At 59.5% G+C, this 57,671-nt stretch carries 50 protein-coding genes and 1 pseudogene (1 of these 51 running past the window's edge); 24 read left to right on the forward strand and 27 right to left on the reverse strand.

All coding sequences use genetic code 11. The annotated features are described in order from the left end of the window. Both GH660_RS16715 and GH660_RS16720 read right to left on the reverse strand, forming a co-directional pair. Positions 1–382, reverse strand: a pseudogene (locus GH660_RS16715) (electron transfer flavoprotein subunit beta/FixA family protein); the annotation flags it as partial. A gap of 66 nt (positions 383–448) precedes the next feature. Next, positions 449–2,089 (reverse strand): acyl-CoA synthetase, encoded by a 1,641-nt coding sequence (locus GH660_RS16720; protein ID WP_228276541.1) that lies wholly within the window; start codon positions 2,087–2,089, stop codon positions 449–451. Positions 2,090–2,249: 160 nt separating this feature from the next. On the opposite strand from GH660_RS16720, the gene GH660_RS16725 reads away from it, so the two are divergent. Further along, entirely contained in the window at positions 2,250–4,271 is a 2,022-nt protein-coding gene (locus GH660_RS16725; RefSeq protein WP_153147905.1) for a PAS-domain containing protein, read from the forward strand. Further along, the gene (locus GH660_RS16730; RefSeq protein ID WP_153147906.1) at positions 4,268–4,996 is read left to right on the forward strand and encodes a response regulator transcription factor; all 729 of its coding nucleotides are present in this window, start codon (positions 4,268–4,270) and stop codon (positions 4,994–4,996) included. Before GH660_RS16725 ends, GH660_RS16730 begins: the two co-directional genes overlap by 4 nt. A gap of 50 nt (positions 4,997–5,046) precedes the next feature. Here GH660_RS16730 and GH660_RS16735 read toward each other — a convergent pair whose 3' ends face one another. Both GH660_RS16735 and GH660_RS16740 read right to left on the reverse strand, forming a co-directional pair. Beyond that, on the reverse strand, positions 5,047–6,357 hold the full coding sequence (locus GH660_RS16735) for a homoserine dehydrogenase (protein ID WP_153147907.1): 1,311 nt from the start codon (positions 6,355–6,357) through the stop codon (positions 5,047–5,049). A gap of 9 nt (positions 6,358–6,366) precedes the next feature. Beyond that, positions 6,367–7,623, reverse strand: coding sequence for a pyridoxal phosphate-dependent aminotransferase (locus GH660_RS16740; RefSeq protein WP_153147908.1), 1,257 nt, complete (start codon positions 7,621–7,623; stop codon positions 6,367–6,369). 124 nt (positions 7,624–7,747) lie between these two features. On the opposite strand from GH660_RS16740, the gene GH660_RS16745 reads away from it, so the two are divergent. From GH660_RS16745 to GH660_RS16825, 17 genes are all read left to right on the forward strand, one after another. Further along, on the forward strand, positions 7,748–8,119 hold the full coding sequence (locus tag GH660_RS16745; RefSeq protein ID WP_153147909.1) for an Mth938-like domain-containing protein: 372 nt from the start codon (positions 7,748–7,750) through the stop codon (positions 8,117–8,119). Between the two features lie 26 nt (positions 8,120–8,145). Then, the gene (locus GH660_RS16750) at positions 8,146–8,718 is read left to right on the forward strand and encodes a low molecular weight protein-tyrosine-phosphatase (protein WP_153147910.1); all 573 of its coding nucleotides are present in this window, start codon (positions 8,146–8,148) and stop codon (positions 8,716–8,718) included. A 227-nt stretch (positions 8,719–8,945) separates the two neighbouring features. Next, a complete protein-coding gene (locus GH660_RS16755; RefSeq protein ID WP_153148005.1) occupies positions 8,946–9,530 on the forward strand; it encodes an XrtA/PEP-CTERM system exopolysaccharide export protein in 585 nt (194 codons plus the stop codon). A 70-nt stretch (positions 9,531–9,600) separates the two neighbouring features. Then, positions 9,601–11,157 carry an XrtA system polysaccharide chain length determinant gene (locus GH660_RS16760; protein WP_153147911.1) on the forward strand — a complete coding sequence of 519 codons (1,557 nt, stop codon included), beginning with the start codon at positions 9,601–9,603 and terminating at the stop codon, positions 11,155–11,157. A 9-nt stretch (positions 11,158–11,166) separates the two neighbouring features. Then, on the forward strand, positions 11,167–12,084 hold the full coding sequence (locus tag GH660_RS16765; RefSeq protein ID WP_153147912.1) for an XrtA-associated tyrosine autokinase: 918 nt from the start codon (positions 11,167–11,169) through the stop codon (positions 12,082–12,084). Next, entirely contained in the window at positions 12,074–13,822 is a 1,749-nt protein-coding gene (locus GH660_RS16770; protein WP_194266347.1) for a TIGR03016 family PEP-CTERM system-associated outer membrane protein, read from the forward strand. Before GH660_RS16765 ends, GH660_RS16770 begins: the two co-directional genes overlap by 11 nt. 4 nt (positions 13,823–13,826) lie before the next feature. Next, positions 13,827–15,053, forward strand: a complete 1,227-nt coding sequence (locus GH660_RS16775) for an XrtA/PEP-CTERM system-associated ATPase (RefSeq protein ID WP_153147914.1) — start codon at positions 13,827–13,829, stop codon at positions 15,051–15,053. Beyond that, entirely contained in the window at positions 15,050–16,222 is a 1,173-nt protein-coding gene (wecB, locus tag GH660_RS16780) for a non-hydrolyzing UDP-N-acetylglucosamine 2-epimerase (protein WP_153147915.1), read from the forward strand. The genes GH660_RS16775 and wecB overlap by 4 nt, the downstream gene beginning before the upstream one ends. Before the next feature lie 4 nt (positions 16,223–16,226). After that, positions 16,227–17,069, forward strand: coding sequence for an XrtA system polysaccharide deacetylase (locus tag GH660_RS16785; RefSeq protein ID WP_153147916.1), 843 nt, complete (start codon positions 16,227–16,229; stop codon positions 17,067–17,069). Between the two features lie 5 nt (positions 17,070–17,074). Beyond that, positions 17,075–18,112 carry a FemAB family XrtA/PEP-CTERM system-associated protein gene (locus tag GH660_RS16790; protein ID WP_153147917.1) on the forward strand — a complete coding sequence of 346 codons (1,038 nt, stop codon included), beginning with the start codon at positions 17,075–17,077 and terminating at the stop codon, positions 18,110–18,112. 7 nt (positions 18,113–18,119) lie between these two features. Further along, positions 18,120–19,331, forward strand: a complete 1,212-nt coding sequence (locus tag GH660_RS16795) for a TIGR03087 family PEP-CTERM/XrtA system glycosyltransferase (RefSeq protein ID WP_153147918.1) — start codon at positions 18,120–18,122, stop codon at positions 19,329–19,331. Positions 19,332–19,350: 19 nt separating this feature from the next. Next, positions 19,351–20,523 (forward strand): TIGR03088 family PEP-CTERM/XrtA system glycosyltransferase, encoded by a 1,173-nt coding sequence (locus GH660_RS16800; RefSeq protein WP_153147919.1) that lies wholly within the window; start codon positions 19,351–19,353, stop codon positions 20,521–20,523. A 21-nt stretch (positions 20,524–20,544) separates the two neighbouring features. Beyond that, positions 20,545–22,452 carry an XrtA/PEP-CTERM system amidotransferase gene (locus GH660_RS16805; protein ID WP_153147920.1) on the forward strand — a complete coding sequence of 636 codons (1,908 nt, stop codon included), beginning with the start codon at positions 20,545–20,547 and terminating at the stop codon, positions 22,450–22,452. Further along, entirely contained in the window at positions 22,449–23,666 is a 1,218-nt protein-coding gene (locus GH660_RS16810; RefSeq protein WP_153147921.1) for a TIGR04063 family PEP-CTERM/XrtA system glycosyltransferase, read from the forward strand. The genes GH660_RS16805 and GH660_RS16810 overlap by 4 nt, the downstream gene beginning before the upstream one ends. 1 nt (position 23,667) lies before the next feature. Continuing rightward, complete coding sequence (locus GH660_RS16815) at positions 23,668–24,888, forward strand: glycosyltransferase family 4 protein (protein ID WP_228276542.1); 1,221 nt, start codon at positions 23,668–23,670, stop codon at positions 24,886–24,888. Continuing rightward, positions 24,881–26,170 carry a putative O-glycosylation ligase, exosortase A system-associated gene (locus tag GH660_RS16820; protein ID WP_153147922.1) on the forward strand — a complete coding sequence of 430 codons (1,290 nt, stop codon included), beginning with the start codon at positions 24,881–24,883 and terminating at the stop codon, positions 26,168–26,170. The genes GH660_RS16815 and GH660_RS16820 overlap by 8 nt, the downstream gene beginning before the upstream one ends. A gap of 2 nt (positions 26,171–26,172) precedes the next feature. Continuing rightward, entirely contained in the window at positions 26,173–27,123 is a 951-nt protein-coding gene (locus tag GH660_RS16825; RefSeq protein WP_153147923.1) for a polysaccharide deacetylase family protein, read from the forward strand. Between the two features lie 34 nt (positions 27,124–27,157). Here GH660_RS16825 and GH660_RS16830 read toward each other — a convergent pair whose 3' ends face one another. The 18 genes from GH660_RS16830 to GH660_RS16915 form a co-directional block, all read right to left on the reverse strand. Further along, positions 27,158–28,531, reverse strand: a complete 1,374-nt coding sequence (locus GH660_RS16830) for a glycoside hydrolase family 140 protein (RefSeq protein WP_153147924.1) — start codon at positions 28,529–28,531, stop codon at positions 27,158–27,160. Positions 28,532–28,592: 61 nt separating this feature from the next. Beyond that, complete coding sequence (locus tag GH660_RS16835) at positions 28,593–30,293, reverse strand: asparagine synthetase B (protein WP_153147925.1); 1,701 nt, start codon at positions 30,291–30,293, stop codon at positions 28,593–28,595. Positions 30,294–30,325: 32 nt separating this feature from the next. Next, entirely contained in the window at positions 30,326–31,540 is a 1,215-nt protein-coding gene (locus GH660_RS16840) for a hypothetical protein (protein ID WP_153147926.1), read from the reverse strand. A gap of 2 nt (positions 31,541–31,542) precedes the next feature. Further along, positions 31,543–32,835 carry a polysaccharide pyruvyl transferase family protein gene (locus tag GH660_RS16845; protein ID WP_153147927.1) on the reverse strand — a complete coding sequence of 431 codons (1,293 nt, stop codon included), beginning with the start codon at positions 32,833–32,835 and terminating at the stop codon, positions 31,543–31,545. A gap of 1 nt (position 32,836) precedes the next feature. Further along, the gene (locus GH660_RS16850) at positions 32,837–33,751 is read right to left on the reverse strand and encodes a glycosyltransferase family 2 protein (RefSeq protein WP_153147928.1); all 915 of its coding nucleotides are present in this window, start codon (positions 33,749–33,751) and stop codon (positions 32,837–32,839) included. 4 nt (positions 33,752–33,755) lie between these two features. Beyond that, positions 33,756–34,286, reverse strand: coding sequence for a dTDP-4-dehydrorhamnose 3,5-epimerase family protein (locus GH660_RS16855; RefSeq protein WP_153147929.1), 531 nt, complete (start codon positions 34,284–34,286; stop codon positions 33,756–33,758). Between the two features lie 50 nt (positions 34,287–34,336). Then, positions 34,337–35,416 (reverse strand): CDP-glucose 4,6-dehydratase, encoded by a 1,080-nt coding sequence (gene rfbG, locus GH660_RS16860; protein WP_153147930.1) that lies wholly within the window; start codon positions 35,414–35,416, stop codon positions 34,337–34,339. A gap of 45 nt (positions 35,417–35,461) precedes the next feature. Further along, entirely contained in the window at positions 35,462–36,769 is a 1,308-nt protein-coding gene (locus GH660_RS16865; protein WP_153147931.1) for a glutamate-1-semialdehyde 2,1-aminomutase, read from the reverse strand. Further along, the gene (locus GH660_RS16870; protein ID WP_228276543.1) at positions 36,766–37,431 is read right to left on the reverse strand and encodes a PIG-L deacetylase family protein; all 666 of its coding nucleotides are present in this window, start codon (positions 37,429–37,431) and stop codon (positions 36,766–36,768) included. The genes GH660_RS16865 and GH660_RS16870 overlap by 4 nt, the downstream gene beginning before the upstream one ends. 2 nt (positions 37,432–37,433) lie before the next feature. Further along, on the reverse strand, positions 37,434–38,210 hold the full coding sequence (locus GH660_RS16875) for a sugar phosphate nucleotidyltransferase (protein WP_153147932.1): 777 nt from the start codon (positions 38,208–38,210) through the stop codon (positions 37,434–37,436). Positions 38,211–38,236: 26 nt separating this feature from the next. Further along, the gene (locus GH660_RS16880; RefSeq protein ID WP_153147933.1) at positions 38,237–39,532 is read right to left on the reverse strand and encodes an NAD(P)H-dependent oxidoreductase; all 1,296 of its coding nucleotides are present in this window, start codon (positions 39,530–39,532) and stop codon (positions 38,237–38,239) included. A 189-nt stretch (positions 39,533–39,721) separates the two neighbouring features. Continuing rightward, positions 39,722–40,417, reverse strand: coding sequence for a hypothetical protein (locus tag GH660_RS16885; protein ID WP_153147934.1), 696 nt, complete (start codon positions 40,415–40,417; stop codon positions 39,722–39,724). Next, positions 40,414–41,913, reverse strand: a complete 1,500-nt coding sequence (locus GH660_RS16890) for a lipopolysaccharide biosynthesis protein (RefSeq protein WP_153147935.1) — start codon at positions 41,911–41,913, stop codon at positions 40,414–40,416. Before GH660_RS16890 ends, GH660_RS16885 begins: the two co-directional genes overlap by 4 nt. 2 nt (positions 41,914–41,915) lie before the next feature. Continuing rightward, the gene (locus GH660_RS16895; RefSeq protein WP_153147936.1) at positions 41,916–42,914 is read right to left on the reverse strand and encodes a glycosyltransferase family A protein; all 999 of its coding nucleotides are present in this window, start codon (positions 42,912–42,914) and stop codon (positions 41,916–41,918) included. Next, positions 42,904–43,998, reverse strand: a complete 1,095-nt coding sequence (locus tag GH660_RS16900; RefSeq protein WP_153147937.1) for a GNAT family N-acetyltransferase — start codon at positions 43,996–43,998, stop codon at positions 42,904–42,906. Before GH660_RS16900 ends, GH660_RS16895 begins: the two co-directional genes overlap by 11 nt. Beyond that, positions 43,995–44,891, reverse strand: coding sequence for a hydrolase 1, exosortase A system-associated (locus GH660_RS16905; protein ID WP_228276544.1), 897 nt, complete (start codon positions 44,889–44,891; stop codon positions 43,995–43,997). The genes GH660_RS16900 and GH660_RS16905 overlap by 4 nt, the downstream gene beginning before the upstream one ends. Next, positions 44,888–45,706, reverse strand: a complete 819-nt coding sequence (locus GH660_RS16910; protein WP_153147938.1) for a hydrolase 2, exosortase A system-associated — start codon at positions 45,704–45,706, stop codon at positions 44,888–44,890. The genes GH660_RS16905 and GH660_RS16910 overlap by 4 nt, the downstream gene beginning before the upstream one ends. A gap of 5 nt (positions 45,707–45,711) precedes the next feature. After that, a complete protein-coding gene (locus GH660_RS16915) occupies positions 45,712–45,963 on the reverse strand; it encodes an acyl carrier protein (RefSeq protein WP_194266348.1) in 252 nt (83 codons plus the stop codon). 134 nt (positions 45,964–46,097) lie between these two features. On the opposite strand from GH660_RS16915, the gene GH660_RS16920 reads away from it, so the two are divergent. The 5 genes from GH660_RS16920 to GH660_RS16940 all read left to right on the forward strand — a co-directional run bounded on the left by GH660_RS16920 (position 46,098) and on the right by GH660_RS16940 (position 52,942). Then, the gene (locus tag GH660_RS16920) at positions 46,098–47,696 is read left to right on the forward strand and encodes an acyl-CoA ligase (AMP-forming), exosortase A system-associated (RefSeq protein ID WP_153147940.1); all 1,599 of its coding nucleotides are present in this window, start codon (positions 46,098–46,100) and stop codon (positions 47,694–47,696) included. A gap of 29 nt (positions 47,697–47,725) precedes the next feature. Further along, positions 47,726–48,970 carry a pyridoxal-dependent decarboxylase, exosortase A system-associated gene (locus tag GH660_RS16925; protein WP_153147941.1) on the forward strand — a complete coding sequence of 415 codons (1,245 nt, stop codon included), beginning with the start codon at positions 47,726–47,728 and terminating at the stop codon, positions 48,968–48,970. Positions 48,971–49,248: 278 nt separating this feature from the next. Next, the gene (locus GH660_RS16930) at positions 49,249–50,631 is read left to right on the forward strand and encodes a TIGR03013 family XrtA/PEP-CTERM system glycosyltransferase (RefSeq protein WP_153147942.1); all 1,383 of its coding nucleotides are present in this window, start codon (positions 49,249–49,251) and stop codon (positions 50,629–50,631) included. Between the two features lie 123 nt (positions 50,632–50,754). Next, complete coding sequence (locus GH660_RS16935; RefSeq protein WP_153147943.1) at positions 50,755–52,035, forward strand: nucleotide sugar dehydrogenase; 1,281 nt, start codon at positions 50,755–50,757, stop codon at positions 52,033–52,035. 10 nt (positions 52,036–52,045) lie between these two features. After that, complete coding sequence (locus tag GH660_RS16940; protein ID WP_153147944.1) at positions 52,046–52,942, forward strand: transglycosylase SLT domain-containing protein; 897 nt, start codon at positions 52,046–52,048, stop codon at positions 52,940–52,942. A gap of 554 nt (positions 52,943–53,496) precedes the next feature. On the opposite strand, the gene GH660_RS16945 is transcribed toward GH660_RS16940, so the two are convergent. The 5 genes from GH660_RS16945 to GH660_RS16965 all read right to left on the reverse strand — a co-directional run. Continuing rightward, the gene (locus tag GH660_RS16945) at positions 53,497–54,567 is read right to left on the reverse strand and encodes an acyltransferase (RefSeq protein WP_153147945.1); all 1,071 of its coding nucleotides are present in this window, start codon (positions 54,565–54,567) and stop codon (positions 53,497–53,499) included. Between the two features lie 78 nt (positions 54,568–54,645). Next, the gene (locus GH660_RS16950) at positions 54,646–55,869 is read right to left on the reverse strand and encodes a hypothetical protein (protein ID WP_153147946.1); all 1,224 of its coding nucleotides are present in this window, start codon (positions 55,867–55,869) and stop codon (positions 54,646–54,648) included. A gap of 40 nt (positions 55,870–55,909) precedes the next feature. Continuing rightward, positions 55,910–57,055, reverse strand: coding sequence for a hypothetical protein (locus GH660_RS16955; RefSeq protein ID WP_153147947.1), 1,146 nt, complete (start codon positions 57,053–57,055; stop codon positions 55,910–55,912). Beyond that, a complete protein-coding gene (locus GH660_RS16960; RefSeq protein ID WP_153147948.1) occupies positions 57,052–57,417 on the reverse strand; it encodes a hypothetical protein in 366 nt (121 codons plus the stop codon). The genes GH660_RS16955 and GH660_RS16960 overlap by 4 nt, the downstream gene beginning before the upstream one ends. Next, positions 57,414–57,671 carry the 3' end of a UbiA family prenyltransferase gene (locus GH660_RS16965; RefSeq protein ID WP_153147949.1) on the reverse strand. Its footprint extends 1,194 nt past the window's final position, so the window shows 258 of its 1,452 coding nt (coding positions 1,195–1,452); the start codon falls outside the window, past its right edge; its stop codon occupies positions 57,414–57,416. The genes GH660_RS16960 and GH660_RS16965 overlap by 4 nt, the downstream gene beginning before the upstream one ends.

Consider the following 57,671-nt stretch of genomic DNA (forward strand, 5'->3'; position numbering starts at 1 on the left):
CGGTCTGGTTGGCGTCGTCGTCGATGGCTTGCTTGCCGCAGATGACGAGTTGCGGGGCTTCCTTGTCGCACAGCGCCTTCAGGAGCTTGGCGACGGCCAGCGGCTGGAGGTCGACGTCGGTTTCGACGAGGATGCCGCGGTCGGCACCGATGGCCATCGCGGTGCGGAGCGTCTCCTGGCAGGCGGCGACGCCGCACGAGACGGCGACGACTTCCGTGGCAATCCCGGCTTCCTTCAGACGCACGGCTTCTTCCACGGCAATCTCGTCGAACGGGTTCATGCTCATCTTGACGTTCGCGAGATCCACCCCCGAACCGTCCGCCTTCACCCGGACCTTCACGTTGTAGTCAATCACCCGCTTCACGGGTACCAATATCTTCATGGGTCTCTCCTTCTCCGGACAAAAAGACCCCTGCCAGCGAGGGCATCGTGGCAAGGGGAAGGCGGATTACTCGATGGCCAGCGCCGACTGGGCGTGCTGACGCAGGACGTACTTCTGGATCTTGCCGGTCGAGGTCTTGGGCAGCTCGCCGAAGACGACCTGCTTGGGCACCTTGAAGCGGGCCAGGTGGCCGCGGCAGTGCTCGATGATCTCGGCCTCGGTGCAGCTCGCATCGGTCTTGAGCTCGACGAAGGCGGCCGGCACCTCGCCCCACTTCTCGTCGGGCTTGGCAACCACGGCGGCGGCGACCACCGCCGGGTGGCGGTAGAGCACGTCCTCGACCTCCAGCGAGGAGATGTTCTCGCCGCCGGAGATGATGATGTCCTTGGAACGATCCTTGATCTTGACGTAGCCGTCGCTATGGACGACCGCTAGGTCGCCGGTGTGGAACCAGCCGCCGGCGAAGGCTTCCTCGGTCGCCTTGGGGTTCTTCAGGTAGCCCTTCATGACCAGGTTGCCGCGGAACATGATCTCGCCCATCGTTTCGCCATCCCAGGGCACGGGTTCCAGGCTGACCGGGTCGAGCACGGTGATCGCTTCCTGCATGTGGTAGCGCACGCCCTGGCGGCCGTTGCGGGCGGCGCGCAGGTCGATCGGCAGCTTGTCCCATTCCGGGTGCTTGGCGCAGACCGAGGCCGGGCCGTAGGTTTCGGTCAACCCGTAAACGTGGGTGATATTGAAGCCCATCTGCTCGGCGCCCTCGATGATGGCGGCCGGTGGCGCGGCGCCGGCGATCAGGCCGTTGACCTGGTGCTCGATGCCCTCCTTGAGCGCTGCCGGGGCGTTGATCATCATGCCGTACACGATGGGCGCGCCGCACATGTGGCTGACCTTGTGTTCCTTGATCAGGCCGAAGATGACCGCCGGGTCGACCTTGCGCAGGCAGACGCTGGTGCCGGCATTGGCCGCCAGCGTCCACGGGAAGCACCAGCCGTTGCAGTGGAACATCGGCAGCGTCCACAGATAGACGGAGTGCGGCGGCATGCCCCAGGAGATGATGTTGGAAGCCGAGTTCAGGTAGGCGCCACGATGGTGATAGACGACGCCCTTCGGATTGCCGGTGGTGCCCGAGGTGTAGTTGAGGGCGATGGCGTCCCACTCGTTGTCCGGCAGGCGCCAGGCGAAATCGGGGTCGCCCTCGGCCAGGAAGGCTTCGTAATCCTTTTCGCCGAGGCGCTCGGCGCCCGGGTACTCGGCATCGACGATATCGATGACCAGCGGCTTCGGCCCTTCGAGCAGCGCCAGGGCCGCCTTGACGGTCTTCAGGAATTCGGGATCGGTGATCAGCACCTTGGCTTCGCCGTGCGCCAGCATCAAGGCGATGGCTTCGGCATCGAGGCGGGTGTTCAGCGTATTGAGCACAGCGCCGATCATCGGCACGCCGAAATGGCACTCGAACATCGGCGCCGAGTTCGGCAGCATGACGGCGACGGTATCGCCCTTGCCGATGCCGCGGCCCTGTAGCGCAGAAGCGAGCTGGCGGCAGCGGTCGTACGACTCCTTCCAGGTGTATTGGCGATCGCCCTGGATGACGGAAATGCGTTTCGGGTAAATGAAGGCCGAGCGCTCGAGAAAGCTCAGCGGGGACAGCGGGACGTAGTTGGCCGGATTCTGGTCGAGACCGACTGAATAGGGGTTAGCTGACACAAATGTCTCCTCACGATTCATGCAAAAGTGCTGTTCTCGTTGTTGGGGTACCGCTATTTTTTTTAGGAGGATCGCAAAACACTCTTGCGCAACTATTTTTGAAATGTAACGAATGGTTACAAAGGCAGGTGGCGCGCCATGCCTGCCTTAGAATCGTCGGATGAACTCCGGTCCGACCTCGCCCGATACCGCCCAGCGCTATGAAATGCTGCAGGCCGGGCTCGACCTGCTCGACCAGGGCATTACCGTGTTCGACGTCAATCTGCGCCTGGTGGCCTGGAACGAGCCCTTCCTCCGCCTGCTCGAGTTTCCGCGCGAACTGGCCTATGTCGGCGCGCCCTTCGAGAGTTTCATCCGCTTCAATGCCGAACGCAGCGAATACGGCCCCGGCGACCGCGAGACGCAGATCGCCGAACGCGTCGCGGCGGCCGCCAGCTTCGCGCCGCACGTGACCGAGCGCCAGCGCCCCAATGGCCGCACCCTGCTGCTGCGCGGCGAACCGCTGCCGCACAAGGGCTTCGTCACCCTGTACAGCGACGTCACCGAGCAGCGCTACATCGAGAACCTGACCGAATACCAGAACATCCAGCTCGACGAGCGGGTGCGCCGGCGCACCGCCCAGCTGGAAAACGCCAACGCCAACCTGACGCGCGCCAACGACGAGAAGACGCGCATGGCCGTGGCGCTCAAGCGCAGCGAGGAACGCCTGCGCCTGATCAACGACACCATTCCCATCCTGATCGGCTATGTCGACCGGCACGAGGTCTACCAGTACGCCAACAAGGGCTATTCCGACTGGTACGGGCATCCGGAAGGCGGCGTCACCGGCCGCGCCGTCCTTGACGTGATCGGCCCCCATGTCTACGGACAGGTGCGCGACGCGGTGAAGAAGGCGCTTTCCGGGCAACAGGTGACCTACGAGTACCAGATGGAGCGGCAGGGGCAAACCGTCTTCGCGCGCAGCACGCTGGTCCCGGAAATCACGCCGGAAGGCGAGACGCTGGGGTTTTTCGTCTTCTCGCACGAGATCACCGAGCAGAAGCGCATGCAGGCGGCGCTGATCCAGGCCCAGAAAATGGAGGCCATCGGGCAGTTGACCGGAGGACTCGCCCATGACTTCAACAACCTGCTGACCGTCATCATCGGCAACCTGGCGGCGCTGCAGGATCACCGGCCCGACGATTCCGCCGTCCAGGAATTCGTCCAGCCCGCGCTTCAATCCGCCCGCCGCGGCGTGCAACTGATCAAGCGGCTGCTGACCTTTTCCCGCCAACAGCCGCTGGAGCCGCAGGCGGTCGATATCGGCCGGTTGATCGGCAACCTGGGCAAGCTGGTCCGTCGCTCGCTGCCGGAATCGATCGCCGTATCGACCGACCTCGCCGGGGCTTCGATCCATGCGCTGGTCGACCCCGGGCAACTGGAAAGCGCCCTCCTCAACTTCGCCCTCAACGCACGCGACGCCATGCCCGACGGCGGGCGCCTGCACATCGCAGCCCGTTCGGTCGAGCTCGCCGGCGACGCCGCGGCCTTCGACGTCCTGCCCGGCCGCTACGCGCTGCTCGAGGTGGCCGACAATGGCAGCGGCATGGATGCGGCAACGCTGGCCCGCGTTTTCGAGCCCTTCTTCACGACCAAGCGCTTCGGGCTGGGCAGCGGGCTGGGCTTGTCGATGGCCTATGGTTTCGTCAAGCAGTCGGGCGGCGGCATTTCGATCCAGAGCCAGCCCGGACAGGGAACGACGGTGCTGATGGTGCTGCCGCTGACCACCCCCGAGGCCGATGACGATGCTGCGGGTGACGATGCGCCGCACGCGCCGGCCGGCGAACTGGTGCTGCTGGTCGAGGATGATCCCGACGTCCGGCGCGTCGTGCGCCAGCAGCTCGTCGATTTCGGCTACCCCGTCATCGAGGCGGAAAACGGCGTGCAGGCCATCGAGATGATCGAGCAGATCGCCGACATCGCCATCGTCGTCAGCGACGTCATAATGCCTGGCGGGGTCAACGGGCGCCAACTGGCCGATTTCGTGCTAAGCGATCACCCGCACATGCGCATCGTGCTGATGAGCGGTTATACCGACGAAGCCGCCGGCGACGTCGCCAGCGAACTGCCCGTGCTGGCCAAGCCCTTCGCCCGCCAGGATCTGGCGCGCGCCCTGCAGGCGACAAAGCGAGAAAGGTCATGAAAGAAGTCGAATCTCAGAAGCTGATCGTCATCGTCGAGGACGACCCGGACGTCGCGCGCATCATCGAGCAGGTGCTCAACGACTTCGCTTTCCGCACCGTCTGGTGCCGCAGCGCCGGCGATCTCCTGCGCCGCCTGCGCAACCTGCAACCCGACCTCTGCATCATCGACCTCGGGCTGCCGGACATGGACGGTATCGAGGCCATGCAGCGGGTGCGCAGCCAGTCGCCCTGCGGCATCCTGATCCTGACCGGGCGCGCCCACGTCAGCGATCGCGTCATGGGCCTCGAGATGGGTGCCGACGACTACGTGCTGAAGCCGTTCGAACCGCGCGAACTGGTCGCCCGCGTGCGCAGCATCCTGCGCCGCCGGGAATCCGCCAGCAGCGGCCAGGCCCGGCAGATCGCCGAATTCGCCGGCTGGCGCTTCAATCTCGCCAACAATACGCTGCATGCGCCGTCGGGCGAGGAACTCCTGCTGAGCACCTCGGAAGCCGACCTGCTGCGCATTTTCGTCAACCATCCGAACCGCATCCTGCAGCGCGAGCAGCTGATGGGGACGCGCGACCTGGCGCCGACCGACCGCAGCATCGACGTCCGCATTTCACGGCTGCGGCGCAAACTGGAACCGGACCAGGACAGCCCGGCCTTCATCAAGACCGTCTATGGCGCCGGCTACCTGTTCCTGGCGTCGGTGAGCTGGATGGCGCCGGTGGCCGACCAGTAAAAACGGGGACCACTGGTCCCCGTTCGTCGTACCGCCCTGCGACAGCCAGCTTACTGCAGTTCTTCCAGACGGATGCGCTTGACCTTGCCCTTTTGCGCCGGCAGGCCTTCGATCCCGGCGATGGCAGCATCGGCGGCGCTTTCCCGGCAGACATGGGTGAGGATGATGATGTCCGTCTCGCCCTCGCCCTCCTCCGGCTCGCGCTGCAGCAGGGCGTCGATGGAGATGCCCTGGTCGGCCAGGATGCGGGTGACGTCGGCCAGCACGCCAGGCTTGTCTTCGACGCGCAGGCGCAGATAGTAGCCGGTCTCGACCTCGCTCATCGGCAGGATGGGCAGATTGGACATGGAATCCGGCTGGAAGGCCAGGTGCGGCACGCGATGCTCGGGATCGGCCGTCGCCAGACGCGTCACGTCGACAATGTCGGCGATCACCGCCGAGGCGGTCGGCTCGGCGCCAGCACCCTTGCCGTAATAAAGCGTCGTGCCGACGGCATCGCCCTTGACGACGACGGCGTTCATCGCCCCCTCGACGTTGGCCAGCAGACGCTTGGCCGGAATCAGCGTCGGGTGCACGCGCAGTTCGACGCCATTGTCGCGGCGCTTGGCGATGCCGAGCAGCTTAATGCGGTAGCCGAGTTGTTCGGCGTACTTGATGTCGGAGGCTTCCAGCTTGGTGATGCCCTCGACGTAGGCCTTGTCGAACTGGACCGGGATACCGAAGGCGATGGCGGAAATCAGGGTCGCCTTGTGCGCTGCATCGACACCCTCGATGTCGAAGGTGGGGTCGGCCTCGGCGTAGCCGAGACGCTGGGCTTCCTTCAGCACGTCATCGAAGGAGAGGCCCTTGTCGCGCATTTCGGACAGGATGAAGTTGGTGGTGCCATTGATGATGCCCGCCGCCCATTCGATGCGATTGGCGCTCAGGCCCTCGCGCAACGCCTTGATGATGGGGATGCCGCCGGCGACGGCCGCTTCGAAGGCAACCATCACCCCCTTGTTCTGGGCGGCGGTGAAGATCTCGGTGCCATGCACCGCAAGCAGCGCCTTGTTGGCCGTCACGACGTGCTTGCCGTTGGCGATGGACTGCATGACCACTTCCTTGGCCACGCCGTAGCCGCCGATCAGTTCGACGATGATGTCGATTTCCGGATCGCTGACCAGCGCGAAGGCATCGTCGGTGACGCGGGCGGCACCGGCAGTCACCTGCCTGGCCAGCTCGACGTTCTTGTCGGCCACGGCGGTAATTCGAATCGGACGGCCGGCGCGGCGGGTAATTTCCTCCGCGTTGCGCTTGAGAACGGTCCAGGTGCCACCGCCGACGGTGCCGATGCCGATAAGGCCAACATTGATGGGTTTCATGGTCTGACTTTACTTGGGTTGGTTAACTTGGGAAGTTGCTTGCGTGTGATGGCGTTTGCGGTAGTTTTCCAGGAAGCGGGCAATGCGCCCGATAGCGTCCTTCAGATCATCTTCGTGCGGCAGGAAAACCAGGCGGAAATGATCCGGATGCGGCCAGTTGAAGCCGGTCCCCTGAACCAGCAACACCTTTTCTTCCTGCAGCAGTTCGGAAATGAACGCCTGGTCATCCCGAATCGGGTAAACCTTCGGATCCAGACGCGGGAACATGTAGAGCGTCGCCTTCGGCTTGACGCAGGTGACGCCGGGAATCGCCGTGATCAGGTCGTAGGCGACATCCCGCTGGCGCCGCATGCGACCGCCTTCGGTGACCAGATCGTCGATGCTCTGATAGCCGCCCAGCGCCGTCTGGATGCCGTGCTGTCCCGGCGCGTTGGCGCACAGACGCATCGAGGCCAGCATCTCGAGCCCCTCGATGTAATCCCTGGCGTGCCGCTTGTCGCCGGAAACGACCAGCCAGCCGGCACGATAGCCGCAGGAGCGGTAGTTCTTGGACAGTCCGTTGAAGGTGATGGTCAGCACGTCGTCGGACAACGCCGCGATCGACGTATGCTTCTCGCCATCGTAGAGCACCTTGTCGTACACCTCGTCGGCATAGATGATCAGGTGATGCTCGCGGGCAATGGCGATGATTTCCTTCAGCAACTCGTCCGGATAAAGGGCGCCGGTCGGATTATTGGGGTTGATGATGACGATCGCCTTGGTGTGCTTGGTGATCTTGCTGCGGATATCGTCAAGATCGGGCAACCAGCCGTTGCCCTCATCGCACAGGTAATGCTTCGGCGTACCGCCGGAGAGGCTGATCGCCGCCGTCCACAGGGGGTAATCCGGGGCCGGCACCAGCACTTCATCACCGGCATCGAGCAAGGCGTTCATGGCCATTACGATCAGCTCGGAAACCCCGTTGCCGACATAGATGTCGTCCAGCGTCACACCCTTGATGTGCTTCTGCTGGCAGTAGTGCATGATCGCCTTGCGCGCCGCGAAAATCCCCTTGGAATCGGTATAGCCGGCGGCGCTCGGCAGGTTGCGAATGATGTCCTGCTGGATTTCTTCCGGCGAGTCGAAGCCGAACGCGGCCAGATTGCCGATGTTCAGCTTGATGATCTTGTGCCCCTCTTCCTCCATCTGCTTGGCCTTCTGCAACACGGGGCCGCGGATGTCGTAGCAGACGTTGGCCAGCTTGGCGGATTTCTTGATCGGTTTCATGACGTGGTTCCATCGGAACAGCAGCCATTCGCAATCGGGCAGCCTGCTGTACACCAAAAGGTATAATCCTACTTTATCGCATGGTGCACCGCAATTTCGACGGGCTTTTCGGGCAGACAGCACAGTGAAACTCCACCTCTCCAATACCGCCGGGCTGAATCTATTCACCGCCTATGGCGAAGGCTTCGTTGCGGTCAACCACGAAAAATACGGAAAAAACCTGATTCTCCTGCCGGAATCGATCATCCCCGAGTGGTCGACCGCAACTCCCGCGACGCTGGACACCGCCGACATGGCGAAACTGCTCGGACTGGGCGTCGAAATCATATTGCTCGGCACCGGCAGGCAACTGCGGTTTCCCCCCGGCGCCCTGCTGCGCCCCTTCGCACCGGCCGGCATCGGTCTCGAAGTGATGGACCTGCAGGCCGCCTGCCGGACGTACAACATTCTCGCCGCCGAGGGCCGCAAGGTGGCAGCGGCTTTGCTCTTCGACTGAAGATCAACTCGTTGCTGGAGGCGACAATGCCCGACACTCCGTCAAGCGCCCCGGCAACCCGAATCCTGTTCGTCTGCATGGCCAATATTTGTCGTTCTCCCATGGCGGAAGCGGTGGCCCGTTCGGTCGCGGAGGCCCAGGGCATCGCCAGGTCGTACACTTTCGATTCCGCCGGCACCATCGCAAACTTCGCAGGCCAGGTGCCGGACGACCGTGCCCGGCGAGTAGCCGCCGGAAGGGGATATTCGATGAGCGGCATCAAGGCCCGGACCATAGCGCTCAGGGATTTCGAGAAATTCGACCTGATCCTCGCTATGGACCGAAAAATCCTTCTTTCCCTGCAGAGAATCTGCCCCGAAGTGCATCAATCCAAAATCCGACTCTTCCTGGATTATGTGCCGGACGAAACGGGCGACGACGTCCCTGACCCCTACTACGGGAACCTCGCGGGGTTCGAGCATGTGTTGGATCTTTGTGAAAGGGCGGCGCAAACGCTACTTCCACACACTTCGCAAAGCGATTCTCTTTCGGACGAAGCCAATACGCAGGGAGGCTTCCTGTCGCGTATCAGGGAGTTCCTTGCCCGACACCGCCACTGATCAGCCAGCGGTCAAAATCGCTCCGGCGGGTGCTATGCTTCACCCGCCGCTTGCCGGACGCATCCGTGAAATACTTCCTCGGAAGACAGGAATAGTTGCGTTATCCTGAACCCGCTTCCGTTATGATATCGGTCTGTTATATAGATCTGCAGGCATTGCCTGCAAACTCACTGGGGGAAATTTTTATGTCCATCATTCGTTCCACTGCAAAGATCGGGGTCAAGTGGATGACCACGGCGCTTGTCGCCCTGGCACTTGTCGCATGCTCGTCAACCCGTCCGCCAGCCCCGGCCGCAGGATCGTCTACGGACTACAACTACAAAATCGGGCCAGGCGACAACCTCAGCATCGTGGTCTGGCGCAATCCCGAATTGTCGATGATCGTCCCCGTGCGTCCGGACGGGAAGATTTCCGCTCCGCTCGTCGACGATCTCAACGCCATGGGCAAGGATCCGACAACGCTGGCGCGCGATATCGAAAAGGAACTGGGGAAGTTCATTCGCGATCCGATCGTCACCGTCATCGTGACCGGATTCGTCGGCCCCTACAGCGAACAGGTGCGCGTCGTCGGCGAAGCCGCCAGGCCGCAGACCCTCCCCTACAAGCAGCAGATGACCCTGCTGGACGTCATGATCGCCGTTGGCGGCATCACCGATTTCGCCGATGGCAACCGTGCGACCATTCTCCGCGCCTCGGAGAATAACCAGCAGTACAGCGTGCGCCTCAAGGATCTGGTCAAGCGCGGCGACGTATCCGCGAATGTCGACATGAAACCGGGCGACATTCTGATCATCCCGCAGAGCTGGTTCTGACACTCGCAATGTGACATCCACCGCCGCGGCAGCAATTTACCCGCGGCGGTTACAAGTTCGGACTTCTCAGATGGAAGATATTCTTCGACAGGTCTTGGTCGCCTTGCGCGCGACCTGGAAATACCGTCGCCTGGGCATGATTGCAGCATGGTTGATCGGCGCCATCGCTGCCGGTGTGATCTTGCGTATTCCCGACAAATACGAGGCTTCAGCGCGGGTTTTCGTCGATACGCAATCAATTTTGAAACCGTTGATGTCTGGCCTCACGGTACAGCCGAATGTCGAGCAGCAGGTAATGATGCTCAGTCGCACCCTGATCAGCCGGCCCAATGTCGAAAAGCTGATCGCCATGGCCGAACTCGACAAGAATCCGGGTAACAAGAACTCGCATGAGGATCTGATCGATCGCCTGATGAAGTCGTTGTTAGTCACGAACACCAACCGCGACAACCTTTACACCATTTCGTATCGGGACACCGACCCGGAAAACGCCCGGAAAGTCGTCCAGGCGCTCACTTCAATCTTCGTCGAGTCGAGCCTGGGAGACAAGCAACAGGACTCCACCTCGGCGCGCAAATTCATCGAGGATCAGATCCGTAGCTATGAAAAGAAACTCGAGGAAGCCGAAAACCGCTTGAAGGAGTTCAAACTGCGCAATGTCGACATGCAGACCGAAGGCAAAGACAGTATCGATCGACTTTCGGAAATCGTCGCCAATTTGAACAAATCCAAACTGGAACTGCGTGAAGCAGAAAATTCGCGCGATGCGCTACGTCGCCAGATTCTGGGTGAAGAGCCCGTTCTTCTCCCCGATTCCTCTGGCTCGGATTCAGGTTTGTCCCTGCCTGAAATTGATGGTCGAATCGAGGTACAGAAACGAAACCTTGACAACCTGCTACAAAAATATACTGACAATCACCCGGATGTAGTTGGTACGCGGCGCCTGATCAAGGAGTTGGAAGAACAGAAGCGCCAGGAAGTGATTGCCCGCCGCAAATTCGCCCAGGCCAACCCTGGCGCCGCGGTCAGCAACAATCCGGTCTATCAGCAGCTGAAGGTCTCCCTGGCTGAATCCGAGGCAAATGTCGCTTCATTGCGTGCGCGGGTGAGTGAATACGAATCGCGCTACAAGCGAGTCGCCAATCAGATGAAAAACGCACCTCAACTTGAGGCGGAGTTTGTCCAACTCAATCGCGACTACGAAATTCATAAAAAGAATTACGAACAACTCGTCAGTCGCCGGGAGTCCGCGGAAATTACGGGTAACCTGGAGTCGGCGCCCGGTGTGACGAACTTCCGTCTGGTAGATCCGCCCCGCGTGTCGCCCAAACCGGTTTCGCCCAACCGTCTGGCCCTTCTGCCGCTCGGCCTGCTATTCGCACTCGCGGGTGGATTCTTTGTCGCCTTTATCGCCAGCCAGTTGCGCCCGGTCTTTTTCGATGGGAAATCCTTGCGCGATGCGACAGGCCTGCCTCTCCTGGGCGTCATTTCCCTAGTACCCAGCGATACACTCCTCCAGCAAGAGCGCGCAAGTCTGCGTCGCTTCATGCTGGCCGGTGCAGGGCTCGTTACGGCTTATATTGCGGGCCTTTCATTGCTTACGATTCTCTCCCATCGTGCTGCCTGAGGAAAATCAATGAGTCTGATTGAACAAGCAGCCAAGCGTCTCGAGCAACTCCGCCAGGCTGGCGTCGAACTACCCGAAGATGACGTCCAAACGCAGATCCAGGCACGGACGCCTGCAGCAGTCCGCATCGACAGCCCGGCCAAGGAATCTGCAGTTCCACCAGTTACCAATTCCATGCGCTCCAGGCAGGTTGACCTTAATCTCGATGCAATTGCCGCATCGGGTCTTTTGGTCCCTCAAACCACCAGCACAAAACTGGCGAACGAATATCGCGTCATCAAGCGTCCACTGATCGCCAATGCCATGGGACGCGGCGCCGCACCAGTCGAAAATGGCAATCTCATCATGGTCACCAGCGCGTTGCCGGGAGAAGGAAAGAGTTTTACTGCAATCAACCTGGCGATGAGCATCGCGATGGAACTGGACAATACCGTCATGCTCGTGGATGCGGACGTTGCCCGTCCATCGATTCTGAACATGTTGGGCCTTCCTCCCGCCGAAGGCCTGTTGGACGTCGTACAAGAAAATTCGGTGGATATCTCCCGCGTGCTGTTGCGAACGAACGTCGAAAAGCTCTCGATCCTACCCAGCGGTACGATGCACGCCCGTGCCACCGAACTGCTGTCGAGCGATGCCATGATCCGCTTGCTCGAGGACATGTCAAAACGCTATCAGGACCGGATCATCATTTTTGACTCCCCGCCGTTGTTGCTGACTACGGAAGCCAGGGCCCTGGCCACGCACATGGGGCAGATCGTAATGGTCGTTCACGCCGGACAAACTGCTGAGGCTGCCGTCAAGGAAGCCATCGGAACCATCGATGCCTGCCCGGTGAAAATGATGGTCTTGAATCAGGTCCGCCAGGCTGCACCTGAAGGCTATGGGTACGGTTACTCGTTCGCTTACGGATATGGCAATGAAAAATAACCCCGTGCGGATTTGCTCGGCATCGGGCATCGTTTTTTTCTGTTTAACTTCCGTTGCTCCAGCACAGCAATTCGGTAGCACTTACGCCACACCCGCTTCTGCTACCACTGACCAGAACATTCCAAGCGCTACGGCCTCGCAACCGCAAAATTTGACTTCCGTTGCACCGGCACCGCAATTTGGAGGTGCCTACGTTACACCGGTTTTCACAAACACCAACCAGAACATCCCGGGCACCACAGCCTCGCAACTGCGCAGATACGGAGAAAGCAGATCACAACAGGACCCTCCCGCCATTCCTGCGCGCTCCTGGAGTGTCGTGCCTCGGGTGCGCTGGACGGAAACCCTGACGGACAATGTCAATCTGTCGGCCCAGAAGGAAGGCGACCTGGTCAGCACGCTCGCTCCCGGGGTTCGCATCAATGCCAATACCGCCCGGCTGAACATGGTCCTCGACTACGATTTGGTCGGCTATGCATATGCGCGAAATTCGGATTACAACAACTTTCAGAATTATCTGAATACGTTCGGCACGCTTGAAGCGATAGACAACTGGTTCTTCGTCGATTTCAGCGGCTACGTTTCGCAACAGATGATTTCGCCGTTCGGAACCCAATCTGTCAGTAATGCGAACATCAACGCAAACCGTGCCCAGACCCAAACCTACCAGGTCTCTCCCTATATCCGCGGCCAACTGGGTGGCGATATCGCTGAATACTTCCTGCGCTACAACGCCACCACGACGAGAACTTCAAATGGGTCCGTATCCGACGTGGACATCTCGCAGTGGATCGGTCAGGTTCGTGGCGGAACCCCCTTCCAGAATCTTGCCTGGACAATCGACGGCAGCCAGCAGAATACCGACTACTCGCTGGGACGGGATTACGATGATGAACGCGTTCGAGCCATCCTGACCTATCGCCTGTTTCCACAACTGCGCATCTCCGGTAGCGGTGGCCAGGAATCGAACAACTACATTACGATCAACAACGAAAGCTACTCGACCTACGGCTATGGACTCGACTGGCGGCCAACAGATCGTACGATCGTCGCCGGGTTCCAGGAAAAGCGCTTTTTTGGCTGGGGTCATAATGTCAACATCAGCCATCGCTTCCCCCTGACAGGTATCCAGTACACCGATGTGCAAGACGTGGCCTTTCTTTCCAGCGGATACACCCCGCCCGGCCAGGGAACGGTCTACGACCAATACGACGCCTTGCTCGCCAACCAGTATCCCGACCCCGTTGCCCGTGCCGCCTATATCAACAACCTCCTGAATCAGGCTGGCATTGCGCCGAATTCCCAGGCGGTATACGGCTACCTTAACAATCGGCCACAGGTGCGGCGTACCCAGCAGTTATCGCTTGTCCTTTATGGAGCCCGCAATTCCATTACTTTCCGCGGGACACGCATCACCGACGAAACCTTGTGGGTGGCCGGCGGCATTGACGATCCCACCAATCCATTTTCGAAAGTCATTCAAACTGGCTACAGCGCCATTCTCGCCCATCGCCTTACGCCGCTGACCAGCTTGAATGTTGGCGCTCTCTACCAAAAGACCGACGCTCCTTCGAACACGGCACTCAACAACGACCTGACGATGTTCCAGGTCGGCGTTTCGTCCCGTCTGGGCGCACGAACCGTCGGAACGATCAATGCACGCCGCTCGGTCTATAGCAGCGAGTCGAATCCCTACAACGAGAACGCCCTGAGCGCGTCGCTGATTTTTTCCTTCTGAGCGTATGTACGAATCATTTTATGGTTTGACCAGCAAGCCATTCCAACTAAATCCCGACCCGGCTTTTTATTTCGCCAGCAAGCAGCACCGTCGCGCCACGGCCTACCTCGAATATGGGATGCACCAGAACGAAGGGTTCATCATCATCACCGGCGAGGTCGGCGCCGGGAAGACGACCATCGTCCGAGGACTGCTCGACAGCCTGGACCAGGACAAGATCGTTGCAGCGCACCTGGTCAGCACGCAACTCGACGCAGATGACACCTTGCGTCTGGTTGCGGCCGCATTCGGAATTCGCACCAAGGATGTGTCGAAATCCGATGTGCTGATGTCGCTCGAAGCCTTTCTCATCAGCATGACCGGCAAGGGAAAACGTTGCCTGCTGATTGTCGACGAGGCGCAGAACCTGACATCGCGCGCTGTCGAAGAATTGCGGATGCTTTCCAATTTCCAGTTCGGCAACCACGCGCTGCTGCAAAGCTTCCTTATCGGCCAGCCCGAGTTTCGCGACATCCTGCAAAGTCCTCACATGATGCAGTTTCGTCAGCGCGTCATCGCTTCCTGTCATATCGGTCCGATGGATGTCGAGGAAACCGCGGCGTATGTCGAACATCGCCTGAAATGCTCCGGGGCGGGTGAATGGCCCAAGATATTGCCCGATGCGCTTGAGGCGATATTCAAGGCGAGCAATGGCATTCCTCGCCGTATCAATGCCGTCTGTGATCGCCTACTGCTCTCGGGATACCTCAACGAAAAAAGAGAGTTTGGCGCAATCGATGTCGAGGAGGTTGCACGGGAGATCCTGGAGGAAACCGAAGGCGGTCGTCCGGCTCCCCGAACACAGATGGAGATGGAGATGGGAATGGAGATCACCGCCACAGAAGCGGTGCACCATGCCATACCAGATATCGATGCTCAGGTATCCCGGGTCATTTCCGGCCTGGTCCAGCCGCAACAGAAGTCGTCGCGGGGCAGAAAGAAGCAACTGGCTGCCCACTTGCAAGGCGTCAACACCGGCGACCTGCAACAACTTCTTGCTGGACTGAACGCCGGCCAGTTCAACGACCGTCTGGCGCGCCTCGAACGTGGCCTCCATCAACTCGAGCTCATCAACACGACGACCCTGGCCCTGCTTCACCAGGTGCTCGCCGCTGCTCCCGACACTGATCCACAGAATGCCAAGCCCCGCAAGGCCCCCAGGGACACCAAGGCCCCCAAGGAGCAAGAATGACGGCGTCGCAGTGGCCCGCCAGTCTCGGGCCTGTACTCTGTGTTGTTGGCGCGCGCCCGAATTTCATGAAAATGGCGCCGATCCTGCGTGCCTTGGCAGCAAACACACCTGTCATTCCCGCACTGCTTGTGCACACCGGCCAACATTACGACCGTGAGATGAGTGACAAGTTGTTCGAAGACTTGAATCTGCCTCGCCCCGACATCAATCTCGACGTCGGTTCCGGTTCCCACGCCGTTCAGACGGCAGAGGTGATGCGCCGTTTTGAGCCGGTGCTGGACACGCATGTTCCGTCCTGCGTCATCGTGGTCGGCGACGTCAATTCGACGCTGGCCTGTACGCTGGTTGCTGCCAAGAAAGGCATCCCCGTGGTCCACGTCGAGGCCGGTCTGCGCAGTTATGACCGCGCAATGCCGGAGGAGATCAACCGCGTATTGACCGATCAGATCGCCGATCGTCTATATACGACCGAACGCAGCGCCGAGGTCAATCTGGCACGCGAGGGCATCACGCCGGAACGCGTTCGTTTCGTGGGCAACGTCATGATCGACTCACTGCTCTACAATCGGACCCTTGCACGGACTCCCCGGGAAACGCTGGCGGCGGCAGGCGCGAACCCGGCCTTGGTCGACCAGAAGTCGGGATATGGCGTTGTTACCCTGCATCGCCCCGCCAATGTCGACGATCCGGAAACCCTGGCTGCATTGCTGGGTGTCCTGCGTGAAATTTCCGAACACCTGCCGCTGGTCTTCGCGATGCATCCGAGAACCCGGGCCAATATTCAGCGCTTCGGTCTCGCGAACCTGGTCGCGGGGCCACGGCTGGTCGTCCTGCCGCCGCAAGGTTATCTTGAAATGCTCGGCCTGATGGCCGAATCCCGCATGGTATTAACCGATTCCGGCGGCCTTCAGGAAGAGACGACGGCGCTTGGCGTTCCCTGCCTGACGCTGCGCGAGAACACCGAACGTCCGATCACTGTCGAACAAGGTACCAATACGCTGGTCGGGCGCGATGTCGATGCCATTCGCGTTCAGGCTGGCGAAATCCTGTCGGGTCGGGGCAAGCAGGGACGCGTGCCGGAGCTTTGGGACGGACACGCCGCGGAACGCATTGCGGCCGATCTTGCGTCGTGGCTTGTTCGGGAAATGCCGGCATCGTCAACGAACTGATTTCATGCAAGCGCCCATTGTTACAAACGCTTTGACGATTGACGTCGAGGACTATTTCCAGGTCTCGGCATTCGCACCGCATATTCCGCGCCATGAATGGCCGCAGCGCGAATGTCGCGTCGAACGTAACGTCGACCGCATCCTCGCTCTCTTGGACGAGAAGGAAACCAAGGCGACCTTCTTCACGCTTGGATGGATTGCCGAAAGATACCCCGAGATCGTCCGCAGGATTGTCACCGAAGGACACGAACTGGCCAGTCATGGCTATGGCCACGAGCGCGCCAGCGAGCAGACGGAATCCGCGTTTTTCTCGGACATCAACCTGGCCAAGCTGATACTGGAAGACCTGGTGGGCACCGAGGTCAAGGGTTACCGGGCGCCCAGCTTCTCCATTGGCGCAGACAACCTATGGGCATTCGAATGCCTGGAACGTGCCGGCTACCGCTACAGCTCCAGCATCTATCCCATTCGCCACGATCATTACGGGATGCCCGAGGCCCCGCGCCACGCTCACGCCATCGGCGGACTGCTGGAAATCCCGGCCACCACCCTGCGCTTCCTGAACCGCAACTGGCCTGCCAGCGGTGGCGGCTATTTCCGCTTGATGCCCTACAGCCTCTCGCGTTGGATGCTCCAGCGGATCAACAATACCGACCAGCTTCCCGCGGTGTTCTATTTCCACCCTTGGGAAATCGATGTGGAGCAACCCAGGATTCCCGGAATCAGCCGCAAGACTCGTTTCCGGCATTATGTGAACATCAGCAGCATGGAAACGCGCCTGAAGCGCCTGCTGGGGGATTTCCGCTGGAGCCGGATGGACCACCTCTTCCTCTCTGAGCAACGCTGAACGCCATGCTGGAAATCAAGGTACTGGACCCGGCAGACAACGCCACGGCCCGACGGTGGGATGAATTCGTATTCGCCTGCCCGACGGCGACCTTCTTTCATCGCTCGTCCTGGCAAGCCGTGATACGCGACGTATTCCGCCATCAGACCCATTTTCTGTACGCTACCGATGAAACCGGTATCCGTGGCGTTTTGCCGCTTGCGCACGTGAATAGTCGGCTTTTCGGCAATGCGTTGGTCTCACTGCCCTTCGCCGTCTATGGTGGTGTCGCCGCAAACGATGCCGGCGCCGCCGGAGCTCTGGAAAACGCGGCGCAACAACTGGCGGAACGCCTGGCGGTGGATCACCTGGAATTCCGCAATGTCGTCCAGCGGCATGCCGACTGGCCGATGCAGGACCTCTACGTCACCTTCCGCAAGGAGATCCTGCCGGAGGTCGAAGCCAACATGCTCGCCATTCCGCGCAAGCAGCGGGCTATGGTGCGCAAGGGCATCAAGAACGGCCTGGTCGGCACGGTCGACCGCAACACTGACCGCTTTTTCGCGCTCTATGCGGACAACGTCCACCGTCACGGCACCCCGGCGATGCCCAAACGCTATTTCGATACCCTGCTCCATGTATTCGGCGAGGACTGCGAAGTATTGACCGTCAGCGGGGCCGATGGGCGCCCCCTCAGCAGTGTGCTCTCATTTTATTTCCGCGACGAGGTATTGCCTTACTATGCCGGCGACGATGAGAGCGCACGTCACCTTGCCGCCAACGATTTCAAGTACTGGGAACTGATGCGCAGGGCATGCGAGCGCGGACTCAAGGTTTTCGACTACGGGCGCAGCAAGCACGGCACGGGATCCTTCGCCTTCAAGAAGAACTGGGGCTTCGAGCCACAGCCGCTACACTACGAATACCGCCTCTACAAGCGCGACAGCGTCCCCCAGAACAATCCGTCGAACGCGAAGTACCGGTTTTTCATCGCTGCCTGGCGACGCCTGCCCATCGCCGTGGCCAATCGGCTGGGACCGCATATCGTCCGCAATCTCGGCTGATCCGAAGATGGCCAACATCCTCCTGCTTGTCCATCGCCTCCCCTATCCGCCGAACAAAGGCGACAAGGTGCGCTCCTATCACCTGCTCAAGCATCTGGCGAAACAGCACCGCGTATTCCTCGGCACCTTCATCGACGACCCCGAAGACCGCCAGCATATCGACACGGTACGCGCCCTCTGCGCCGATCTGCATGTCGCCGAACTCAACCCGCGATTCGCCAGGATTCGCAGCCTCAACGCGCTTCTGGCCGGGGAACCACTAACGCTACGCTACTACAGCGACGCATCCCTGCGCGCCTGGGTCGACGAAACGCTCAAGTCCCGCCGCATCGGCAGCATCGTGATCTTCTCGTCGGCCATGGCACAGTATGTGCATGGAATTCCCCGCTTGCGGACCATCGTCGATTTCGTCGATGTCGATTCCGCCAAATGGACCCAATACGCCCCGCAGCACCGCTGGCCGATGTCCTGGCTCTACCGGCGTGAGGGAAGGCTGTTGCTCGACTACGAAAAACGCGTCGCTGCCTCGGCCGCCCGTTCGTTTTTCGTCACCGACAACGAAGCGGCGCTCTTTCGCCGCCTGGCCCCGTCATGTGCGGTTCGCGTCGATGCCATGTGCAACGGCGTCGATGCCGATTATTTTGCTGCGGACGATGGCCGCGCGTCCCCCTATGCCGCGGACGAATTGCCCGTCGTGTTCACCGGGGCGATGGATTACTGGCCCAATGTCGACGCAGCCACCTGGTTCGCCAGCGAGGTCATGCCAGGCCTTCTGGAGCGCTGGCCAAGCGCGCGCTTCTACATCGTCGGCCGCAGCCCGACCCCGGAATTGCAGGCCCTGGCCAGCGACAAGGTGGTCGTGACCGGCACCGTTCCCGACGTGCGGCCCTACCTTCAGCATGCTTCCGTGGTCGTCGCCCCCCTGCGCATCGCGCGCGGCATCCAGAACAAGATTCTCGAGGCGATGGCGATGGCGCGGCCGGTCGTCGCCTCCGCCGAATGTGCCGCTGCGGTCGACGCCGTGGTCGGGCAGGAATTGCTGACGGCCACCAGCCCGGACGAATACCGGGCGCACATCGGTCACCTGCTGGAAAACCCCGAAACCGGCGCCGAGATCGGCCGTGCGGCACGCCAGCGGGTAATCGCGCGCTACAGCTGGGAAGCCCACATGGCCGGTATCGACCGCTACATTGCACACACTGCCAGCCGTACCGGCTGACGCACCTGATCCGCTCCCGATGAACAGCAAGCAAGTCGCCACCGATCCGCGCCCACTGGTTGCCCATGTCATGTACCGCTTCGACACCGGCGGACTCGAAAACGGCATCGTCAATCTCATCAACCACATGCCGACCGATGCCTACCGGCACGCAATCATCGCGCTGACCGAGGTCACGGATTTTCGCAAGCGCATTCAAAGGGACGATGTCGAATTCATTGCACTGAACAAGGCGCCCGGTCACGGCTTCCTGCTATTCCCCAGACTTTTCCGGCTATTTCGCGAACTGCGCCCGGCCATCGTCCATAGCCGCAACCTGGCTGCCCTCGAAGTCCAGCTGCCGGCCTGGGCGGCCGGCGTAAGAGTACGTATCCATGGCGAACATGGTCGCGATGTCGGCGACCTGGATGGCTCGAATGTCACCTACCAGCGCGTACGGCGATTTTATCGGCCATTCGTGAGTTATTACCTCGCTCTGTCACGCGATCTCGCGGACTATCTAACCCATATCGTTCGCGTACCGGAAAACAAGGTGCTTCAAGTCTACAACGGCGTCGATGCCGATCGGTTCCATTCCGGAAGCATGGCCAGCGTCATGCCGGGCTGTCCCTTCGTGCGCCCCGATTGCTGGATAGTCGGCACCGTCGGGCGCATGCAGACCGTCAAGGACCAGCCGACGCTGGCGCGCGCCTTCATCCGCGCCCTGCAACTCGACCCGACACTCGCCACCCGCCTGCGACTGGTGATGATCGGTGCCGGCCCGCTGCGCGACGAGTGCCTGCAGCTTCTGGCCACCGCCGGCGTCGCGGACCTGGCCTGGCTGCCGGGCGAGCGCAGCGACGTGCCCGATGTCATGCGCGGGCTCGATTGCTTCGTGCTCCCCTCGCTGGCCGAAGGCATTTCCAACACCATTCTCGAAGCGATGGCCTCCGGACTCCCGGTCATCGCCACCGACGTCGGCGGCAACGCCGATCTCGTGAGCGCCGGGGAGACCGGGGAAATCGTCCCCGCGGCCGATCCGGAAGCCATGGCGCAACAGATCGTCCGTCTGGCCAATCACCCGGTACTGGCCCGTCGCATGGGTGCCGCCGGACGCGCCACGGTCGAGCGGCAATTCAGCATGGAAGCGATGGTCGCCGCTTACCGCGGCACCTACGACAAACTTCTGCACCGTCAAGGTGCCCCCGCTTAGCAAGGACAGGAGCAGCCCGACATGTGCGGCATCACCGGAATTTTCGATACTCGAGGCCAACGCGAAATCGATCGTGCAGTGCTCCATCGCATGAACGAATCGCAGTTCCATCGCGGCCCCGACGAGGGCGGCCTACACCTCGACCCGGGTGTCGGCCTCGGTCACCGGCGGCTCTCCATCATCGACCTTTCCACCGGCCAGCAGCCGCTCTACAACGAAGACGGCGCAGTTTGCGTCGTCTTCAATGGCGAAATCTACAATTACCAAGAGCTGATTCCCGAGCTCCAGGCGCTTGGCCACGTCTTCCATACCCGCAGCGACACCGAAGTCATCGTCCACGCCTGGGAAGCCTGGGGCGAAGCCTGTGTCGAGCGCTTTCGCGGCATGTTTGCCTTCGCCCTCTGGGACCGCAATCGCCAGAGCCTCTTTCTGGCCCGCGACCGGCTCGGCGTCAAGCCGCTCTTCTATGCCCTGCTCGACGATGGCACCTTCCTCTTCGGCTCTGAACTCAAATCGCTCCTCGCCCATGGCGGGCTGAAGCGCGACATCGACCCCTGCGCCGTCGAGGAATATTTCGCCCTCGGCTACGTTGCCGAGCCGCGCAGCATCTTCCGTCAGGCGCGCAAGCTGCCGCCGGGCACCACCCTGCTGATCTGTCGCGGTCGACCGGTTCCCGAGCCCAGAATTTATTGGGATGTCCGATTCACGCTGGACAACCCGATCAGCCACCGGGATGCGCTCGGTGAACTCAACCGCCGCCTCGAGGAATCGATCCGCCTGCGCATGATTTCCGAAGTCCCGCTCGGCGCCTTTCTCTCCGGCGGGGTCGATTCGAGCGCCGTCGTCGCGCTGATGGCCGGCATCTCGGCGGAACCGGTCAACACTTGCTCCATCGCCTTTGCCGATCCGGCGTTCAACGAATCCGAGTTCGCGCAAATGGTGGCCGACCGCTACCACACCCGCCACCACGTCGACCGGGTGGAAAGCGACGATTTCGATCTTGTCGATACCCTCGCCCGTCTCTACGACGAACCCTACGCGGACAGTTCGGCCATCCCCACCTACCGCGTCTGCCAGCTGGCGAGAAAACACGTCACCGTCGCCCTCTCCGGCGATGGCGGCGACGAGAGCTTCGGCGGTTATCGCCGCTATCGCCTGCATCTGATGGAAGAAAAGATGCGTGCCGCCCTGCCCCTCGGCCTGCGTCGCCCGCTGTTCGGCACCCTGGGCCGCCTCTATCCGAAAGCCGACTGGGCACCACGCGTTTTTCGCGCCAAGACGACCTTCGAGGGCATGGCCCGGACCTCGGTCGAGGCCTACTTCCATTCCCTCTCGATCCTGCGCGCCCCGATGCGCCGGCAGCTCTTCAGCGACGGCTTCCGCAGCGCGCTCGGCGGCTACGATGCCGGCGAGGTCTTCGCCCGCCATGCTGCCAACGCCGGCACCGACGATCCGCTGGCACTCATCCAATACATCGACCTGAAAACCTACCTCGTCGGCGACATCAACACCAAGGTCGACCGCGCCAGCATGGCCCATTCGCTGGAAGTGCGCGAACCCCTGATGGATCACCCCCTCATCGAATGGCTCGCCACGCTGCGTTCCTCGGAAAAGATCAACGGTCAGGAGGGCAAGTACCTGCTCAAGAAGGCCATGGAGCCCCGCCTGCCGGACGACGTGCTCTATCGCCCCAAGATGGGTTTCGCCGTGCCGCTCGCCCGCTGGTTCCGCGGGCCGCTCAAGACCCGCGTACAACAGGCCATCCTCGGCGACCGCCTGGCCGCCACCGGCTGGTTCAACCGCGACTACCTCAAGCATCTGGTCGACGCCCATAACAGCGGCGTGCGCGACTACAGTGCCTCGCTGTGGACCCTGCTGATGTTCGAAGCCTTTCTGCGCAACGTCATGGAAAACGGAGAACCCGCGTGACCCGCGTCCTGCACATTCTCGACCACTCGATCCCGCTGCACAGCGGCTACACTTTCCGCACCCTCTCGATTCTCCGCGAACAGCGCAAGCTCGGCTGGGAAACCGAGCACCTGACCACACCCAAGCATATCGGCTGCGACAAGGCCGAAGAAGACGTCGAAGGCTGGCATTTCTACCGTACGGCAGCCGCCGCCTCCCCCGCGCTGCCCGGTCTGGGCGAAATCGCCCTCATGCGCCAGGTCGAAAACCGCCTGCTGGAAGTGGTCGACCGCACCAGACCGGACATCCTGCACGCCCACTCGCCGGTCCTCAACGCCATTCCCGCCCTGCGCGTCGGTCGCCGCCTCGGCATCCCGGTCATCTACGAAATCCGCGCCTTCTGGGAAGATGCCGCGGTCGACCACGGCACCACCCGCGAAGGTAGCCTGCGCTACCGCCTGACCCGGGCGCTCGAAACCTACGCCCTCAGGCGCGTCGACCACGCATTCACCATCTGCGAAGGCCTGCGCAGCGACATCGTCGGGCGCGGCATTCCGTCCGGCAAGGTCAACGTCATCCCGAACGCTGTCGATATCGAATCCTTCGACCCCGGCGGCGAGCCGGATGCCGAACTCAAGGCGAAGCTGGGCCTGAACGGCGCTACCGTAATCGGCTTCATCGGCTCCTTCTACGCCTACGAAGGCCTCGATCTGCTGGTGGACGCCCTGCCCCTGATCCTCGCCCGACGCCCGGAAGTGAAACTCCTGCTCGTCGGCGGCGGTCCGCAGGACGCGGCGCTCAAGGCCCAGGTCGCGCGTCTCGGCATGCAGGACAAGGTGGTCTTCACCGGGCGTGTCCCGCACGATCAGGTCCAGCGCTACTACGATCTCGTCGACGTGCTGGCCTACCCCCGTCATTCCATGCGCCTGACCGAACTGGTCACCCCGCTGAAACCGCTGGAAGCCATGGCCCAGGGGCGCCTGCTCATCGCTTCGGATGTCGGCGGGCACAAGGAACTCATTCGCCACGGAGAAACCGGCATGCTGTTCCAGGCCGGCAATGCGCAGGCGCTGACTGACACCTTGATCGAACTGCTCGCCCAGGAATCCCGCTGGCCAGAAATTCGCCGTGCCGGTCGCCGGTTTGTCGAAAACGAGCGCAACTGGGCACGCAGTGTTGCCAACTACAAGCCGGTGTACGCCCAACTGATGCAAAACCACGGTCGCCGCCCCTGATATGCCGTCCAAGATCCGCACCCTGCTCTTCTCGACGCTCTACCCGAGCAGCACGCGGCCTGGCCACGGGATCTTCGTTGAAACACGCTTGCGCGAACTGCAAAAAAGCGGGGCGGTGGAAACGAAGGTCGTGGCGCCCGTTCCGTGGTTTTATTCGACCGCCGCGAAATACGGCGACTACGCCAGGATGGCGGCGACGCCACGGCACGAGGTCAGGAACGGAATCGAGGTCTGGCACCCGCGGTATTTTCTGCCACCCAAGGTCGGCATGAACATCGCGCCCTACGCCCTCGCCCTTGGTGCGTTGCCGACCATTCGCCGCCTGCAGCAAGAAGGTTTCGACTTCGACCTGATCGATGCCCATTACTACTACCCGGACGGAGTTGCCGCCGGGCTGCTCGCCGCCCACTTCGGAAAACCCTTCGTCGTCACCGCCCGGGGGACCGATCTCAACCTGATCCCCCAATACCCGTTCCCGCGCCGACTCATCCTGTCCACCGCGCGCAAGGCCGCCGCCTCGATCTCGGTCTGTCGCGCCCTGAGCGACGAACTCGCGCAATTGGGTGCCGATCCCGCCCGGCTCAAGGTACTGAGGAACGGTGTCGATCTCGTGCGCTTTCATCCCCAGTCTCCCGCCGAAGCGCGCATGCAGATCGGCATCGAGGGCGACAGGATCCTCCTTTCCGTCGGTCATCTGGTCGAACGCAAGGGACATCATCTGGTCATCGGCATGCTGCCGTTGCTGCCCGGCTACCGGCTCGTCATCGTCGGCGACGGCCCCGAACGGGGAGCGCTCGAAAACCTCGCCCGCCAGTCGGGTGTCGCCGACCGCGTCCGTTTTACCGGTGCCGTGGCGCAGGCGGAACTCGTCAGCTATTACTCAGCCGCCGACGTCCTCGTCCTCGCCTCCAGCCGCGAAGGCTGGGCCAATGTGCTGCTCGAAGCGATGGCCTGCGGCACGCCGGTAGTGGCAACCAGGATATGGGGCACGCCGGAAGTGGTGTCCTCGCCGGTCGCCGGTCGCCTGGCCGAGGAAAGGACGTCGGCCAGCCTGACGGCCGCCGTCAGCGCCCTGATGGCCGATTACCCGGACCGCGCCGAAGTGAGAAGATATGCTGAAAGCTTTTCATGGGAGCCGACGACCCGTGGCCAAGTCGAACTTTTCCATCAAGTAATCACCGCCGGCGATACCTCCCGGGCTGTCAAACCGAATCATGCGTGACATAACCATTCTCGGCGTCATTGCCGCACTCGCTGCCTATGCACTGGTCCACCCGTGGGTCGGTATCATGGGCTGGACCTGGCTCAGTCTGATGAATCCCCACGCACTGGCCTGGGAACTGCGCTTCATGCCGGTCGCAGCCGTGATGGCGGCCGCCACCCTGATCGGCGTCTTCATCTCGCGGGACCGGAAATCCTTCTACGTGACGCCTGAAACGGCCGTCCTCATCGCCTTCATGCTATGGATGAGCTTCACGTTGATTTTCGCCTTTTATTACGAGTGGAGCACTTTCATGTGGAAGCGGGTCATGAAGATCGACTTCATGATCCTTGTCGCACTGGTTGTTCTTTACAGCAAGAAGCACATCATGACCCTGGCTTGGGTCGTAGCCGGCTCCATCGGCTTCTACGGCTTTAAGGGTGGATTATTCACCATCGCTACCGGTGGCAGCTATCTCGTCTGGGGCCCGGCCGGCACCTATATCGAAGGCAATAACGAACTGGCGCTCGCCATGATTCTTGTCATCCCGCTGATCAACTTCCTGTACCTGACACAGGACAACAAGTGGATGAAGCGCGGGCTCCTAGTCTGGATGCTGTTATGCGCCGTCGCGGCGCTCGGCAGCCACTCGCGTGGCGCGCTGCTGGCCATCGGTGCAATGGGGTCGGTTCTCTGGTGGCGCTCGCCGGGCAAGCTCCGTTCCGGGCTGATCGTTCTGGTGATCGGCCTAATAGCGCTATTTTTCATGCCGGAGCAATGGATGGAGCGGATGACATCCATCGGTGAGTACAAGACCGACGCCTCGGCGATGGGGCGCATCAATGCCTGGTGGATGGCCTGGAACCTGGCCTCCGACCGTTTCCTCGGCGGCGGCTTCGAGATCTACACGCCGGAGATTTTCAGCGCCTACGCCCCGAATCCGCTTGACCTGCACCAGGCGCACAGCATCTACTTTCAGGTTCTCGGCGAACACGGCTTCGTCGGCCTCTTCCTTTTCCTGCTGATGTGGTGGATGGTATGGCGTCAGGCCGGGAAACTCAGGAAGGAAGGCCGCGCCAATCCCGAAACACAATGGATATCGCATCTCGGCAGCATGTGCCAGGTCAGCCTGGCCGGCTATGCTGTCGGCGGCGCCTTCCTCAGCCTCGCCTACTTCGACCTCCCCTATAACATCCTCCTGCTCGTCGTACTGGCACGACGCTGGCTAGACCGCAAGGCCTGGATCGAAGAAGCCGCTGCCGGTAAGACGATGCCCAACGTGGCGCCTGCGAGGGCAAGCTGACCATGCTCCGTACCGCATTTTCGATCGCCTCGCCCGGCGGCCCGCATGGTCGGCTGACGACCTTCATCTTCCATCGCGTACTTCCGGAGAGCGATCCTCTCTTCCCTGACGAACCGGATACGCGGTGCTTTTCCGAAGTGCTCGGCTGGATCGCCTCCTGGTTCAACGTCCTGCCCCTGCCTGTCGCGGTCGACTGCCTGAAAGAGGCAAAATTGCCGCCCCGCGCCGCGGCGATTACCTTCGACGACGGCTACGCCGACAACTTCACGCTAGCTCGCCCGATTCTTCGGCAGCACGGATTGAGCGCCACCTTCTTCATCGCGACCGGCTTTCTCGACGGCGGCCGCATGTGGAACGACACGGTGATCGAATCGCTTCGCCAGTGCCGGGAAACAGTACTCGATCTCGAGCCGCTGGCGCTCGGCCGGCACGATATCGCGGACCTCGCCGGAAAACGCGCTGCCATCCATGCCATCATCGGCAGGATCAAATACCTGCCGGTCGCCGAACGCGCTGCACTCAGCGAACGCATCGCCGAAATCGCCGGCGCGACACCTCCCGACGATCTCATGATGACCTCCGCCCAGGTCGTTGAAATGCGCAAGTCCGGCATGCAGATCGGCGCCCACACCCTGACCCACCCTATCCTTGCCCGCCTCGACCCGACCCGGGCGCGGGAGGAAATCGGCGGCAGCAAGCGGATTCTGGAAAAGCTGCTCGGTGAAGAAGTCCCGCTGTTCGCCTACCCCAATGGCAAGCCGGGTGAAGACTACCGAGCCGAACATGCCGCAATCGTTCGCGACGCCGGCTTCACTGCCGCGGTCTCCACTGCCTGGGGTGCCGCCGATGCCGCCTCGGATCTTTATCAGCTACCGCGCTTTACCCCGTGGGACAAGACACGGGTGCGTTTCGGCATGCGACTTCTCGGGAACCTGCGCAAAACTGGGCGATAACTCGGCCAGTCGAGCAACAGGGAGGCCTCTTCCGCTACCTGCCGGACTCCAGCAACAACACCCAGTCACCCTGCCCGGCGGCGTTGTTGCGCTCCGGCTGGAAAGCATGCGTCCCAACTCCCGGAAACGGTGAGTCCGGCGCGTCCAGCAATCTGCCGTTCGATGGGTCAAACCAGTGCGCGCGCACCTGCGGCCCCGCCAGACGTGCCAGATTGAGCGAAACCTTGCGGATGGAAGGAAGATAGACCAGTCCGAAAGAACCATCGTTGGCCAGCGCCGCCACGGCCCGATCTTCGCTTCCCCGTATACCTCCGGTCAGGAAGGAGTTGGCGGCATCGGGCACCAGCCTGGTCCAGGCATGCGCCTCCAGCAAGCTGCGCAGATAACCGATGGTGTAAGCCCCCTCGCTGCCCAACGCCCGCTCCCAGCCACCGCTGAATTGCCAGACCACCCAGTTTCCCATCACCTGCCCGCATCCGCCCGACAACAGCGTCTGATAGGCCTGCAGGCGCACGGTATGCGCATCGAATCCTTCAATCCCCTCGTAACGACCTTCGATCAGGAAAAACGGCTTCCGTGAATGTCCATGGGCCTGCAAGGCCTTGCTCACGACGTTATTCGCTTCCGTATAGATGTTGTCGACCTGGAGCCAGCTTTCCGCTGTGCCCAGAAAATCGCTCGCTCCGGTATTGCGTGCCCCGTGAAAGGTATTGAGCGACGTGCCATCGACTTCACGGATACCGGCCACGAGCGCCCGCAACAAGACTAACTCCGGCGGATTGAAATCGCCGCCAAGGACCCAGAGAATGTTGGCATGGTGCCGGAAGCGCCGGGCAACATAGCGACCGTAAGCGCGCATCCTGGCCGCCCCGTTGGCCGCCATTTCCCGATACCAGCCTTCGCTCCCGCCTCCGAAGCCCATGTAAGCCGGGGCGAGCATCACCAGGATACCGCGCTCCGCCGCCATGCCGATGACCAGATCGGCATGGGAAAAATAGCGCTCGTTGGGCGTGCCGAAATCCCCGGAAACGAGGAACGGTGCTTCGCCATAGCGGTTCTTGGGCCGCGCGTCGGCAAATTCGTGTTCGATCAGGTTGACGAGAACCGCATTGAATCCCTTCCGGCGGCGGTCGTCGAGGTAATCAATCGCCTGCTCGCGCGACAGGCGAGCGATAAGCGACCATGCGGCATCGCCCTGGATCAGGAATGGCCGGCCCGCGGCATCGACGAGGTAGCGCTTCCCCGCCTCGCTCCGCAGTGGAAAGAGCCCGGAAGCCGGACCCGGCCGCACATCGAGCCGGACGCCACCTGACTGCGCGTCGGGAGAGCCGAAAGCAGGCAACACGGGCATCGTGCCGAGCATGGTTGCGGCAGCCAATAAACGACGACGGTTCACGGGAATGGCCATCGCAGCACTCCAGATCGGGACGACGACCACCTGCGGACAACCGTCCCGGATGAAACCAACTCTATACGCCTACCACCTCTCCTGCCACCGACAGCCTGTTGCCGGCACGCCGCTCTTCAAACCCGCGTAGCCACTGCTCGAGCATCATCGAAATCCAGATCATTTCCCCGTAATAGCCCGGGTGGTCGCCGAGGTAGCTCCTGAACAGCGTATCGACGAACTCACCACGCAGAATGTTGCGGTCGACCAGTCCATGAAGCGAATTTTCAGCCAGTTCGCGCAAGTCGCTGTTTTTCGTAACCCAGACGCCAAACGGCAAACCGAAGCCTTGTTTCTTCTTGGTAATGATCTCGTCCGGCAAAAAGCCCTTGAGCGCTTCCTTGAAAAACCAGCGTAATTGCAGACCATTCAGTTTCATTGAAGTCGGCAAGCGCTGCGAGAAGGCCAGCAAATCGTCATCCAGCAGCGGAAAGCCGACTGCCAGTCCCGCCAGCGACGTGGTTCCGACAATCTTCGGCAAATCGCTCTCCGCCAGCGTGTAGCGCCAGTCGAATGCGAGCTGCCGGTTGACTTCACTGCACGGGCCCTTGGCAAGGCCCCAGACTTCGCGCTGCTGGACAAGGGGCAGGCCGGTATCGACCTGGCCCAGGAATTCACCCTGGAATACCGAGTCCATCCCAAGTCGCATGATCAGGTTGTACATCTGCAAACGATCCGGCATCGGCACCCGGGCCTGCTCGACATAACTGGCCGCCTTGCCGATACCCGGCAGTCCCGCCACACCCTGGTTGCCTAGAAGCGGCTCCAGGAGGCCGCGACGCAATAGACCGGGGAACAGGCCGTACCAGCCAAAAACTTTCTGCTTTGCATAACGTGTATTGCCCCCGAACAACTCGTCGCCGCCGTCGCCCCCCAGAATCCGCATTACGCCATCTTCGCGGGCCATTCGGGCACAGTAATACGCCGGCAATGCCGAGGAATTGCCGAAAGGCTGATCGTAATGGCGAGCAACGGCGGGAATGCTGCGCACCAGATCGTCCGGCGTCACGTAGTATTCATGGTGCTCGGTACCGAACTTGCGCGCCGCAATCCGGGCGAACTCCATTTCGTCATAGCCCTCGGCTGCGAAACCGATGGAATAGGTCGCCGCCGGCCGCCCGCAGACCTCGCCGATCATGCCGGCAACGGTGGAACTGTCCGTACCGCCACTCAGAAAACAGGCTGCCTTGCCTCCATCCAGCTGGCGCGCAACTCCCTGCTGCAGGAGGTGCCTGAATTCATCGCGCAGGGCCTTGAACGAGACATCGCGGGACTCATTGAACTCCGGCGTCCAATAAGGAGATACGGTGACCACACCACGCACGAAGTGAGCGACACACCCGGGTGGCAGGCGATATATCCCCTTGAAAATCGTTCGCGGCGACGGAATGCAATGAAAATAGAAGTAATCGAATATGGCCTGCTGGTCGATGCCTGTCGTTTCGTCCGCAAGTTCGTCGGCCCGCAAGGCAAAACGGAGCCTCCCGTCGACGACCCGATAGCACAGCGAGCGAACCGCAAAGCGGTCCACGGCCATGAAGGCATCGCCTCCCGGCAATTGCACCCCTACGGCAAAATCGCCATGCACCGAATTGGCAAGGTCAGGTTTACTACCGGCAAAAATCTTCCGCCAGACGGCCTCTGCACCGTCGCTGGCAGCAAGTGCGGCGAGATGCGGATCGACGTAACGGGGATGGCCGGCCAGCAGGAATTCGTTTGCCATGATTTTCTGTGCGCTAAGTTGTATTCGGGCATTCATGAACGTGCCCCGACCGACTGCATCGCACCGGGACTGTAGGGTGGAACGCTGATCGAGCGTGTGCCGCGCGGCTGGGCGAATTCGCGGCCCGGCTTGAGAACCACACCGTCGAGATGTTTGGGAGCGACAGCCTTGCCGAGCAAACGCGAGTTCGCCCTGAGTCGATAATCCTGGCCAGCAAGATTGACGAATTCGGTGGCATCCACATTGAAATTGTTCGAATAATCGCCGGGACCGGCTGAATCGAGCTGGCCTTTCCCGATCAACAGGTTATTCACCGCGTACACCGGGCTGGCGCCCTGTTTCACCTTGAGGAAAACGCCCGGTTGGCCTCGTCGGTCGACCAGCGTGTTGTTGACCAGATAGAGCTCGTTTTTCGGCCATCTCAGGCCTTCGCTTCCAAACGAGATCAGATGATAGTTTTCCGTCGTCGCCGACTGATCGACGACATTGCCGATCACGTAGGCAACGCCGCCGTTCGGAAACTCCAGTTCGTAGCTCGCCTCGCCATTCGTCCCATCCGCCAGGCGGTTGTATAGCACGAAATTCTCGGCAGCCCGCGATTTGAACAAATGCCCGGAACGCGCATGGTGGAAATAACTGCCAGTGACATGCAGATGCCGGATCCCACCGACATAGATATTGTGCGACTGCCCATCGCCAGCACCATTATGACCAAATTCGCTGTTGCGGATTTTCAGAACGATGTCGGGATTATTGGCGGTCAGGATGCCGTTTTCGTTATCCCGGAAAATGCAGTTGTCGACGGTCAACTCCCCTTTCTCCAGGCGAATCCCCGCACCATTCCGGTCACTGACCTGCGCCCCGACAAAATCGAATCCCTCGACGGACACCAGCCCTCCACGGATGACCCAGATCCCCTTGTCTTCGGCATTCGCGCCGGAGGCAATCAGGCGCACCCGACCACCAACGGCGCGCAACGTTAAACGGTCTTGCCGCCAGACAGCGACATCCCCCACATAATCACCAGCGTCGACCTCGACAACGTCGCCGTCGCCCACGATGCGCGCCGCCGCCGCCACGGTTTTCACGTCGCGCTCCGGGCCGACCCGGATAATCCGCCCTCCCTCGGCGACGCGCCCGGTCTGCGCCAACGCCTGCTGCAACGGAATCACGAATAAAGCAGCCAGACACAGCAAGACGCCGACCCACCGGCAATACAACCTGTCAAGCAATTTTTCGCTCCCCATTCCTATCCTCCGGAGCGCTTGGCATCAAGGGCGGTGTCATGTGGCGCCATGTGCCATCCGGAACCGTCCGCCAACTGCGCCACCTCGTCGAAAACCTTGTCCAGGCGCATCCGGAATTCAGTTGCCACCCGCTGCACATGCAGCCGCAGATCCCGGGAGTTTTCAAGCGCCCGGCGAACGAGCGGAAGCACGGCGTCGCCCTGTACCTCTTGTAAGGGCTGGCAATATTCGCCCAGTTCGAAGTCATCCATCACCGCACGCACCTTGTCGAGATGTGCCAACGCGACAACGGGGCAACCGGTAACGAGCGAGAGGATTACGCCGTGCAAACGCGACGCGATGACCAGATCAGCCCCGTGGACAGCCGTGATGAAATCGTCCACGCGCGGTGCATCACGCACTTCGACGTTGCTGGCGCCCCCCTGACGCAATTCCGTGGCGAGTGCAACGGCATCTCCCATGTCCATCGCCGACTGGGAGCAAACGATCCTCACCGCATAGCCGCGACCGAGAAGATCCCGTCCAATATTCGCCAATGCCGACAGGTAGCCGGTATGCAGATCGGTTTCGTTTCGTGACCATGTCTTGTGGGAAATCGGACTGATGACGACGAAGCGACTGTCCGCAGGCGTTCCCCCACCCTTCCACCCGGAGTCCAGGGCGAAGACCAGATCGGGACACACTTCGCAAGGCTGCTCGAGTCCCATCGCCCGCATGACCTCGTATGAGCGCGAGTCGCGAAAAAGCCGCCTTTGCGCAATGCGTAAGGCCATGATGGAAAAACGCCGGCTGAGGTTTTCTTTCAGCCCATCGACGCCAACGGCGAGATAGATGACGGGGATGCGATAACGGCGGGCCAGTGCGGTCCATATCAACATCGACCATGGGTGGTTCCATGCCCCCCCCCAGAAGTCATCAAGTTGCCCGCCGCCAGAGATGATCAAAAGGTCCAGCGTACGCACGAAGCGGGCAATCCGGCGAATGACGATGGGCGAATACGGCCGCCGCCAGGCCTCGGATTGCGCAGCCGACGGCAAATCGACATAAGGCATCAGGTTCCCGGCCGTCGGTCCGAGGCCGGAAAGCGGGAAGGCAGGAATACCAAGCGACTGCAGGGTGTTATCTGGTTCCGGGGATATACCCAGAATATCGATCGCCTTACAACGCCGCTGCAGGTTCTGAATCACCGCCATCTGCGTGGCAGTGTCGCCAAGGTTGCGGCTGACGTAAGGGCCAAATAGCCCAACGCGACGCGGCTCGGCGTGCTGCCCGGGCATCGTGCCCCGATGCTTCATGCTAGCGCGCCCCGAAGTTCTGACGGAGATCCTGCATCACGTTCTCTCTGTCCCAGGCGAGGCGGCGAAGCGCCACCTTCAGCGAAGCCAGTTTTTCCGACCAATTGGCTGGCAAGCGCAAGGCAGCGCCCATGATCTCCAAATGCTGCCGCAAGCGATGACTGCCCACCGTCTGCGCCGCCTGATCACCATAAAAGGCACCAAATTGCTCCTTCGCCAACAGGCAGGCAAAAGTCGATGGTCCCATGCGTCGATAGAGCATGACCTCGGGCAAGACGATAAACTTTCCTAACAATGCGAGTTCTGCCATGAGCGGGATATCGCCATCCGGATAAGGGCGGTCCAACCCGGTGCGGCGCAGTGCCGAGAGCCTGATCAAACCAGACTGGCCATTGTTGAGAGCGAGACGCACACAGAGATCATAGAGGCGACTACTTGGCCGTTCGTCCAGGAGGGCAAGATCTTTATGGTATATCTCGCGCGCATCGCTTTCCTCATCCACCAGACAGGTCTTGCCCTGGCAAAGCACCGCCGATGGGTCAGCCTCAAGCGCCTTGACGCATTCTTCTATCATGTCGGGTGAGCACTCATCGTTGGCCGTTGCCCACTTGAAATACTTTCCTTCCGCCTGGTCGGCGACAAAATTCCAGTTGGCCGGCGCACCGATATTTTTCGGTTGCCTGATGTAGCGTATGCGTTCGTCGCTGGCTGCATAGCGCTCGCAAAGGGCCTGTGTCTCGTCATTTGACGCGTTATCGGAAATCAGCAATGTGAAGTTGCGATAACGCTGGGCAAGCAGCGAATCGACGGCTTTCGCCAGAAACCTCGCTCCGTTGTAAACCGGCAAGCCGATGAAGACGTGTGGCGACCGGCCGGCGGCATTGATGCCGGAAAGCGAATGCGGGGAATTCACCATGCCCTCATTGCCCCAGAAGGGGCCAGGTCATGTCGCGGGGAGCGACGTCACGCGGCGGCAACGGCCAGGGAATGGCCAGCGAGGGATCGTCGAAGCGAACCCCCTTTTCGAGTCCCGCCACGTAGTATTGATCAGTCATGTATAGGAATTCGGTATGGTCGACAAGTGCCTGATAACCGTGTGCGACGCCACCGGGAATGAACAAGGCCTGACGCGCTTGCGGATCAAGCCTCACCCAGAACGTGCGGCGAAAGGTATGGGAATCGGGTCGCATATCCACCAGCACATCGAACACCCCGCCCGACACGCAGCGAACAAGCTTGCTGTCGCCATTCGGGGCTTCCTGAAAATGCAGGCCACGTACCACGCCGGCATGGTCGGTATGGGCAAGGTTGCACTGGACGATATCGAATGCAATGCCGGCAGCGGCAAACTCCCGCTTGCAAAAAGCCCTCGCGAAGGATCCGCGATGATCTCCTCTGGGTTCCAGGTCGATCAGGTACGCCCCGTCGATGGTTGTCCGGGTAAATATCATGAGAGCGCTCCCATATGGAATGCGGGGAAATTGGGTTCTCGGGAATCTGGCTAGCTGCCGGCCTTGATCGCCATGAAACGCCTGATGTCCGCGAGACTGACTTCCCTCACATCGTCGCCCGCCTGATAGCTGCGGAACCAGTCAACGATCCATTGCAGAGTCGTTTCGAGGTCAAGCTTCGGGCTCCAGCCAAGATAGGCGTGCGCCTTAGAGGCGTCGAGCTTCAGGAAGGTACACTCGGGAGGTCCGGGATTGTGGTCACGCTGCCACTCGAACTTCGCATCCCAGAGTGTATAGAGCTTCTCGATGATCCAGCCCACGGTGCGCTCGCTTTCCGCAGGCGGGCCAAAATTCCAGCCGCTGGCGAATTGGTGCTGATCGGCATATAGGCGTTCAGCCAGCATGAGGTAGCCATGCAGTGGCTCCAGTACATGCTGCCACGGCCGCGTCGCCTGCGGGTTGCGGATCAGGGTCGGCTGATCCTGCAACAACGAGCGCATGATATCCGGCACCAGGCGATCGAGCGCCCAGTCCCCACCGCCGATAACGTTTCCGGCGCGCGCACTCCCAACCGCTGCGAGCCCCGGGTTGCGTTCCTTGTCGAAAAAGGAATTCTGATAGGAGGTGACTACGAGTTCTGCCGCCCCCTTGCTGCCACTGTACGGGTCATGGCCACCAAGGCGAGAATCCTCACGATAGCCCCAAACCCATTCCTCGTTGTAATAACACTTGTCCGAGGTAACCACGACTACCGAGCGAACGCTTGGAACCCGACGGGCAGCATCGAGTACATGAACCGTCCCCATGACGTTCGTCGAAAAAGTCTCGACCGGTTCCTGGTAGGAATAACGTACCAGCGATTGTGCCGCCATATGGATGACCACCTCGGGCCGGCTTTCCTGCATCGCGGCCTCCATAGCGGCAAGATCGCGAACATCGCCGATGCGATGATCGACCAGTTCGGATATTCTCGCCAGTTCGAACAAGGACGGATCGGTCGGCGGTGGCAGGGCAAAGCCGGTAACCTTTGCCCCCATGTGATCGAGCCAAAGGCAGAGCCAACTGCCCTTGAAGCCCGTATGACCAGTGATGAAAACGCGGCGATTGCGCCAGAATTCGGGATTTAGCATGGAAGATTAGTAAGTCACGTCACGGTTGATGAAGTGATCGCCAATTCAGGCGAACGGTCGGATGGCAGGCTTCACCGGGCGGCCAAGAAGGTATTTTTCGATCCCCTCGTCAAGTGCCCGGCGGTACACGAAGAAGGCCTCGGAAAAGATTTCTACGGTGCGATCGATATCTGCCTCGGTATGGCTGTAGTTGACAACGAGCGAGGTGGCGAGCACGCCCCGCCGCAGTATCTCCTGCATCAGCAATGTTCTGAATGGCTGCGATGGCTGCCCATCTGTGTCGCGCGAACCGAACACGAGGCAGCATGGCTGGCCAAGGATGGGCACATGGTCGGCGACACCGGCATCGGCGGCAGCTGCTTTCAACCCGTCAGCCAGTGACTGCCCTCGCTGCCAGAGCACATCGATGACCGGCTCTTCGCGGTAGACTTTCATGGTAGCAATCGCTGCAGCAAGACCGTGGGTTTCCGCCCCATGCGTGGTCGAAAGCAGGAAGACACGCTCGCGATCATGATCAAAACCACCAAGTTGCATCAATTCGCGCTTACCGGTCAGTGCCGATACCGAAAAACCGTTGGCTAGCGCCTTGCCGAAGGAAGAAAGGTCCGGCTTGATTCCGTAACGCGTTTGCGCGCCACCGACATGCCAACGGAAACCCGTAATCATCTCGTCCAGGATGAATACCGCACCGTGACGGTCGCATAACGCCCGGACCCCGTCGAAGAAGCCGGGCGCCGGTGGCGTTTCCTTCTCTGCTTCGAGCAACACCGCAGCAATATTCCCCGAATGCTCGTCGAACAGCTTTTCTAGACTGCCGAGATCGTTGTAGTTGAATTTCAAGGTCATTGCACGCGTGGTAGCTGGTACCCCGCCCGGCATGCCGCTGACACCGATGGCCCAATCGTCGACCGAAAAAAAGGGATGGTTGCCGCAGATCGCCACCATGTCTTTCCCGGTATGGGCGCGGGCCAGCTTGACAGCTCCCGACACCGCATCGGATCCATCCTTGCAGAACTTGACCATCTCCGCATTCGGGATGAGCTCCAGAAAGGATTCGGCGCATTCGAGTTCGATCAGCGAAGGACGGACAAAATTGGAGCCAAACTCGAGCTGACGGCGCACCGCTTCGACAACGGGAGGATATGCGTGGCCGAGTGCGACCGCCCGCAAACCCGATCCATATTCGATAAACTCGTTGCCGTCGACATCCCAGACGCGACATCCCTTGCCACACACGATGACCGGCGCCATTTCCTGCGGAAACTGGTCATCGCCCTTGGCGTAGGTATGTGCTCCGCCCGGTATCAGCCGGTGCAGGCGTGCGCGTAGCGCACAGGATTTATCGAAATTCATGTTGCACCACCCAGAAGCAGTTTGCGCGAATAAAAGGCTTCGGCGTAGCCGCTCGGCGCGTTGCACTCGATGCCGCGCAATCGCATCAAGCCCTGGAACGTCTCCGGAGTAAACCAGCGCTTGTTGTGCTGGGTCTTGAATACGCGCATCAACAAGGCAATCTTGCGCTTCATCGCCGCGGCTGAAACCGGCATGAAAACGGAAGGCGCGCCGAGATCGCCGTCGTATTTGGGAATCTCGTACTCGAGGATCACGTGGTCGCGAAAGGTGTTCCAGGCCAGCTCACCGACAATGCGGTGATCCTGATGCGAATCCTTGCGATTGTGGGCAAAGATGATGTCGGGTGACGCCATCTGCTTCAGCTCCTCGAAGCAATCCTTGATCGCCGGCGCCTCGGAAGGAAAATAGGCGCCGCGGAATTCCTTGATCGTCACCGTGCGGTCGCGCACGCCACGCAGCATCGCGTTGGCAGCGCTCCTAGCCTCCTGCTTGCGCTCACCTTCCGAACTAAGGACCACCCAATGCACGGTCGCATCAGGGTAACGGTTCAGCAATTCGATGACGGTTCCGCCGCAACCAATCTCGATATCGTCGCAATGGGCGCCAATGAACATCAGCCGCGGCGGCCGATTGGCCGGAAAATTGAAACAGAAATCCAGCACGATTACTTCCTGTGAAGCATCCAGGGACAATCCCCGCGAGCTTCCATGCGGTCGTAAATTATCTTTTCCCGGAAGGTGTCCATCTGTTGCCAGAACCCCGAGTAGTGGTTCACATGAAGAAGACGTCTCTCAACCAAACGGTTGAATGGTTCCTCGACCAGTTCATCGCCCTCCTCGATATAGTTGAATATCTCCGGTCTAAATACGAAATACCCCCCATTCACCCAGAAATCCGTGTCCTTGATGCGACCGATACTGGACACCCACCCGTTATCGTCACTCTGCACGGAGTGAAAACTCTGGGAAGTGCGAACTGCGATGAAACTGCCTACCGCATTGGTCGCCTTGAACTTGTCGATATGATCGTTGAGCGGAAGATCGGTCAAGGCATCGGCATAGTTCGCCATGAACATCGGCTCATCCTTGAGGTACTGGCGGACACGCAGCAGTCGCTGACCGAGATTCGAGTGCAGACCAGTGTCGACGAAGGTGATTCGCCAGTCCTGAATATCGCTCTTGATCAACTCGATCTTTTTCCCACCCTCGGACATGACGAAATCGTTGCTCAGGCACTCGTTGTAGTTGAGGAAATATTCACGAATCATGTCGCCGCGGTAACCCAGGCAGAGAACGAAATCCTTGTGTCCGAAATGGGCGTAATAGCGCATCAGGTGCCAGACGATGGGTCGGTAGCCAATATTCACCAGAGGTTTGGGAATCACCTCCGAATGCTCCCTGAGACGCGTGCCGAGGCCACCGCAGAAAAGTACGACTTTCATTATTCCTCCATCGAATTCGGATTTGGTTAAGCTCGATCCACTGAGCCGAAGTACTGGACCTGTTCGGCTCGCAAGCGGTCAACCAGGCGGCCGGGTGGCAGGTCTACATCGTCATAGGTTATTGGCTGGTCCTTGGCGATATCGCGCTTGAGGCGACAATCCAGCGAAACGGCGATCGGTAGCGTGTTCTCACGACAGCACACGTCATAACGTTCTACCAGCCCATAGCAAGTGAAGCCCCCGACGCCATCAAGCAACTCGCCTGCCTTGAGGTCTCGTTTGGCGTAACTGACCGTATCGCATACCGGCGCGCCCCTAGGCGTTATGGTCGGATCCCCGAAAAGCGCGGCGCGTGCCACGGAATGTGTAATCTGCCAGGGTGGCAGATGGTAGGGCTGATAGAACATGTAAAGTGGTCCCTCGCCCATTTTCAGGTAAGCCATCAATTTGCGCTTTTCCGGGTGGTCGTTGTGACAGATCACGAACGCGCCGGTGTGCGGCGCTGCGCCAAGCGCATACTCCACGTAGCCCTCGGTCGCAAAATCGTCGGGGGTGAACGATTTCAGCATGTCGTTGACATGAGCACACGGATAGCCCTGCATCCCGCGTACCTTTGGAACGAAGCCGGACGCGTTTCCCATGATGGCAGCCTCCAGCGCAAGCTTTGAACCGTCCGCAAAACAGGCGAGAACCGCCGGATTCTGCCCGAGGCGCGTGGCAAGTTCGAGCTGTGTCTGTGGATTACGGTAGCGGTCCAGAAAACCTTTCAACTGCCCCATGAGGACCGGTCGGTAGCCCATGCTATCGACAAAGCGGTAAAGGTTCATCGCCACGCCTGGTTCATCGCCGTCGGTATAGCTGAACACGACGCCGGCCCGGTCGGCATAGGTCTTGAGTATCGGTCCGACCGACGCGTCGATTTCGGCGCCGATCAGGATTGTGTGCTTTCCGTGAAGAATGGCATCCAGACAGACGGATGTCCCGAATTCGACGTGACCGGTAGCCTCGATGACCACATCGACGTTGCCGGCCCGGCAAACAGCCTCGGCGCTGTCGGTGATTGCGTAGCCCCCGCTTTCGACGACTCGCTCAAGTTCAGCGGATGTTTCCACCGGAACAGGATCGAGACAGCCAGCATCGCAATATGCACGTCGCGCCTTGTCGATGCTGCGGTTGGCAATGGCTACCAGGCGCATTCCCTTGGCGGCAGTCAGGAACTGGAGGGCAATGCAGCGTGCAATATAGCCGCCGCCGACCAACGCCACCCGCACCGGACGGTTGCTTGCAGCTCGTTCAGCAAGCGCAGTATCAATAATTATCAACGATCACCCCCACCGCAGGAAAATTCAACACTCATCGCAAAAATACCAAACGCATAATTTTATAATCATGAAATCAAACAGAGCAAGTAAGTTGAAAGTACTCCAAACTGGCTCGGCGAAAAACTGAAAAACTTCGTCTGCCGAGAAGTAATTCACGAAGCGCGCAAGATGGCCGCGTAATTGACACCGCTACTCCGGCCTAGCGCCCTTCGACGCCGACGTTGAAGGAGAATCGACGGACCTGCCCACCGGCTCCGTCCATTTTCCTACTCTCTTCAATTTCTCACGCAACCCCGGTAGCGGGAAACCCGAGGCATACGCCCGTTGCGCATAATCCAGCGCCTTGTCATATTCCCTCATGTCGAAATAGATCAGACCGGTGTTGTAGTTGATATTTGCATTGTCTCCCTCAAGGCTCGCTGCCCCCTCCAACTGACTCAAGGCCTCCACCCGATTTCCATTCTTCACCAGATAGGAGGCGTAGAGCATCTTGACCGTGGCATCATCGTTGCGGAATCTCAGCGCCCTATGAAAGTAGCACTGGACAGAATACTTCGCGCCCTTGGGTCGCGCCGCCTTCTCCCTCTCGCCTAGTTTTGTCATCGTCATCAAGGCGACGTGATGATTCGGAAACGCGCGCAGGGTGTAATCGAGATCGCCGCCGATGCTTCCCGCCGATTGCGAACTTATAAGATTGACCACATTGGACGTCAGATGGAAGCTCTCCACGATCGCCAGCTTGTCCTTGTCGGTACGGTAGTCAAATGGACCATAGGCGTTCTGCAGGCTGCCGCAAATATAATCGTCGACCTCGGCGCCCGCCCTGGCCCAGAAGAAGAGCCCAATCAGAAAAATCAACAGTAACGAAGAGTTTCGTGCATTCATTTTCCACATCGCATCAATACGAGAAACCTCTCTTTCAAGCGAAGCTTCTCCAAAAAATAGGATTCGGCACCGTCGCAACATCCGGATATCCTCCAAAAAATCAGTATGGCGCACAAATAGACGCCGGCACCAAACGCAATCGACAAGAGTACATGCGCAAACAGTGCAAGAGCATCGAACCTGGGAAAGATGCTCAGGGCAAAAGCCATTATCGCGGTCGACAATAGCGGCCGCCATGTATTTCTCAAAAAATCCATCAACCTGATCGACTCGACATAATACAAAACCAGGCAAACGAAAAAGACAAACCCCAAGGCAGTTGTCGCCAACCGTATCATGGCAATGCCCTGCGCGCCGGCAGCGGGAAATGCGACAATGACCAACATCGCCATCAGCGCCAACCTCATCCAGGTACCGAACGCCAGCAGGTTAACCCTTCCCAGGGTCATGAGCAGATAGCTGCTGCTGTATGTCAATGCGGAAAAAATGCTGATCAACGCCAGGATTCTGATCAAGGGAATCGCTTCCAGCCATCGCTCCCCGAGCAACAGCGGAACAACATCGCCGGCGACCATGCACAGGCCGACACCGGCAGGCAATGCAAGCAGGCTCTGGACTCCGACCGCCATGCAGTACGCAGCACGAAGCCGCTCCGGATTGTTCGCGGCATCGACGAATACCGGGAAAAGTACGCGACTCAGAGGTGAAAGCAATTCGGTCGTCGGCATGGCGGCAATATCGTCGGCAAGGGCGTAAGCGCCCATCGTTGACGCATCCGTTCTCCTGCCCACCAGGAATTTGTCTATCTGCTTCAACCCATAATCACCTATGTTGGCAATAAGAATCCACTGCGAAAACGACCATATCTGCCCTAGGGAAGCTTTTGAAAATCTTGGGCGATAGTCGTGCAGCACGTAACTGATCGCGACGCCCGCCGCACGTCCGACCGCAGCCCCAATCACCATGGCCCAATATGATTGAAGCAGAACAGCCAGTGCAATGGTCACCACAAAGCCGGCGATGCGTCGGAAAAAGAAAAACTGGAAATCACGTCCGAACTCCATGTTCTTCTGGAAAGCGACGATGCCAATATTTTCGAAACCACTAATCAGTGCGGACAGCGCCATTACCCGGAGCACGTCGATTACTCTCGGATCATGGAAATATTCCGCCGCAAAAGGCGCCGAAAGGAAAATCAATAACGCGACCAAGGCAGACTGAAGCAAACGCAACGTCCACGCTGTATCGAATTCGTCACGTCCGGCCTGCCGGTTCTGAACAAGTGCCGAACCGACACCCAGATCCAGAATGATATCGACCAACCCGACGACGATCGAAGCCATGGCGACGATGCCAAAATCCTCCGGCAACAGCAGGCGAGCGAGAATCAGCGTACTCACCAAGCCGATGAGACGATCCGTCCAGCGCATGCCCACCATCAGCACCGCGCCCCTCGCGACGGACACCCTTTTGATTTGGCGCTCGGATATGGACATGGTCAGCTCCCAGACCCCCGGGGATTGTTGAGTCCAGAAAGACCTGCTTTAGCCAAAAAGATGCGGGCATAGAGAATCATGCCCTCGATGCCGAGACCATATTCCCTGCGCAAACGATCCAGGAGGTCCAGTCCAGTCCCGGGATTACCCCATTTCCAGTGACTCGAAGCGAAATTGCATGCAGCCCGTCTAATCCTCTTGACCACTACCGCCTTCCCTGGCGTTCGGCCATCCGGCCCGGTCACGCCCCAGCGCTTGACGGCATTGGAAACGATCTCGTATTCGAAGCATCGAGAATTTGGCGCGTGCGTGATGCTTTCACCATGTGTCCGATAGAGCGCGGTCACCTGGGCCAGCGATGCCATTTGCAATTCACGCGACAATCGGAGCCACAAATCGTAGTCCTGCCCCTTCCTCAGATCTTCGTCGAAGCCACCGATTTGCAACAAGGCATCCCGTTCAACCACTACCGTCGACGTCCAGACTAGGCAATCAAGCAGTAAATCGGCGTATACCCATTTGGGTTCTGCAAACGCCTCCATCGAACGGGATCCAGACTTCTCGGCCAGCACGTACTCCGGTTCCGGCCAGATACCTTTGTCATCGGCACACCAGAACAGGAACTGCGAAAACGACATCCTGCATCCCGTTTCCCGCAAGGCTGCCATCTGCGCGCTGATCTTTCCCGGGAACCAGTAATCATCTGCATCGATAAAGGCGATGAATGCCCCTTCCGCCACTCTTGTTCCCATGTTCCGAGCCGCGGCCGAACCCTTGTTTGGCTGACTGAACACCCGGATTCGATCCCCGTAATCCGCCAGGACTTGCAGCGTAGCGTCCGAAGACCCATCGTCGACGACAATGATCTCGAGCGGACGGTAATCTTGCGCCAGTACGCTGTCTATGGCGCAACGTATGTATTTCTCGCCGTTGTAGACTGGCACTACGACCGACACAAGCGGTGCTGCCAAATTAGTGCTCCGGAATTCGTCAGTTTGCATGATGAGCCGCCTTGCCACGCACACGCTCGAGGATTGGCTTTACGGCACGCCCGAGGTACTCGCGCAGCGCCCGGCCCGCTCCCCGCAACGAACGCGGGTTGTAGGCGATGATGCCCCATCGCTCCCGCCGTTTGGTCATCCAGGAAGCCTTGTACGGATCATCGCCGATCAGGTAGTCCACCTCCTTCACGCCGTCGGCGTCGATCGCTTGCGCCATCAGGGCGGCCGTCAGCAGTGTTCCGGCGGAATAGCGCTTGAACTCCTCATGGTAGGCCAGCTTGAAAATGCTGGCACGGCCATGTGCGACGATCCAGATCTGGGCGGCGATGGGCTGTCCGCCCAGCGTCGCAACCCCAAGGCGCAGCCAGCGCCTGGCTGCCAGCATCCGGATCAGTGAAGGCACGAATTCGGGATAGGGTTCCGGCACCTTCCAGCTCGCGGCATAGACGGCCTCGTAGGCGCCGATGCCGAATTCGACTCGCGCCGGGTCGGAAATGATCTCCAGAACCCCGCCCGCCTGCTGGAAATCGCGTGATTTCCGCTTGACCGAATTTCTTATCTGACTGGACCTTCCAGCGAAATAGGATGACCAGTCTGCTTCGACCGGCAGATGCCAGTTCCCGAAACAAAAAAATGGAAAGGCGATCAATCCTGCCTGGCGCGAGGCTGCGAGCAGAAGTTGATAACATCGCCCGTCGACATCCATTGGCGCGAAACGCATCGCGGAAATCGTGCCGTGAATGTCGCGAATGCCGGCCAGCAGGCAGGCGAGCGATTGGGCGCTCAACCCGGCTGCAAGGTACGGCTGATAAAGTGAAGTGTAGAAATTGCCGAGCGACCAAACCTGGCCGTCGTCGGCAAGACGTGTCGGCAGCACCGCGAGCACTTCGTGGCCACCGTAGAGCACATGAAATGCCACCCCGGGATCCGAAGCGTAGACGCTATGGATCAGATTGTTCAGCCATGCCCAACCCTGCTCGATATCGGAAGTTTCAGCATGTTCGAGAGCGGCGAGCACCGGTTCCGGCAAGTCACCGACTTCGCGATAGGTTTCCACCCGCAGGTTCATAGCGCTGGTAGTCATCGGCTTGCACTCCCGGATATTCCAGTTGCGGACAATGCAGCTCCCTGCCCCAGGCCGGATTGGCGCAACCAGTCCAGGGTGCCTTGGGCGACCTTTTCGCGCCAGACTGCCGACGAAAAGGTATGGTCGGCTTCCGGCAACGACTGGGTGGTGACCAGCGGTCTTGCTAGCAGGCCGTCCCATGCCGGATCGTCACCGGCGAATTGCAGGAACTCCTTCGCCGTATAGTCATTCCCGCTCAGTACCAGCATGACCGGCCCATCGAACGCCCCAAGCGCACTTGCCATGCGCCCCTGAAAACTCCTGGACTCCGCCTTGGCGACCTTCCGGGTCAGCAGCAGGTTCGAGAACAACCCTCCCAGGGCGTGGAGCACATTGGCTTTCCCCGACAGCAGCTTTGTCCAGAATTCGCGCTGCAGAAGACGTTGACCGTAGTAATGCCTGATATGGGTCTTGGCCAGAGTAGCTTCGGAGCGCACCCAGGGATTGAGCAGACACATTCCGCACACCCGCCGATCTCGCCTGGCTTCCCAATAGAGCAGGCTGGCCGAGGCGGCATCGCACAGGCCCCAAAGCACGATCCGCTCGATTCCAGGATGGCGCGCCGTGAAGGCATCGATCGCGGCGCCGATGTCATCCTCGACGGACTCGAAATTGCGTGCCACGCCGCTGCTATCGCCCATCCCCCGAAAATCGAATCGCAGCACCGGGAAACCCGCCCGCGCCAGGCTACGGGAAAGCAATAGAAACTGGCGATGACTGCCCACGCGATATTGCGGCCCGCCCACGACGATGACGATTCCGGTCGATGTCGCCATCTCCGGCACGCAGGCGATACCAAGCAAAGCCTCGTCGGCGCATGGAAACAGGAAGGCGTGTTCGTCGATCCTCATTGCCAGCTTCTCATTACATCCAGCGTCGCATCGATCAATGCCGGCACCTCTTCAATTTCGCTGGTCTGCCAGAACGCAGGTCCGCTTGTCGTCCTGGCATCGACCTGCCAGCCCGCCGAACGCCATGCCTCGATCCGCTGCTGCGCGACAGGGGAAATTTCGCCCGACGGACGCGATGACATCTCAAGCCAAGCCACACGCCCGCCCTGCCCGGCACCTGAGAGCAACTCGGCAGCGGCAAGCCCTTCAGCCATCTGCGGGCTGATCGAATAGCCGGCAATTTCCACGTTGTTTCCCGCGTTCAGCTGCTGCCGCAGACCGTCGAGGACATCCTTCCCGTTTCCCGCCCCGAGCGCCGCGGCCGCCTTCAGGCGCATGAACTGCTGCCAGTGCTGTTTTCCGGAAATCACCGGCTGCCAGAAAACGAAATTCGGCCTTTTCTTGAGGTCGACCGCAACAGACGCCGTCAGCAGGCACCCGGCGCGCAGCCCCCAAAGCGTCAACGGCAGCGGAAGACGGTCCTGAAGCCAGGCGACCCCAGTGGCGATATCCGCCCGCCAGTCCTCCCAACGCGCATCGCCAAACTCTCCGCTGCTGTCGCCGCAGCCCAGCATGTCGAGTTGCAACACCCCGTACCCGGCCTCGCCGAGCGCCCGCGAAAACAGGGCGGCCATGCGTCGCGCCTTGTTCATCTCCTCGGCAAAAGGGTGGACGTACAACACCGCGCCACGCGCCACGGAGCCCCGGGGTGGGTGAAAGATGCAGAAGCGCTGCCCGCCTGCAACCGGGAGAAAGAAGGCCTCTTGCACTGCCATCGCGCTCAGGCAGCAACCTTTCGTTCGACAAAGTCGACCAGCGAGCCAAGCGTGGCAAATGTCGCCCCGTCGATTTCATCATCGTCTATCGAGAATCCGAAACGCTCTTCCAGCGTCGTGATGACCGCGATGACCGCCATCGAATCCAGTTCAGGTATTGCCCCCAGAAGCGGGGTTTTGTCGGAAAAGCCGGCGCTGCGCCCGTTGAGGCTGAGAATTTCTTCCAGAACGGCGACAGTTTCTTGCTTGATGTTCAAGGCTAACTCCAAGGGGTTTGATTCCGGAGGCGCCATTATAGGCGGGGCATCCGGGACGGGGCTGTGAGATACTACACACTGTCATACGTCCGGTCAGCCGAGAATCCCAGAATATTTCACTCCCCTCTGACTTCATGCGAAATTCCAACCTGCTTCCCGAACTGATCGCCATTGCGGCAGAGCGTTCACCCGATGCAACCGCCCTTGTCTTCGGCAAGGAGAACCAGACCTACGAAGGCTTGCAAGGAGCCGTCGCCGACTTTGCGGGCGGATTGATGCACCTCGGACTCCAGCGTGGCGAACGTGTCGCGATCTACCTGGAGAAGCGCTTCGAGACTGTCATTGCCAGTTTCGGCGCCCCGGCAGCGGGCGGAGTATTCGTCCCGCTCAATCCCTTGCTGAAACCCGAGCAGATCGGCTACATCCTGCGCGACTGCAACGTTCGTGTTCTGGTCACTTCGCCGGAACGCCTCGCCCTGCTGTCGGAGACGCTGAATCAATGCCACGACCTGCGCCACGTGGTCGTTCTGGATTCGCATGATCCCCTTCCATCGGGAGGACCCGTCGCCTTTTTCCGATGGAGCGAACTCCTGTCACTGCCCCGGAAAACCGGTCATCGCGTCATCGATACCGATGTCGTAGGCATTCTCTACACATCCGGGAGCACCGGCAAGCCCAAGGGAGTCGTGCTTTCCCACCGCAATATGGTCGCTGGCGCCAAGAGCGTGGCCAGTTATCTTGAAAACCGTGCGGACGATACGCTGCTGGCCGCCCTCCCCTTATCATTCGACGCGGGTTTCAGCCAATTGACCACCGCCTTTCACGTCGGCGCCCGGGTCGTGCTGCTCAACTACCTGCTGCCCCGCGACGTACTGAAGGCCATCGGACGGGAGAAAGTCACCGGATTGACTGCTGTGCCGCCGCTTTACATCCAGCTGACCCAACTCGAATGGCCTGCAGACATCACCGAACACCTGCGTTACTTTGCCAACACCGGCGGGCGCATGCCGCGCGAAACACTGGCGTTGCTGCGCAAGAACCTGCCCAAGTCAAAACCCTACCTGATGTACGGACTGACCGAGGCATTCCGCTCGACCTATCTGCCACCCGCCGAAGTCGACCGGCGGCCGGATTCGATCGGCAAGGCCATTCCGAATGCCGAAATCCTGGTATTGCGTGAGGATGGCTCCCCCTGCGCCCCCAACGAGCCGGGGGAACTGGTTCATCGGGGGGCGCTGGTCGGCATGGGTTACTGGAACGATCCGGAAAAAACCGCCGAGCGTTACAAGCCATTGCCGGCTCATACCCCGGGACGCGAGGCAGGGCTGGTCCTTCCGGAAATTGCCGTATTTTCCGGAGACACCGTTCGAATGGATGAAGACGGTTTTCTCTACTTCATCGGCCGCCGGGACGAAATGATGAAGACTTCCGGTTACCGGGTCAGCCCGACCGAGGTGGAAGAAATTCTCTATGCCACCCGACTGGTTGGCGAATGCGTCGCCTTCGGTGTCGATAACGATGTGCTGGGACAGGCAATTCAGGTCATTGCGACGCCACCCGCCGGCAACACGCTCGATACCGCAGCGCTGCTGGCGGAATGCCGCGCCCGTATGCCGGCTTACATGGTGCCCGCCGGAATCGAGGTACGCGAAGGACCATTGCCACGCAACCCGAACGGAAAAATCGACCGAAAAACCCTATCGACCGAGTGGGTCGAGAAAAACACCGCCTGATTTCGCCATCTTTCGAGGCCCGAAACCCCATGTCGCTTTCTGAACGTCCGCTTCCCGTTCATGCACCGATGAATCAATTCGGCGTTGCTGCCGGCCAGTTGCTGGTTGGTGGCATCCCCCTGGAACGCCTTGCAGCACGAGTCGGCCAGACCCCGTTCTACGCGTATGACCGGCAAATGCTGAAGACTCGCGTCGCCGAGTTGCGCACTGCACTTCCGCAAGCCGTCAAGTTGCATTATGCGATGAAGGCCAATCCGATGCCGGCGCTAGTAGGGGTCATGGCGGGCCTGGTCGATGGTATCGACGTCGCTTCCGGTGGCGAATTGAAGGTCGCGCTGGATGCCGGGGCGGCCCCGAGGGAAATCAGCTTTGCCGGACCGGGCAAGCGGCGGACAGAATTGACGCAGGCGGTCGCTGCCGGCGTTCTGGTAAATATCGAATCGCTCCGTGAGGTTCATGAGCTGGCAAGCATTTCTGCCGAGACTGGCTGTGCCGCTCGGGTAGCGGTTCGCGTCAATCCCGATTTCGAACTCAAGGGATCCGGCATGAAGATGGGGGGCGGCCCCAAGCAATTTGGCGTCGATGCCGAAGCCGTACCGGAATTGCTGGCCGAAGTCGGGCGCGCAGGCCTGAGTTTTGAGGGTTTCCATCTCTTCGCCGGCTCGCAGAATCTCAGCGCGCAATCGATCTGCGAGGCGCAACGGCAATCATATGAGTTGGCCTTGAGGCTTGCCGCAAGCGCTCCGGCACCGGTTCGCTTCCTCAATTTGGGAGGGGGCTTCGGCATTCCCTATTTTCCCGGCGAACGGCGCCTCGACCTGACACCGATCGGCGAAAATCTCGAGAAACTTCTTCACCGTGCCAGTGCCGACATGCCGGCAGCAGAACTGGTCATCGAACTGGGGCGTTACCTGGTCGGCGAGGCCGGAATTTACGTCTCCCGGGTAGTCGACCGCAAGATTTCGCGTGGCCAGATTTTCCTTGTGGTCGACGGCGGGTTGAACCATCACCTTTCTGCTTCCGGAAACTTCGGCCAAGTGATCCGCAAGAATTACCCCGTGGCAATCGGGAATCGCATGGAATCCGGGCCGACGATCACCGCGTCCGTCGTCGGCCCCCTATGCACCCCGCTCGATGTGCTGGCAGACCGCATGCAACTCGCGGATGCCTGCCCGGGCGATTTGGTGGTCGTATTCCAGTCCGGCGCCTACGGTGCCAGCGCCAGTCCGCAACAGTTCCTCGGGCACCCTGGGCCAATCGAGGTACTGGTCTAAGGGGCATCCCGCATATTGCGATAGTGTGTCCGCGGCCGTCTCGGTCCTTCCCTGGCCGGACTCGACCCGAACCCGTTTGGCATCACGACCACCGCGCAGAGGCAGCAAAATCAAGGCGTCCGAAGTGTTTGTCGGACACCGTGAAATACTGCACAGGCCGTCCTTACTCACCCCGATATCATTGTCAGCAACATGGTAGCGGTACTGGACGGACATCCGGACAAGCCGCCTTATGCGTACCGAATCCCGCTCGACGGGTTGCGCACAGAGGAATGAACATGCTTCAAATATTCAACGGCTGGTTTCGATGGCGCCATCTGGCCCAGATGCTCTTCGACTTCTCGTTTGTCATCGTCGGCATCCTCATCGCGGTGATGTGGGTGGGCAACGGCCTGCCGATCAATTACAAGCATGTGATTCTGTTTGCGCTGATTCTCGCTGCCACCATGTTGCTGATCAATTCGTTGCTTGGCCTCTATCAGCGAGTTCACAACCGCACCGTGACCGAATCCAGGGCTCGGGCCGTACTTTCTCTGTATCTGTCGGTACCGCTAGCCTATGGAATTTTCGGCCTGTTTCCCGTCACGACCTTCAGCCGGGAGTTCATGCAACTCTCCGCGCTGTCGGCAATTTTCGGCATGCTGGTCAATCGCGTGAGCGCCCCGCGGGAATCGTCCTCGGGACTGCTTTCGCGGCGTATTCTGGTATTCGGCACCGGCGCTCGCGCCCTTGCGGTAAAAAATGCACTGAACAAATCCGATCCCTCGGCCCAGATCGTCGGCTTCTTCCCCAGCCCGAATGAAGACGGCGCAGCAGTGCCGATCGATCAGATCCTTTCGCGCAGCCATTCCCTGCTTGACACCGCCAAGGCGCTCGACGTCCATGAGATCGTCGTCGCACTGAGCGAGCGTCGCGGTGGTTCCATGCCTCTGCGGGAACTCCTCGACTGCAAGCTGCACGGCATCCGTGTTATGGATCTGGCCAGCTACTTCGAGCAGGCCCTCGGCCAGATCCGCCTCGAATCGCTCTATGCGGGATGGCTCATATTTGGTGACGGATTTAGACAAGGCCTGTTCCGCAGCGCCGTGAAGCGCTTGTTCGACATCGTTTCCGCGTTGATCCTGCTGATTCTTGCCGCCCCAGTCATCCTCGTGACCTCCTTGCTGATCATCATCGAGAGCGGGACGCCCGTGCTGTATCTTCAGGAACGCGTCGGACGCAACGGGCGATTGTTCAAGGTCATAAAATTCCGCAGCATGCGTACGGATGCTGAAAAGGATGGCAAACCGATCTGGGCACAGAAACAGGATGACCGCACGACGAAAATCGGCCGCATCATACGAAAGCTGCGCATTGACGAACTCCCGCAACTCTATTGTGTGTTGCGTGGCGACATGAGCCTGGTGGGCCCGCGCCCGGAACGTCAATTCTTCGTCGACCAGCTCACCAACGAAATTCCGTTCTATGCCGTCCGCCACAGCGTCAAGCCAGGCCTGACCGGCTGGGCTCAAGTACGCTACCACTATGGCGCGACCGTCGAGGACTCGGCCGAGAAGCTGCAATACGATCTCTATTACGTTAAGAACCACTCCCTCCTGCTGGACCTGATCATCATGTTCGAAACGGTCGTTGTCGTACTGACGGGAAAGGGGGCACACTGATGCCGTCGACATCGCGTTTACCCCGCTGAAACGTCACCGAGCAAGAGGCTCTTGCAGGAACTACCCAAAGACCGGGAGCATCTTGCTTCCAAGAATTATCGTAACTGTTGAATGAGACCAACAATGAAAACAATCGCCGTAGTCGGACTTGGTTATGTAGGACTTCCGCTTGCCGTCGAATTCGGCAAGAAATTCCGCACGATCGGGGTCGACCTCTCCGCAGAAAAAGTAGCCTGCTACAAGGAACACTACGATCCAACCGGCGAAGTCAGCACCGATGACCTAAAGGCGGCCACCTTCCTGGAAGTCGGCACCGATCCCGCAGCCCTCAAGCAGGCCGATTTTGTGATCGTCGCCGTTCCCACACCGGTGGATGATGCACGTCAACCCGATTTCAGCCCTTTGGTGAGTTCGTCGAAGGCTGTGGGTCAAAACCTGAAGGACGGCGCCATCGTTGTCTTCGAATCGACGGTGTATCCGGGAGCAACCGAAGAGGTCTGTATCCCGATCATCGAGCAGCATTCCGGCAAGAAATGGAAAAAGGACTTCTTCGTTGGCTACTCTCCGGAACGCATCAATCCCGGCGACAAGGAACGGACCGTCACGAAGATCGTCAAGGTGGTTTCCGGCGACACCCCGGAAACGCTCGCCACGGTCGCCGAGATTTACGGAAGCGTAATCACTGCGGGGGTCTTCCCAGCCTCCAGCATCAAGGTGGCGGAAGCTGCGAAGGTCATCGAAAACACGCAACGTGACCTGAATATCGCCCTGATGAATGAACTGGCGATCATTTTCGACAAGATCGGTATCGATACGCTCGAAGTACTGCAGGCGGCGGGAACCAAATGGAACTTCCTGCCCTTCCGCCCCGGCCTGGTTGGCGGTCACTGCATCGGTGTCGACCCCTATTATCTGACGCACAAGGCGCAGAAACTTGGCTACCACCCGGAGGTGATTCTCGCTGGTCGCCGCATCAACGACGGCATGGGCAAATTCATCGCCGAACAAACCATCAAGCTGTTGGTGCGCAATGGGCATCCGATCAAGGATTGCCCGATCATCGTTCTTGGTCTAACGTTCAAAGAAGACTGTCCGGATCTTCGCAACTCCCGGGTCATAGATGTCATACGGGAACTCGAGTCCTATGGTGCGAAGGTAATCGTCCACGACCCGGTCGCGGAGCACCGGGAAGCGCAACATGAATATGGGGTTGATTTGCTGCCATGGGAACAGTTACCGAAAGCCGGAGCAATCGTCGCTGCGGTCGGCCATGCGGAATTCAAGGCACGCCCGGCCAGCGACTTCGTTGCCAAACTGCAAAGCGGAGGGGTCATTACCGACGTCAAGTGCATGCTCGATGCTCCGTCCTTCAAGGCACAAGGCATAAACATCTGGCGACTGTAACCCGTTGTCCATGAAATCCCGTCCCGCAAACTACTTTCAGCTTCGCCCGTTGGCCTTCGGCTCGGCAATGTTGCTGAGTAGTTTTGGCGGGAATGCATTGGCCGATGTAATCAAGCCTCCCTCGACCCAATTGGCTGCTTTGCGCAATGAAGCCAGGACTTACGAACATGGCGAGGGAGTAAAGCGGGACACTGCCAAAGCCATCCAGCTTTATTGCGAAGCTTCCCGACTTGGCGATGCAGAATCCCAGTACAGCCTTGGCTGGATGTATGCAAATGGTCGCGGCATGCCCCGCGATGATGCCACGGCTGCATACTTCTTCAATCTGGCGGCAAAACAGGGCCACCCGCAGGCGCAGCGCATGCTGCGACAGGTAGGCGACCCGGTAACCAAGCCGCCTGAGTGCCTGTTCGACAGCGACGGCCATGACATTGTCGCCAGGGCCGCGCCGGATCACCGCAAGGTAATGGAATTGGTGATGAGACTGGCGCCTGAATACGGCGTGTATCCTCGCTTGGCAATGGCAGTCATCCGCACCGAATCGAATTTCAATCCAGGCGCCGTTTCACCCAAAAACGCCCAGGGCCTGATGCAGTTGATCCCCGAAACAGCGGCACGCTTCAACGTAAAGAAACCCTTCGACCCGGAGGAAAACATTCGCGGCGGCCTGGCTTATCTGAGATGGCTATTGGCCTATTTCAAAGGCAATGTCGCACTGGTAGCTGCTGCCTACAACGCCGGCGAAGGCGCGGTAAACCGCTACGCCGGTATTCCGCCCTATGCCGAGACCCAGGGCTACGTCAAACGCATCCGCGAGACGTTCAAACGCGATGAGCACCCGTTCGATCCGTCGGTCACCGAACCCTCTCCCGAACTGCCGCGCATTGCCAGTCGCAAGTCGATGTAGCCGACACCATGGTTGCTCCCTCACTCGGGCCGAACCCAGGAGTCGCAAACCGGGAGAACGTCTGACGTTTGCCCTACGCCACGTTGCCAAGAGTACGCCAATGTTGCGTATCAGCATGGACTTGTTGTGTCAGATTGAATCTGGCGAATCCAAGTAGTACAAACCAAACAAGCCTCCCGGCCAGCGGGAACGACGCCCCAACTTTCACGGAATGAACACGAGGTCTTAAGATAGATTCCGGCGATCAGTATGAATAAGGCATATGGAAAGAGAATATTATTCTTGCAACCTCCTTCAATTCATTTTCCACTACCCAGTTGTGTCCGAGTACAACCAAGATAATTCCAATACCCGTGGCGATATCGACAATAGCCTTTCTTTTATTTTCAGGCATTCAGCGAGTCGGTTATTTTTCTCAGAGAAAACGCACGCAAAAATATCATTGGTTATGTACCCGTTGCGGCAAGGCCTACGATTAAATAAATAAGCCATTCACTAAGCACACTCCAGACAATTCAAGAATCGGTCCCTTCAAGAGCGATATTTCATGGAGACTATTGAACAATCTCTCTTGTGAAACTGAATTTCGACAATATCTTCGTGGCTGCCAACGAAAGAAGCAGTACCAGCGACGCATAGGCGAACGACCATGCAGGGCCACTGAAAACCCAGCCAAGCGGTTTCAGAAGGTCGACAAAGATGAAATGTATCGCGTAAATACCAAGGGAAAACGTTCCGATAACCGAGATCGTACTGCTCTTGTTAACCATCATTGAATGATTCGACAGCGCCACCATTGCAGCACCCAGGCCCATCAGATACGTTCCGAAAACGTAGTCCTGCATGAGGTTTATTCCGTATTCACGCCAGAGAATATAAAGCTCCGTGAGGTGTAACGTGAACCCGAGGAGGAATATCATGCTTCCCTTCAATGCCCAACTGCCATTGGGCCTCATTTGTGAAATGAGGTATCCGGAAACGAAAAAGACAGTGCTAAAAAATGGTCCGTTCCTAGTGTCGACTTGACTGTGAAATCCCAAGCCTGTATTCGCATAAGCCTTCCCGAAAACACCGATAATGTATAGCGTCACAGAAACTGCAATCAGAGTACGGATATGATTTCTGCTGGCAAATAGTGATGTAATTGCCAATGCCCATAGCAAGGCGATCAAATACCAAAGATGAACCCTAGTCCCCTGCAGCATCAATCTCATTGGATTTGCCACGTGATCGATAAATCGCCAGTACGCCACTTTCAATGGCCAGACCGGCCCGTCGACGAACATCTTTGGCACTAGATCGAAGGGAAACAGGTAAATCGCGGACCACGCCACAAAGACAAAGAAAATTCTCTTGGCCCTCTTGACGACGACCGGAGATGCGGGTGCCAAATTAACACCTTTATTAGCCTTTTGGCCCCAAAGATAGCCAGATAAAACAAAAAAGCACGGAACGGAAAAACGTGCCGCCTGGCTGAACAAGAACACAAGGTTCTGCCAAATGCCGTCCTCCCACTTCATGTAGGCACGAAATAACTCCGTATCGTCCATCAAGACCGCATGCCCGGAGATAACGCAGATGATGGCGAGTGTTTTAACTAAATCTACGCTCCCCGAGGGTCTCATGGAACTATCCGAATATACTCAGCACAAAATTGTCGATTGCCGGCCACTTGGGCAACCCAAGCGCACCAGGTCGGCATCTCAGGCCTCCCGGGAAACGAGATGCTCGATAACCAACGCCGCCAGTACTGAAACGAGCGGCATGATCGGCTCCCGATAGCGGAATATCACGTAGAAAAGCATATGCACGGCTGTGTAGCTACCGATCGCCAGCCATAACAGCCCCACGCCACCTCTCCTGCGCAGAGGCTGGATCAGGACTGTTCCCGACGCCGCCAATATCAGGGCCACGAATTGCACAGCCCACAGGGCACGGACAAGAATTTCGGCTTTCGATTGCTCTCCAGCCCCCCGATGAAATGGCGGCATCCAGAAGTACGCCAGCTTCTGCAGCGCCAACGCCGCAAACTGCCTCGGGTTTTCCTCTATCCAGGAAATAGCTTCCTTACGGAGCAGTTCAGACGCATACACCTCACCCTGCTGACGAATGGACTGCCAGCTTTCGCCGCGCGGCGTGTCCCCGATTGATACGAACATGCCGGTCGCCGCTGGATTGTTTCCGACATAAAGATTGAAACCACCATTCGTATTCAAGAGCGGGACGCCTAACGCATGCATGTTGCGCATTACCCAAGGCGCCGGGATGGCAATGGCAACGATCAGTACCAGCACGCCGAGTTGAATGCGGTCGACCCCGGCTTCCCGTGAGAAATATAGCGCCACCGGCACAACGATCAGGAGTGAAAGCGCAGCATTTCCGGTCAACGCCAGTCCGCCGAAACACGCACCGCAGCCGATGGCGGCGGAACGTCCGGCGCCGTTCAGGAGGCGCAATGAAAAATACACGCTCCCGAGAACGAGCAGAGTCATGAGATTTTCCTTGGCCAGATAGACCACATAAATCGCCGCAGGCAGATAAAACGCCCACAGAACTGCCGCAACCAACCGGCCGATCACGCCGCTCCCCACTTCACGGGCGATCGCATGGCAAACAAAAATACCGCCGGTACCGAGCAGTGCATTGAATACACGAGCAACCAGCAATTCATTCGAATCAACGAGAAATGCCGGCGCGAGGATGAACAACGGATAGCAGACGTTGTACATCGCCAGATTTCCCATGTGATCGACAATCCCTTTTCCGGCCAGCAGGTTCAGGGCCATGCTGCGATAAGCCAATTCGTCGCTTTCAGGCGAATGCCCGAACGTAGCGATGGCTACAAGTCTGAAGACCAGACCTGCGATGGCGACCCTCCAAAGAAGGGACGACTCATGCGCCGACACCCCCTTCAGACGCCACAACATCCAGTCTCCCCTGCGCGGACCAAGTTCCCTCCCATTTCAGTTACCGCAAGTTGCGCTCATCGCTGAAATACCTGATCCAGGTGTGTACCGCAGCCAAATACAGGAACGGGAATGTCAGCGAAAGATTGCGGTATTCATCCTGCCAGCAGAACAGGATGAATAGCGGCAAATTGATTCCCGCAGTGACAAGCAGAGGCCAGCGCACGCAATCCGGCTTTTCTCGCCAATAGCCGAAAATGGCCATCAACAATGTGCCGAGCACTACAACATTTGTCGGTTTCGGCAATGGAAGCAGCCCGAAATGCGGTGCGGTAACCGCTAGCCAGGGTTTCAGGGAAAACCAGAAATCGATATTGGTGAAGAAATGGAATTCTGTGGCGCCCCCCGGATGATCCTTCAGAATAATGCGGATGGCGACGAAACCAATCAATACCACTGCAAACTCACGGGCCGCCGCCCGATAATCCGCTGAGCGCAAACGCCGCTCAAGCCCCCAACGAACCACGGCACCGAACAGGGGAAAGAACACTGCGGTCTCCTTGTTTAGGATCGCCAGCGCCAATACCGGAAGCGTCAGGACTTGCTGCCTGGTCAGCACGAGCAGCAGGTACAGCAGTAAGATGAATAGTTCGAAGTGATCGTAGATGTAACCGTTGTTGGCGCGATAACTGATGGTCAGGAGCAGCGCAAATACAATGGGCGCAGCATCCAGGACAACCCTGGAAACCATCGTCACCGGAAAGACGATTCGTGAGATTCTGCGCAGAAGGAAAAGCGAAATCAGAAGGAATACAAAGGCTCCCAACAAAATTATCGCGTATGCCAGCGCGAGGTGGTCGCTCATCTGCACCGCATAGGATGCGCCCTGCGTCGCGTCAAGCGCCTGCCGGCTGCGTTCTATCAATGGGATCGCCAGTACATCGGGCATCTTGTTGGCCGTCCATTCAACCACATTCCGCATCAATAGACGAAACGCATAGGGTTTTGGCCAGGCACCGTTCAGTATCTTTTCCAGCGAATATTCCGGATGCGCAACGATGGTCGTCCATTTGTAGGCAAAGCTCGCCACTGCCTGCGAAGCGGCAGTCGCATACAGGAGCAGCAGCAGCGAACCGTAGACCAACCGGGGAAACCTCGTGCTGGAGTTCCCCAAGGCGGATTGCCGACCGATTTCGTTCGCTTTCATGTCCGACTCACGATAAATACGCCGCAACAGATCAGGAGGACCCCCATCCCCCTCAGAACGCCAACCTGCTCCCCAAGTGCAAATCCGACGACCACCGTGATTGCAAACCCAAGCCCCACCAAGGGGTATGCCTTGCTGACATCCCATTTGGACAAGACCGCCAGCCAGACCACGGCGCCCAAACCGTAAAGCAGGAAGCCACCAAATACGTACTTGTTGGTCAGGACGGTGAAGACCGTACGCAAAGCCGCAGGATTTCCCAGCGCCTCGCGCACTTCCAGACTGGACATACCGGCTTTCAAGGAAAACTGTGCAGCAACGGATAACAGAATGCTGAGAATGGCAACGATCAAAGTTCTCACAGCAGAAACTTCCAAAAATCGACGAACTGGGCGAGCAACAACAGGACAATCATGGCCGCGACAGTAATCCGGCTTCCCCGATTCTTGATGGCGTAGACCACCGGATCGTCGTGCATTTCGCCGCGCGAAGTCTTGATCCAGAGGCGAGCGATCCAGTAGATCAGGCACAAGGCGACGAGCCACAACAACTCCGGCGTCGCATAACTGACATGCGTACTCGGTGCATTGATGAATAGACCGAACACGACGACCGC

Source organism: Dechloromonas sp. H13 (assembly GCF_009469615.1).
GTDB lineage: Bacteria > Pseudomonadota > Gammaproteobacteria > Burkholderiales > Rhodocyclaceae > Azonexus.

Coding starts and splice junctions, on each gene's coding strand:
- GH660_RS16725 (WP_153147905.1), top strand. CDS start 2,250: ATGAACTCCGGTCCGACCTCGCCCGATACCGCCCAGCGCTATGAAATG.
- GH660_RS16730 (WP_153147906.1), top strand. CDS start 4,268: ATGAAAGAAGTCGAATCTCAGAAGCTGATCGTCATCGTCGAGGACGAC.
- GH660_RS16735 (WP_153147907.1), bottom strand. CDS start 6,357: ATGAAACCCATCAATGTTGGCCTTATCGGCATCGGCACCGTCGGCGGT.
- GH660_RS16740 (WP_153147908.1), bottom strand. CDS start 7,623: ATGAAACCGATCAAGAAATCCGCCAAGCTGGCCAACGTCTGCTACGAC.
- GH660_RS16750 (WP_153147910.1), top strand. CDS start 8,146: ATGCCCGACACTCCGTCAAGCGCCCCGGCAACCCGAATCCTGTTCGTC.
- GH660_RS16755 (WP_153148005.1), top strand. CDS start 8,946: ATGACCACGGCGCTTGTCGCCCTGGCACTTGTCGCATGCTCGTCAACC.
- GH660_RS16760 (WP_153147911.1), top strand. CDS start 9,601: ATGGAAGATATTCTTCGACAGGTCTTGGTCGCCTTGCGCGCGACCTGG.
- GH660_RS16765 (WP_153147912.1), top strand. CDS start 11,167: ATGAGTCTGATTGAACAAGCAGCCAAGCGTCTCGAGCAACTCCGCCAG.
- GH660_RS16770 (WP_194266347.1), top strand. CDS start 12,074: ATGAAAAATAACCCCGTGCGGATTTGCTCGGCATCGGGCATCGTTTTT.
- GH660_RS16775 (WP_153147914.1), top strand. CDS start 13,827: ATGTACGAATCATTTTATGGTTTGACCAGCAAGCCATTCCAACTAAAT.
- wecB (WP_153147915.1), top strand. CDS start 15,050: ATGACGGCGTCGCAGTGGCCCGCCAGTCTCGGGCCTGTACTCTGTGTT.
- GH660_RS16785 (WP_153147916.1), top strand. CDS start 16,227: ATGCAAGCGCCCATTGTTACAAACGCTTTGACGATTGACGTCGAGGAC.
- GH660_RS16790 (WP_153147917.1), top strand. CDS start 17,075: ATGCTGGAAATCAAGGTACTGGACCCGGCAGACAACGCCACGGCCCGA.
- GH660_RS16795 (WP_153147918.1), top strand. CDS start 18,120: ATGGCCAACATCCTCCTGCTTGTCCATCGCCTCCCCTATCCGCCGAAC.
- GH660_RS16800 (WP_153147919.1), top strand. CDS start 19,351: ATGAACAGCAAGCAAGTCGCCACCGATCCGCGCCCACTGGTTGCCCAT.
- GH660_RS16805 (WP_153147920.1), top strand. CDS start 20,545: ATGTGCGGCATCACCGGAATTTTCGATACTCGAGGCCAACGCGAAATC.
- GH660_RS16815 (WP_228276542.1), top strand. CDS start 23,668: ATGCCGTCCAAGATCCGCACCCTGCTCTTCTCGACGCTCTACCCGAGC.
- GH660_RS16820 (WP_153147922.1), top strand. CDS start 24,881: ATGCGTGACATAACCATTCTCGGCGTCATTGCCGCACTCGCTGCCTAT.
- GH660_RS16825 (WP_153147923.1), top strand. CDS start 26,173: ATGCTCCGTACCGCATTTTCGATCGCCTCGCCCGGCGGCCCGCATGGT.
- GH660_RS16830 (WP_153147924.1), bottom strand. CDS start 28,531: ATGGCCATTCCCGTGAACCGTCGTCGTTTATTGGCTGCCGCAACCATG.
- GH660_RS16835 (WP_153147925.1), bottom strand. CDS start 30,293: ATGGCAAACGAATTCCTGCTGGCCGGCCATCCCCGTTACGTCGATCCG.
- GH660_RS16840 (WP_153147926.1), bottom strand. CDS start 31,540: ATGGGGAGCGAAAAATTGCTTGACAGGTTGTATTGCCGGTGGGTCGGC.
- GH660_RS16845 (WP_153147927.1), bottom strand. CDS start 32,835: ATGAAGCATCGGGGCACGATGCCCGGGCAGCACGCCGAGCCGCGTCGC.
- GH660_RS16850 (WP_153147928.1), bottom strand. CDS start 33,751: ATGGTGAATTCCCCGCATTCGCTTTCCGGCATCAATGCCGCCGGCCGG.
- GH660_RS16855 (WP_153147929.1), bottom strand. CDS start 34,286: ATGATATTTACCCGGACAACCATCGACGGGGCGTACCTGATCGACCTG.
- rfbG (WP_153147930.1), bottom strand. CDS start 35,416: ATGCTAAATCCCGAATTCTGGCGCAATCGCCGCGTTTTCATCACTGGT.
- GH660_RS16865 (WP_153147931.1), bottom strand. CDS start 36,769: ATGAATTTCGATAAATCCTGTGCGCTACGCGCACGCCTGCACCGGCTG.
- GH660_RS16875 (WP_153147932.1), bottom strand. CDS start 38,210: ATGAAAGTCGTACTTTTCTGCGGTGGCCTCGGCACGCGTCTCAGGGAG.
- GH660_RS16885 (WP_153147934.1), bottom strand. CDS start 40,417: ATGAATGCACGAAACTCTTCGTTACTGTTGATTTTTCTGATTGGGCTC.
- GH660_RS16890 (WP_153147935.1), bottom strand. CDS start 41,913: ATGTCCATATCCGAGCGCCAAATCAAAAGGGTGTCCGTCGCGAGGGGC.
- GH660_RS16895 (WP_153147936.1), bottom strand. CDS start 42,914: ATGCAAACTGACGAATTCCGGAGCACTAATTTGGCAGCACCGCTTGTG.
- GH660_RS16900 (WP_153147937.1), bottom strand. CDS start 43,998: ATGACTACCAGCGCTATGAACCTGCGGGTGGAAACCTATCGCGAAGTC.
- GH660_RS16905 (WP_228276544.1), bottom strand. CDS start 44,891: ATGAGGATCGACGAACACGCCTTCCTGTTTCCATGCGCCGACGAGGCT.
- GH660_RS16910 (WP_153147938.1), bottom strand. CDS start 45,706: ATGGCAGTGCAAGAGGCCTTCTTTCTCCCGGTTGCAGGCGGGCAGCGC.
- GH660_RS16920 (WP_153147940.1), top strand. CDS start 46,098: ATGCGAAATTCCAACCTGCTTCCCGAACTGATCGCCATTGCGGCAGAG.
- GH660_RS16925 (WP_153147941.1), top strand. CDS start 47,726: ATGTCGCTTTCTGAACGTCCGCTTCCCGTTCATGCACCGATGAATCAA.
- GH660_RS16930 (WP_153147942.1), top strand. CDS start 49,249: ATGCTTCAAATATTCAACGGCTGGTTTCGATGGCGCCATCTGGCCCAG.
- GH660_RS16935 (WP_153147943.1), top strand. CDS start 50,755: ATGAAAACAATCGCCGTAGTCGGACTTGGTTATGTAGGACTTCCGCTT.
- GH660_RS16940 (WP_153147944.1), top strand. CDS start 52,046: ATGAAATCCCGTCCCGCAAACTACTTTCAGCTTCGCCCGTTGGCCTTC.
- GH660_RS16945 (WP_153147945.1), bottom strand. CDS start 54,567: ATGAGACCCTCGGGGAGCGTAGATTTAGTTAAAACACTCGCCATCATC.
- GH660_RS16950 (WP_153147946.1), bottom strand. CDS start 55,869: ATGTTGTGGCGTCTGAAGGGGGTGTCGGCGCATGAGTCGTCCCTTCTT.
- GH660_RS16955 (WP_153147947.1), bottom strand. CDS start 57,055: ATGAAAGCGAACGAAATCGGTCGGCAATCCGCCTTGGGGAACTCCAGC.